The sequence below is a fragment of the Pseudomonas tritici genome, assembly GCF_014268275.3.
Classification (GTDB): Bacteria; Pseudomonadota; Gammaproteobacteria; order Pseudomonadales; family Pseudomonadaceae; genus Aquipseudomonas; species Aquipseudomonas tritici.
Genome location: NZ_CP077084.1, coordinates 6,022,111 through 6,077,014 on the forward strand (window position 1 = coordinate 6,022,111; position 54,904 = coordinate 6,077,014).

Annotated in this window: 59 protein-coding genes (1 of these 59 cut by a window edge); 28 read left to right on the forward strand and 31 right to left on the reverse strand. The window is 61.2% G+C overall.

What is annotated here, in order from left to right; translation table 11 throughout:
• Positions 1 to 725: the 3' portion of a LysR family transcriptional regulator gene (locus tag HU722_RS27665; protein ID WP_065880177.1), read on the forward strand. The gene continues 208 nt to the left of window position 1, outside the view; the window shows 725 of its 933 coding nt (coding positions 209-933); its start codon lies beyond the left edge, outside the window; it ends in the stop codon at positions 723 to 725.
• Here the strand turns inward: HU722_RS27665 and madM are convergent.
• From madM to pilG, 19 genes are all read right to left on the reverse strand, one after another.
• The gene (gene madM, locus HU722_RS27670) at positions 703 to 1,467 is read right to left on the reverse strand and encodes a malonate transporter subunit MadM (RefSeq protein ID WP_049713463.1); all 765 of its coding nucleotides are present in this window, start codon (positions 1,465 to 1,467) and stop codon (positions 703 to 705) included. The genes HU722_RS27665 and madM overlap by 23 nt on opposite strands.
• Before the next feature lie 5 nt (positions 1,468 to 1,472).
• Positions 1,473 to 1,865, reverse strand: a complete 393-nt coding sequence (madL, locus tag HU722_RS27675) for a malonate transporter subunit MadL (protein WP_049711132.1) — start codon at positions 1,863 to 1,865, stop codon at positions 1,473 to 1,475.
• Positions 1,866 to 1,932: 67 nt separating this feature from the next.
• Positions 1,933 to 2,832, reverse strand: a complete 900-nt coding sequence (gene mdcH, locus HU722_RS27680; RefSeq protein ID WP_065871925.1) for a malonate decarboxylase subunit epsilon — start codon at positions 2,830 to 2,832, stop codon at positions 1,933 to 1,935.
• Positions 2,829 to 3,425, reverse strand: a complete 597-nt coding sequence (locus HU722_RS27685) for a malonate decarboxylase holo-ACP synthase (RefSeq protein ID WP_186752965.1) — start codon at positions 3,423 to 3,425, stop codon at positions 2,829 to 2,831. Before HU722_RS27685 ends, mdcH begins: the two co-directional genes overlap by 4 nt.
• Positions 3,419 to 4,189 (reverse strand): biotin-independent malonate decarboxylase subunit gamma, encoded by a 771-nt coding sequence (mdcE, locus tag HU722_RS27690; protein WP_065871927.1) that lies wholly within the window; start codon positions 4,187 to 4,189, stop codon positions 3,419 to 3,421. Before mdcE ends, HU722_RS27685 begins: the two co-directional genes overlap by 7 nt.
• On the reverse strand, positions 4,186 to 5,028 hold the full coding sequence (locus tag HU722_RS27695) for a biotin-independent malonate decarboxylase subunit beta (RefSeq protein ID WP_065871928.1): 843 nt from the start codon (positions 5,026 to 5,028) through the stop codon (positions 4,186 to 4,188). The genes mdcE and HU722_RS27695 overlap by 4 nt, the downstream gene beginning before the upstream one ends.
• Complete coding sequence (locus HU722_RS27700; protein ID WP_065871929.1) at positions 5,021 to 5,320, reverse strand: malonate decarboxylase subunit delta; 300 nt, start codon at positions 5,318 to 5,320, stop codon at positions 5,021 to 5,023. Before HU722_RS27700 ends, HU722_RS27695 begins: the two co-directional genes overlap by 8 nt.
• The gene (locus tag HU722_RS27705; protein WP_065871930.1) at positions 5,320 to 6,153 is read right to left on the reverse strand and encodes a triphosphoribosyl-dephospho-CoA synthase; all 834 of its coding nucleotides are present in this window, start codon (positions 6,151 to 6,153) and stop codon (positions 5,320 to 5,322) included. The genes HU722_RS27700 and HU722_RS27705 overlap by 1 nt, the downstream gene beginning before the upstream one ends.
• Positions 6,154 to 7,824: a malonate decarboxylase subunit alpha gene (gene mdcA, locus HU722_RS27710; RefSeq protein ID WP_065871931.1), complete on the reverse strand. Its 1,671-nt coding sequence runs from the start codon at positions 7,822 to 7,824 to the stop codon at positions 6,154 to 6,156.
• Positions 7,825 to 7,943: 119 nt separating this feature from the next.
• Complete coding sequence (locus tag HU722_RS27715) at positions 7,944 to 8,666, reverse strand: hypothetical protein (RefSeq protein WP_065891356.1); 723 nt, start codon at positions 8,664 to 8,666, stop codon at positions 7,944 to 7,946.
• A gap of 332 nt (positions 8,667 to 8,998) precedes the next feature.
• Positions 8,999 to 9,253 (reverse strand): DUF6124 family protein, encoded by a 255-nt coding sequence (locus HU722_RS27720; RefSeq protein WP_065871933.1) that lies wholly within the window; start codon positions 9,251 to 9,253, stop codon positions 8,999 to 9,001.
• A gap of 329 nt (positions 9,254 to 9,582) precedes the next feature.
• The gene (locus tag HU722_RS27725; RefSeq protein WP_371913952.1) at positions 9,583 to 9,975 is read right to left on the reverse strand and encodes a hypothetical protein; all 393 of its coding nucleotides are present in this window, start codon (positions 9,973 to 9,975) and stop codon (positions 9,583 to 9,585) included.
• Between the two features lie 4 nt (positions 9,976 to 9,979).
• Positions 9,980 to 10,363, reverse strand: a complete 384-nt coding sequence (locus HU722_RS27730) for a polymorphic toxin type 44 domain-containing protein (protein ID WP_065891354.1) — start codon at positions 10,361 to 10,363, stop codon at positions 9,980 to 9,982.
• A gap of 390 nt (positions 10,364 to 10,753) precedes the next feature.
• Positions 10,754 to 11,209, reverse strand: a complete 456-nt coding sequence (locus HU722_RS27735) for a chemotaxis protein CheW (RefSeq protein WP_065891353.1) — start codon at positions 11,207 to 11,209, stop codon at positions 10,754 to 10,756.
• Positions 11,202 to 17,021 (reverse strand): Hpt domain-containing protein, encoded by a 5,820-nt coding sequence (locus HU722_RS27740; RefSeq protein ID WP_186752964.1) that lies wholly within the window; start codon positions 17,019 to 17,021, stop codon positions 11,202 to 11,204. The genes HU722_RS27735 and HU722_RS27740 overlap by 8 nt, the downstream gene beginning before the upstream one ends.
• 81 nt (positions 17,022 to 17,102) lie before the next feature.
• Entirely contained in the window at positions 17,103 to 19,154 is a 2,052-nt protein-coding gene (locus tag HU722_RS27745; protein ID WP_065871937.1) for a methyl-accepting chemotaxis protein, read from the reverse strand.
• A complete protein-coding gene (locus HU722_RS27750) occupies positions 19,151 to 19,675 on the reverse strand; it encodes a chemotaxis protein CheW (protein ID WP_065871938.1) in 525 nt (174 codons plus the stop codon). Before HU722_RS27750 ends, HU722_RS27745 begins: the two co-directional genes overlap by 4 nt.
• A 12-nt stretch (positions 19,676 to 19,687) precedes the next feature.
• A complete protein-coding gene (gene pilH, locus HU722_RS27755; protein ID WP_014720320.1) occupies positions 19,688 to 20,053 on the reverse strand; it encodes a twitching motility response regulator PilH in 366 nt (121 codons plus the stop codon).
• A gap of 46 nt (positions 20,054 to 20,099) precedes the next feature.
• Entirely contained in the window at positions 20,100 to 20,507 is a 408-nt protein-coding gene (pilG, locus tag HU722_RS27760; protein ID WP_049711119.1) for a twitching motility response regulator PilG, read from the reverse strand.
• 239 nt (positions 20,508 to 20,746) lie between these two features.
• On the opposite strand from pilG, the gene gshB reads away from it, so the two are divergent.
• The 7 genes from gshB to HU722_RS27795 all read left to right on the forward strand — a co-directional run bounded on the left by gshB (position 20,747) and on the right by HU722_RS27795 (position 26,634).
• Positions 20,747 to 21,700, forward strand: a complete 954-nt coding sequence (gene gshB, locus HU722_RS27765; protein WP_065871939.1) for a glutathione synthase — start codon at positions 20,747 to 20,749, stop codon at positions 21,698 to 21,700.
• 77 nt (positions 21,701 to 21,777) lie between these two features.
• On the forward strand, positions 21,778 to 22,683 hold the full coding sequence (locus HU722_RS27770) for an energy transducer TonB (protein ID WP_065871940.1): 906 nt from the start codon (positions 21,778 to 21,780) through the stop codon (positions 22,681 to 22,683).
• Positions 22,684 to 22,750: 67 nt separating this feature from the next.
• Positions 22,751 to 23,320: a YqgE/AlgH family protein gene (locus tag HU722_RS27775; RefSeq protein WP_065871941.1), complete on the forward strand. Its 570-nt coding sequence runs from the start codon at positions 22,751 to 22,753 to the stop codon at positions 23,318 to 23,320.
• Entirely contained in the window at positions 23,320 to 23,757 is a 438-nt protein-coding gene (ruvX, locus tag HU722_RS27780) for a Holliday junction resolvase RuvX (RefSeq protein ID WP_003176676.1), read from the forward strand. Before HU722_RS27775 ends, ruvX begins: the two co-directional genes overlap by 1 nt.
• 73 nt (positions 23,758 to 23,830) lie before the next feature.
• Entirely contained in the window at positions 23,831 to 24,337 is a 507-nt protein-coding gene (gene pyrR, locus HU722_RS27785) for a bifunctional pyr operon transcriptional regulator/uracil phosphoribosyltransferase PyrR (RefSeq protein WP_065871942.1), read from the forward strand.
• A gap of 24 nt (positions 24,338 to 24,361) precedes the next feature.
• Entirely contained in the window at positions 24,362 to 25,366 is a 1,005-nt protein-coding gene (locus HU722_RS27790) for an aspartate carbamoyltransferase catalytic subunit (protein WP_025857712.1), read from the forward strand.
• Entirely contained in the window at positions 25,363 to 26,634 is a 1,272-nt protein-coding gene (locus HU722_RS27795; RefSeq protein WP_065871943.1) for a dihydroorotase, read from the forward strand. The genes HU722_RS27790 and HU722_RS27795 overlap by 4 nt, the downstream gene beginning before the upstream one ends.
• Positions 26,635 to 26,800: 166 nt before the next feature.
• Here HU722_RS27795 and HU722_RS27800 read toward each other — a convergent pair whose 3' ends face one another.
• Positions 26,801 to 27,229: an NINE protein gene (locus HU722_RS27800; RefSeq protein WP_065871944.1), complete on the reverse strand. Its 429-nt coding sequence runs from the start codon at positions 27,227 to 27,229 to the stop codon at positions 26,801 to 26,803.
• Between the two features lie 250 nt (positions 27,230 to 27,479).
• Here HU722_RS27800 and HU722_RS27805 point away from each other — a divergent pair, with 250 nt between their 5' ends.
• Positions 27,480 to 28,118 carry a C40 family peptidase gene (locus HU722_RS27805; protein WP_065871945.1) on the forward strand — a complete coding sequence of 213 codons (639 nt, stop codon included), beginning with the start codon at positions 27,480 to 27,482 and terminating at the stop codon, positions 28,116 to 28,118.
• Between the two features lie 145 nt (positions 28,119 to 28,263).
• Here the strand turns inward: HU722_RS27805 and HU722_RS27810 are convergent, their stop codons facing one another.
• Positions 28,264 to 29,298 (reverse strand): type IV pilus twitching motility protein PilT, encoded by a 1,035-nt coding sequence (locus HU722_RS27810; protein ID WP_065871946.1) that lies wholly within the window; start codon positions 29,296 to 29,298, stop codon positions 28,264 to 28,266.
• Between the two features lie 57 nt (positions 29,299 to 29,355).
• Between HU722_RS27810 and HU722_RS27815 the strand changes: the two genes are divergently transcribed.
• The 9 genes from HU722_RS27815 to HU722_RS27855 all read left to right on the forward strand — a co-directional run bounded on the left by HU722_RS27815 (position 29,356) and on the right by HU722_RS27855 (position 36,060).
• Complete coding sequence (locus tag HU722_RS27815; RefSeq protein ID WP_065871947.1) at positions 29,356 to 30,042, forward strand: YggS family pyridoxal phosphate-dependent enzyme; 687 nt, start codon at positions 29,356 to 29,358, stop codon at positions 30,040 to 30,042.
• A 34-nt stretch (positions 30,043 to 30,076) separates the two neighbouring features.
• Entirely contained in the window at positions 30,077 to 30,895 is an 819-nt protein-coding gene (gene proC, locus HU722_RS27820) for a pyrroline-5-carboxylate reductase (RefSeq protein WP_065871948.1), read from the forward strand.
• A gap of 9 nt (positions 30,896 to 30,904) precedes the next feature.
• A complete protein-coding gene (locus HU722_RS27825; protein WP_065871949.1) occupies positions 30,905 to 31,495 on the forward strand; it encodes a YggT family protein in 591 nt (196 codons plus the stop codon).
• 207 nt (positions 31,496 to 31,702) lie between these two features.
• On the forward strand, positions 31,703 to 32,842 hold the full coding sequence (metX, locus tag HU722_RS27830; RefSeq protein WP_065871950.1) for a homoserine O-succinyltransferase MetX: 1,140 nt from the start codon (positions 31,703 to 31,705) through the stop codon (positions 32,840 to 32,842).
• A gap of 7 nt (positions 32,843 to 32,849) precedes the next feature.
• Positions 32,850 to 33,470 (forward strand): methionine biosynthesis protein MetW, encoded by a 621-nt coding sequence (metW, locus tag HU722_RS27835; protein ID WP_057006516.1) that lies wholly within the window; start codon positions 32,850 to 32,852, stop codon positions 33,468 to 33,470.
• A 22-nt stretch (positions 33,471 to 33,492) separates the two neighbouring features.
• Complete coding sequence (locus HU722_RS27840; RefSeq protein WP_065871951.1) at positions 33,493 to 33,927, forward strand: DUF4426 domain-containing protein; 435 nt, start codon at positions 33,493 to 33,495, stop codon at positions 33,925 to 33,927.
• Positions 33,924 to 34,520, forward strand: a complete 597-nt coding sequence (gene rdgB, locus HU722_RS27845; RefSeq protein ID WP_065871952.1) for an RdgB/HAM1 family non-canonical purine NTP pyrophosphatase — start codon at positions 33,924 to 33,926, stop codon at positions 34,518 to 34,520. Before HU722_RS27840 ends, rdgB begins: the two co-directional genes overlap by 4 nt.
• On the forward strand, positions 34,517 to 35,719 hold the full coding sequence (gene hemW, locus HU722_RS27850; protein WP_065871953.1) for a radical SAM family heme chaperone HemW: 1,203 nt from the start codon (positions 34,517 to 34,519) through the stop codon (positions 35,717 to 35,719). The genes rdgB and hemW overlap by 4 nt, the downstream gene beginning before the upstream one ends.
• A gap of 17 nt (positions 35,720 to 35,736) precedes the next feature.
• Positions 35,737 to 36,060, forward strand: coding sequence for a DUF3392 domain-containing protein (locus HU722_RS27855; RefSeq protein ID WP_010207241.1), 324 nt, complete (start codon positions 35,737 to 35,739; stop codon positions 36,058 to 36,060).
• 144 nt (positions 36,061 to 36,204) lie between these two features.
• Here HU722_RS27855 and trmB read toward each other — a convergent pair whose 3' ends face one another.
• From trmB to HU722_RS27875, 4 genes are all read right to left on the reverse strand, one after another.
• Positions 36,205 to 36,930 carry a tRNA (guanosine(46)-N7)-methyltransferase TrmB gene (trmB, locus tag HU722_RS27860; RefSeq protein WP_065891351.1) on the reverse strand — a complete coding sequence of 242 codons (726 nt, stop codon included), beginning with the start codon at positions 36,928 to 36,930 and terminating at the stop codon, positions 36,205 to 36,207.
• 9 nt (positions 36,931 to 36,939) lie between these two features.
• Positions 36,940 to 37,734: a thiazole synthase gene (locus HU722_RS27865; protein WP_065871955.1), complete on the reverse strand. Its 795-nt coding sequence runs from the start codon at positions 37,732 to 37,734 to the stop codon at positions 36,940 to 36,942.
• A gap of 53 nt (positions 37,735 to 37,787) precedes the next feature.
• A complete protein-coding gene (gene thiS / locus HU722_RS27870; RefSeq protein ID WP_175403039.1) occupies positions 37,788 to 37,988 on the reverse strand; it encodes a sulfur carrier protein ThiS in 201 nt (66 codons plus the stop codon).
• 71 nt (positions 37,989 to 38,059) lie between these two features.
• Positions 38,060 to 38,437, reverse strand: coding sequence for a DUF423 domain-containing protein (locus HU722_RS27875; RefSeq protein WP_065871957.1), 378 nt, complete (start codon positions 38,435 to 38,437; stop codon positions 38,060 to 38,062).
• A gap of 74 nt (positions 38,438 to 38,511) precedes the next feature.
• Between HU722_RS27875 and mtgA the strand changes: the two genes are divergently transcribed.
• Positions 38,512 to 39,234, forward strand: coding sequence for a monofunctional biosynthetic peptidoglycan transglycosylase (mtgA, locus tag HU722_RS27880; RefSeq protein ID WP_065880189.1), 723 nt, complete (start codon positions 38,512 to 38,514; stop codon positions 39,232 to 39,234).
• A gap of 88 nt (positions 39,235 to 39,322) precedes the next feature.
• On the opposite strand, the gene rpoH is transcribed toward mtgA, so the two are convergent.
• From rpoH to ftsY, 4 genes are all read right to left on the reverse strand, one after another.
• Positions 39,323 to 40,177 (reverse strand): RNA polymerase sigma factor RpoH, encoded by an 855-nt coding sequence (rpoH, locus tag HU722_RS27885; protein WP_003176698.1) that lies wholly within the window; start codon positions 40,175 to 40,177, stop codon positions 39,323 to 39,325.
• Between the two features lie 129 nt (positions 40,178 to 40,306).
• Positions 40,307 to 41,332, reverse strand: coding sequence for a permease-like cell division protein FtsX (gene ftsX / locus HU722_RS27890; RefSeq protein ID WP_065871959.1), 1,026 nt, complete (start codon positions 41,330 to 41,332; stop codon positions 40,307 to 40,309).
• Positions 41,329 to 42,000, reverse strand: a complete 672-nt coding sequence (ftsE, locus tag HU722_RS27895; RefSeq protein ID WP_003213784.1) for a cell division ATP-binding protein FtsE — start codon at positions 41,998 to 42,000, stop codon at positions 41,329 to 41,331. Before ftsE ends, ftsX begins: the two co-directional genes overlap by 4 nt.
• On the reverse strand, positions 41,997 to 43,409 hold the full coding sequence (gene ftsY, locus HU722_RS27900) for a signal recognition particle-docking protein FtsY (RefSeq protein ID WP_065871960.1): 1,413 nt from the start codon (positions 43,407 to 43,409) through the stop codon (positions 41,997 to 41,999). Before ftsY ends, ftsE begins: the two co-directional genes overlap by 4 nt.
• A 232-nt stretch (positions 43,410 to 43,641) precedes the next feature.
• Between ftsY and HU722_RS27905 the strand changes: the two genes are divergently transcribed.
• The 4 genes from HU722_RS27905 (at position 43,642) to HU722_RS27920 (ending at position 48,290) form a co-directional block, all read left to right on the forward strand.
• On the forward strand, positions 43,642 to 44,997 hold the full coding sequence (locus HU722_RS27905) for a M16 family metallopeptidase (RefSeq protein WP_065871961.1): 1,356 nt from the start codon (positions 43,642 to 43,644) through the stop codon (positions 44,995 to 44,997).
• Positions 44,990 to 46,480: a M16 family metallopeptidase gene (locus HU722_RS27910; protein WP_065871962.1), complete on the forward strand. Its 1,491-nt coding sequence runs from the start codon at positions 44,990 to 44,992 to the stop codon at positions 46,478 to 46,480. Before HU722_RS27905 ends, HU722_RS27910 begins: the two co-directional genes overlap by 8 nt.
• Positions 46,480 to 47,097 (forward strand): 16S rRNA (guanine(966)-N(2))-methyltransferase RsmD, encoded by a 618-nt coding sequence (gene rsmD / locus HU722_RS27915; protein ID WP_065871963.1) that lies wholly within the window; start codon positions 46,480 to 46,482, stop codon positions 47,095 to 47,097. Before HU722_RS27910 ends, rsmD begins: the two co-directional genes overlap by 1 nt.
• A gap of 197 nt (positions 47,098 to 47,294) precedes the next feature.
• A complete protein-coding gene (locus HU722_RS27920) occupies positions 47,295 to 48,290 on the forward strand; it encodes a hydrolase (RefSeq protein ID WP_186752963.1) in 996 nt (331 codons plus the stop codon).
• Between the two features lie 120 nt (positions 48,291 to 48,410).
• On the opposite strand, the gene HU722_RS27925 is transcribed toward HU722_RS27920, so the two are convergent.
• Entirely contained in the window at positions 48,411 to 49,265 is an 855-nt protein-coding gene (locus tag HU722_RS27925) for a sulfurtransferase (protein ID WP_065871965.1), read from the reverse strand.
• Between the two features lie 33 nt (positions 49,266 to 49,298).
• Complete coding sequence (locus tag HU722_RS27930; RefSeq protein ID WP_065871966.1) at positions 49,299 to 49,970, reverse strand: TetR/AcrR family transcriptional regulator; 672 nt, start codon at positions 49,968 to 49,970, stop codon at positions 49,299 to 49,301.
• Between the two features lie 146 nt (positions 49,971 to 50,116).
• Here HU722_RS27930 and HU722_RS27935 point away from each other — a divergent pair, with 146 nt between their 5' ends.
• The 5 genes from HU722_RS27935 to HU722_RS27955 all read left to right on the forward strand — a co-directional run bounded on the left by HU722_RS27935 (position 50,117) and on the right by HU722_RS27955 (position 54,797).
• Complete coding sequence (locus HU722_RS27935; protein ID WP_186752962.1) at positions 50,117 to 51,544, forward strand: coniferyl aldehyde dehydrogenase; 1,428 nt, start codon at positions 50,117 to 50,119, stop codon at positions 51,542 to 51,544.
• Positions 51,545 to 51,572: 28 nt separating this feature from the next.
• A complete protein-coding gene (locus tag HU722_RS27940; protein WP_065871968.1) occupies positions 51,573 to 52,118 on the forward strand; it encodes a twin-arginine translocation pathway signal protein in 546 nt (181 codons plus the stop codon).
• 146 nt (positions 52,119 to 52,264) lie between these two features.
• A complete protein-coding gene (locus HU722_RS27945; RefSeq protein ID WP_065871969.1) occupies positions 52,265 to 53,860 on the forward strand; it encodes a GMC family oxidoreductase in 1,596 nt (531 codons plus the stop codon).
• Between the two features lie 103 nt (positions 53,861 to 53,963).
• A complete protein-coding gene (gene coaD, locus HU722_RS27950) occupies positions 53,964 to 54,443 on the forward strand; it encodes a pantetheine-phosphate adenylyltransferase (RefSeq protein WP_049711086.1) in 480 nt (159 codons plus the stop codon).
• Between the two features lie 102 nt (positions 54,444 to 54,545).
• Positions 54,546 to 54,797 carry a YfhL family 4Fe-4S dicluster ferredoxin gene (locus HU722_RS27955; protein WP_003195146.1) on the forward strand — a complete coding sequence of 84 codons (252 nt, stop codon included), beginning with the start codon at positions 54,546 to 54,548 and terminating at the stop codon, positions 54,795 to 54,797.
• Positions 54,798 to 54,904: the final 107 nt, after the last annotated feature.

A 54,904-nucleotide genomic window follows, 5' to 3' on the forward strand; every position in this document is an offset into this window, starting at 1 on the left:
TGGAAGAGCGCGCACAGAAACTGGTGGCCGATGTGGTCGACAGCGTGCGCCTGACCCGCGAGGCCGCAGGTTTCTCCGCCGAACGCTTCAAGCTCGGCTCGCTGTATTCGCTCACGGTGAAGACCGTGCCGCAGCTGATCATGGGCCTGAAAATCCGTCGCAGCGAACTCAACATCGACCTGATCCTGGGCTCCAACTTCGACCTGCTCTACAAGCTCAAGAACATGGAGGTGGACGCGATCCTCATCTCGCTGGATGAGCACGCCAACGACCCCGACTGCGAACAGATCGCGCTGTTTACCGACGATATTTTCCTCGCCACTCCGGCCGAATCACCGTTCGACCGCGAGCAGGAAATTGACCTGGCCGATGTGCGCGACGCCACGTTCATCACCCTCACCCAAGGCTTCGCTACCCACCAGGACGGCAATCGGGTGTTCAAGCAGGCGGGGTTCGAGCCGAAGGTGGCGATGCAAGTGAATGACATCTTCACCCTGCTGAGCATGGTCAGTTCAGGGGTGGGCTATGCGTTGCTGCCGGGCAGGATTGCGGCGGTGTATGAGAACCGCGTGAAGCTGATACCGCTGCAACCCAGGTATCGGTTGCAGCAGCAGATTGGCGTGGTGTTCTTGAAGGCCAAGGAGCGCGACCCTAACTTGCTCGCGCTGTTGGCGGAGTGTCGGATGTATGCCAACCGGGGCGCTAACCCACCAGCCCGCGCATGATCAGAAACAACAGCGAAGGCCCCAGCAAACAGCCCAGCGCGGTATAAAACGCCGCGGTCAGGCAGCCGTAGGGCACCAGTTTCGGGTCGGTTGCGGCCAAGCCGCCAGCCACACCGCTGGAGGTGCCCATGAGCCCGCCGAAAATCACCGCGCTACGAGGGTTATTCAAACCGATAAGCGGGGCAACGAACGGCGTCATCACCATCACCAGAATGGCCTTGATCAACCCGGCGGCGATCGACAGCGCCATCACTTCGGAACTGGCGCCAATCGCCGCACCGGTCACCGGGCCGACAATGTACGTCACGGCGCCGGCGCCGATGGTGGTCAGGCTCACGGCATCGGTGTAGCCAAACGCCATGGCCACCCCGACGCCCGCGATGAACGATGAGCCCACGCCCACGAACAACGCCAATACCCCGACGTATCCTGCCCGTTTCAGCTCATCGACACTCACGCCAAACGCCGTGGCAACAATGGCAAAGTCGCGCAGCATCGCCCCGCCCAGCAGGCCAATACCCGACAACAACGGAATATCCACCACCCCCTTGGAGCCACCGGTAAACGCACCGCCGACGTAAGACAGCACCAGACCCAACAGAATAGCGATGGCCGAGCCGTGCAGGCGGCCTTTGGTGAAGGTGTCAGAGATCCAGTAAGAGACCCACATGGTCAGCCCGATTACCGCAAAGCCACTGATCAGGCCGTAGCCAGTGATCACTTTCATCATTGATTCGTACATGGCAATCACCCGGCTTCTTTGGTGGGGACAACCGCGCTTGGCTCACGGTTGCCGATGCGCACCAGCACTGGCACCAGGGCAAAACCCAGCACCACCGCGAGTGTCCCAGCCAGAATCGCCATCGGGCCGCCACTGATTGCACCGTAGACGTTTTGCTGGGCAGCCATGGCCACCACGATCGGGATATAAATGGCCGCCCAGAAGCTCACGCCCTGCTCCGATTTACCGGTAAACAAGCCGCGCTTGGCGAGGTAACTGCCCAGCCCGATCAACAGCAACATAGCGATACCCACCCCGCCGACGTTGGCCGGAATGCCCATCCATTTGCCCAGCAGTTCACCGACGAACAGGCCGGCCAACGTACAGAGCGCCAAAAACGCCACACCGTAAATAATCATTGTTGTTGTCCTCAAAGTGCTCGATCGAAATTGTTGTTTTTGTGCTTCGACAGCCTTGGGTGGTGCTTTATCGGTGGCGGCGTTCCTCCTCTTGCAGCAGGGCCTGCAAGGTATCCAGGCGGGCGCCTTCATAGGCGATCACCGTGCCTTGTTCAAACACGCGGCGCGACAGGCCGGTGAGTACGGCGCCGGGGGGTAGTTCGATTTGCAGGCGCACGCCGCGCTCATAGGCGCTTTGCACGGTGCCGCGCCAGTCGACGACGCGGCACATATTGAGGGCCAGGTCGTCGCGTAGCTGTTCCGGGTTGTGAATAGGCCGCGCGCGCGTGCTGCTCAGGTAGGTAATGCGCGGCGCCTTGAGCGTAACGAATGCCTCGGCCAGCTCCTGCGCCGGTTGCTCCAGCAGCGCGCAATGGGACGGCACGCTGACGGCCAGGCGTTTGGCGATGCCGTTGCCTTTGATGCGGCTGGCGACCTGCCTCATGGCGGCGTCGCTCCCGGCGATCACGGTTTGGTTGTCGGCGTTGATATTGGCCAGGTACACCGGGGTTTCGGGGCTGTGGATATCAGCCAACAGATGTTCGACTGTGGATAACTCCGGGCCAATCAGGGCGGTCATTCCGTAGCCCTGTGGATAAGCGTTTTGCATCAGCTCACCGCGCAGGCTGACCAGTTTGATTGCGTCGTTGAAGTCCAGCGCGCCTGCGATCACCGCCGCCGGATAGGCACCGATGGACAGGCCCGCGACATAATCCGGCGTGTGTTGCAGCAGGCGCGCGTGGGCCACGCCAGCGATCAGCAGGCAAAGCTGAACAGCGCGGGTATTCACCAGGGCTTGCGCCGAATCCAATGCGCGAACGTCCTCACCCAAGGCATCGCTGGCTTGCTCCAACACAGCGGCCGGCAACGCCTGGAGCATGCCTGGGCGTTGGGCGCCCTGGCCGGGGAAGACGAGAAGGCTGCTCATGCCACGGCCTGCCATGGATCAAGCACGAGGTGCGCACCGCTGACGGTTTTGAGCAGCACACGGCGTGACCCGCTCGCCCATTCGCGCAAGGCGACTGCACCGAAAGGGGTTTGCAGTTGCAGGTCCACGGCGCACTCCGCCGTTTCAAGAATCACCAACAAATCTTCGGCATCACCTCGCGCCAATGGCTCGGGCGTGCGCACAATCAAATCCAGGTCGCTCTGGGCATGCAGCGCTTCGATACCCGTGGCCAGTTCGAAACCGGCGCTGCCAGTGACGCCCCAAGTTTCGTTCGCCAGCACCGTCTGCAGCGCCGCAAGTGCTCGCAGTGCGGGCAAGTTCCGTGGCGACGCCACGGCGCGCAAAGCTTCCGGTACTACGCACCGCTGCACCGCCGCGAAGGGCATTTCAGCAGCAAGCCGCTGCTCACGCAAACGCCCGCGCACACCCACTGCAACCAGGCCCGGCTCGACGATGGCGCGACGCACCACCACCGGGTGACCGGCACCAATCACCTCCACTGCCCAGGCCGGCGCATCAGCAGGCAGGTGCGCCGGGGTCATGCCCCAGAGCAGGTCGTGCGCGTTCACCATTGTTCCCGCAGCAGTTGGCGAACATGGCTGGACGCAGCGCGATTGGTTGCACCAAGGCGCCCGCTCAAATCACTGCCCCCGATATCCTTGATCGCACTCACCAGGCAATCGCTGACGCGCGCCACGTCTTCCGCCGTTGGCTGTTCGATCTGGCTGACCGACAAGGTCTCCCAAAGCAAACCGAGGCTGGCATAACTGTCGATGTCATAGGCCATCGGCGGCACGCTGGCGGCCAAGGCTTCCAGTTCTTCGACACTGCGCAGGGTCACCCGCGCCGCCGACGCCTTGCCCATGGCGTGCACCATCACACCGGGGTCGCGCAGGGCGATCAGGCGGTTGGCCTGGTACCCGTGGGCGAGGAATGCACCGGACATGGCTTTACCTACCAGCAGCGCAATCACCGGATGCCCGGCCAGTCGCGCGCGGGCGTAGCTGTCAGCGGCGGCGGCCAGCGCCTGGTGGATGCCGAGGGCTTCTTCGCGACGTCCGTAGGCTTGGCTCGGCACATCGACGATGGCGATCAGCGGGCGCTTGTCGCCTTTCTCGATGGCTTCATCCACCGCCTTAGCGAGCCCCCAACCTTCCAGCAACCCGACTTCACCACTGCGTGCGCGGGGGAAGCGATTGTGTTCGTCGGTGACCACGGCCAGAAAGCGCACGGCGTGTTCGCCCACTACGCCGTCGGCCACTTTCAGAGAATCCGGCAAACCCGAAACAGGCGTCGCGCCGACGCTCAATGCGTTGAACCACTGCAAACCTCTCATGAGCGTTCTCCTTGATACAGCTCGCGCACCGCCGCCGGGTCGATTTGCGGTGTGGTGTCCAATTCGGCCAGGCGCGCCAGGTAATATTCGGCCTGACGGCTGCGTTGCTGGGCGGGCAGGCCTTGTTCCAGCAGTGCGCTGACGGTCTGCTGAATCTGCGCCACATCGTCTGCCACATAACGGTCGGCCAGGCCGCTGTTGAAGCGCTGCTCACCGCCGGTAAGGCTCCAGATGAAAGGCCGGTCGCGGGAGTCATATTCTTCAAGCCCCGCTTCCTGTTCGATCACTTGCGGGCCATTCAGGCCCAGACGCGCTTCACGGGTGACCACGAGATAACTGCACAGCCCGGCCGCAATCGACATACCGCCAAAGCAACCGACACTGCCCGCCACCACGCCAACTACCGGCTGGTATTGGCGCAGGTCGACAATCGCCGCATGGATATCCGCAATCGCCGCCAGGCCCAGGTTGGCCTCCTGCAAGCGCACGCCACCGGTTTCCAGCAGCAGGACTGCGCGGGTCGGAATGCCCTTGCGATTGTCTTCAGCCGCCAGCTCCAGAGCGCCTGCGATTTTTGCACCGCCGACTTCACCCAGGCTGCCGCCCTGGAAATTGCCTTCGATCGCCGCGATCACCACCGGCAAGCCAGCGATGCAGCCCTTGGCGATCACCACGCCGTCATCGGCTTGCGGCACCACGCCTTGACGGCTGAGCCACGGCGACATAACGCGCTGGAACGGGTCGATCAATTCGCGATAGGAACCTGCATCCAGCAGCGCCTTGGCCCGCTGCCGCGCACCCAATTCAACAAAGCTGTGTTTAGCGAGCAAGTCAGTCATGACCAACCTCCTCGAAGCCTTGTTCCAGACGCAAACGCACCACGCCGGGGGTCGCGCCGAAATCGTGGATATCAATCTTCAACGCCGGTGGCGTCTGCTCCTGGAAGATGCGTTCGAACAGATGCTGCCAGCGTTGCTCGGCGCCCTTCACCGAAGTCTGCACCTGGATGGTCAGCGTGCCCGGCGTGCCTGGTTCCAGCAGCACTTCCAGGTCGCCCGAGCCGACACAACCCACCAGCGCGCGGCCTTTTGGCGGCTGCCCGGCGGGGAATTCAAAGGATAAGGTTTCCATCAAAACGCTCCGTCGAGACGATCGATAAACAGGCAGGCGGCCAACAGGTCAGCGGCGCCACCGGGGGAGGCATTCAGGGCCAGCAACTGGTTGTCCAGTTCGTGCAAGCTGCGACGCCCAGCGAGGCTTGCGCTGCCACCGGCGTCCAACACCGCTTGAGCGCCTTTTTGCATGGCATTCAACCCCTCGATACCCGCGCGGTAGAGCACGCAGGTGTCGGCCAGGTCAGTCATGATCGCGAGCAAGGCATCCAGGCGAGCGTTCTGTTCGCCGGTATTTTGCTGACGGCTTTTGCGCAGTTGCGGCAGGCCACGTTGCATCACGGAGGGGAAGCCGAGTTGCGCTTCCTCGCGGGCGCCGCGGGCGCCGTAGCGTTGGGCAACCTGGGCGCCGTGGCTCATGGGCTGGGGTGCGAAGCGGTCGTTGAGCAAGGCTAATCTGGCGGCGGTCAGCGTTATGGCGCGTGGTTCCAGAGCGGCGGCGGCGGTCAGCAAGCCGAGCGCCCAGATGGCACCACGATGGGTATTCACGTCGTTGGTGGTAGCGAGCATCGCCAACTCCCCTTCCCGGCCAATGCGCCCAAGGGCTTCGCGCAGGGGTAAACCGACCTCACCGAATTCGATAGCCGCCTCAGCCATCTCCTTGAACATCGGCCACAGCGACAGCGCCGAGGCGTGCATCAGGCCCAGGTGCAGATCGCTGTGGGCGCCGTTGCCACGCCGGTCCACCAACGCAGGTTTGGGTGACAGGTCCGCCTCGTCGATTAGCGCATCGACGGCCATATCCGCCAGGCGTTCAGCCAGGCTCAGTTCATGCAGTTTGAGGGCGCGCATTTACCAGCTCCTGAATTTGGCGGGCGGGTTGTACAGGCCACCGGACCACTCCACCAAGTCAGCCACGCTTTTGGCGGCCAACAGTTCGCGGGTGGCGTCGGTGCGACGGATGCCTAAGTCTTCGGGCAAGGCGATCAAGCCTTCGCGGCGCATGCGTGCGGTGTCCTTGGGGTTGTGGCGCATGCCAATGGCAGTCACCCCGGCAACGGCGGCGATCATCGCCTGGCGCTCCTCAAGGGAACGCGCCTTGTACAGGTAGGCAATGCCTTCTTCGGTGAGCAGGTGAGTCACGTCGTCACCGTAGATCATGATCGGCGCCAGCGGCATGCCGCTTTTGCGCGCCACTTCCACCGCGTCGAGGGTGTCGACGAAGGTCGGTTTACCGCCTTCCTGGAAGGTCTCGACCATTTGCACGACAAGCTTTTTGCCGCGTTCTAGCAAAGCTTCCGGGGCGTCGCCGTGGCGCATATCGAGCCAGGCTGGCGTGCCATGGCGACGGCCGCGCGGGTCGTGCCCCATGTTCGGCGCGCCACCAAAACCGGCGAGGCGGCCACGGGTCACGGTGGAAGAATGGCCGTCGCCGTCGACTTGCAGGGTGGCGCCGATAAACAGGTCCACCGCGTATTGGCCGGCCAGTTGGCAGAACATTCGGTTGGAGCGCATCGAGCCGTCGCGGCCGGTGAAGAAAATGTCTGGCCGTGCGGCGATGTAGTTCTCCATGCCCAGTTCAGTGCCGAAGCAATGCACGCTTTCCACCCAACCGCTTTCGATGGCGGGGATCAGGGTTGGGTGCGGGTTGAGGGTCCAGTTGCGGCAGATCTTGCCCTTGAGGCCGAGGGATTCGCCGTAGGTCGGCAGGATCAACTCGATGGCGGCGGTGTTGAAGCCGATACCATGGTTGAGCGACTGCACATTATGTTTTTCGTAGATGCCGCGGATCGCCATCATCGCCATCAGCACGTGGACTGGCTTGATGTGACGCGGGTCGCGGGTGAACAGCGGTTCGATGTAGAACGGCTTGTCGGCCACCACCACAAAATCCACCCAGCTCGCCGGGATGTCGACGCGGGGCAAGTCGGTGACGTCGTCGACCAACTGGTTGACCTGCACGATGACGATGCCATCGCTGAACGCGGCGGGCTCGATCAACGCCGGAGTGTCTTCGGTGCTGGCACCGGTGTAGATATTGCCGGCGCGGTCGGCCATGAAACCGGCGGAGAGCACCACGTTGGGGATCAGGTCCACCACCAGCCGTGCGTAGAGTTCGATATAGGTATGGATCGCACCGATTTCCAGCAGACCGTCTTCCAGCAACTGGCTGATGCGCAGGGATTGGGTGCCAGCAAAGGAGAAGTCGAGTTTGCGTGCGATACCTTTTTCAAACAGGTCCAAGTGCTCGGAACGGCCGACGCTGGGCATGATCATGTGCAAATCGTGGAGCTTGGCCGGGTCGGCCTTGGCCAGGGAGCGCGAGAGAAAATCCGCCTGCTTTTGGTTGTTGCCCTCCAGCACCACGCGGTCGCCGGGCAGGATCAGCGCCTCAAGCGCCTCGACGATCCTGTCGCTGGGCAACACCGCCCCGTCTGCGTATTTTTTGACCAGCCCGAGCCGCCGTTGCTTCTCGTCGCGCCGCCGCGTCCAGCGCGAGTCGGGGGTGATTGTTGTTGTCATGGTCGCTCCACGGAGGTTGCTGTCGTGGGGCTTACCTTAGGAGTGATCCGGAGGACCATCAATCAAGCTGGATGTTGGACTGTTACGTCTGGGTTAATGATAAGCCAATGAACGCGGGTTCAGGTTCTGCGCCACTCGACCCGGTGGAACCATAGGGTCCTGAACAATGCCAACGCCGCAAAAACGTGCAGCCCCAACACGGCTGCCCAACTCCAACTCCACAGGCCCGAGAGCGACTGCGCGTAAACCGGCAATAGCAGCAAGAGCAGCGCCACCATCGCACAGGCCCCCAGTTGCTCCCAGTTTTTCAAGCGACTAGGATGGGACCCTATCGCGTAACCCAGCAATGCGCCCAGGCACACAAGCAGCAGGCTCAGCAGGTCATGCTCGCCGACGGGAGGCCACCCCAGCAGATTGAGAGGCAGGCAGACCGCGAACAACGTGAACGAGCAGATCGCGGCATACACAAAGGCGTACTCAAGCGCATCCAGCAGACGATCACGGATAAACCCACGGGCCTGTTTGTCTTCATCCGGAGTCGGCCCCCGGGATATCGCAACCGCCAACAGACCTGACCCGAGACCACCCAGGGTCATGACCACTAAGTTGCTGACTACGCCCTTGATCGCCTTATCGTCATCGATCAGCTTGAGGCTTTCTAGATACATCAAAATAAACACCGCACCTGCGGAAGTGATTACGAACCCCCACAGCTTCCCACGATTGGACTGCACGTTCATGGTTACAGCCGCCGTGAGCACCAGCACCCCAAACCACATCAGCAACGCGCCAGTGAAACGGTTGAGGTCGTACATCCAGGCAAACCCATCCAAAAGCCACATTGCGTCGATCTTCTGTCGAAAAATTCCCCTCGCTATCGGCAGTGGAGCGGGGATCTTTACGATGGGGGAGCAAGTGTTCCGTGGCTCGTCGCAATTCCCAAGACGCCCTCCCCACACTTTGACCCAGTCAACCCCACTGATAGCTAGCCAACAGGTCCTCCGCATTTCCCGGCAAGGTGGTGCCGCCGTCAATCAAAAGTGGGAGCGGGCTTGCTCGCGAATGCGGTGGGTCAGTAATAGTTGCATGGACTGACACCCTGCCTTCGCGAGCAAGCCCGCTCCCACATTTGCCCGATGTTGTTTGTTAGATAGCAGTCCCATTAAGGGACCGATCAGTCCCTTTTTGGGACCACCTCCGGCGACGGGCTGACTTGCTCCAACGCCCTTTCGACCAACAATTGTCCGAACTCAGCCATTTGCTGAATCCCCAGCATGATTGCGCGCTGGGAAGCGTCCAGGTCGAAGGCCAGGTTGCAGGTGAGTGCGTTGAGGGAAGACAGGGTTTCGCTGGCATTGACCAGCAGGGTTTCGGTGGTTTGGGTAGGGTTTACGGTAAAGAGGGGCGGATTGGGGGTAGGTTTGACCATGATGAAGCTCCTAAACAGTAAGTAAGGAGCGCCACCGTTTCGCTTGCACGCGAATGAGGGTGGCGACCGTGCGCAGGTGTGCAAGACCGGGCCTGTTTAGGACACCCAGCAGGTCCAAAGACCTCCTGCGCGCAGCCGCCATAAAGCAACGAGCACAAAAAACGCCCGTTGGTTGGCTGGGCGTTTGCACGCCTAAACAGTTTCGTCGGACTTGCACGTCCGTGTCACCGCTTTTTGCGATGACGGGACGAAGACTAGGCGCGCTGACCGCACACGACAAGTTCATGCACTGCCCAAAATCTTGCAGGAAAAATCCGAAGCCAGCCGCTCTACAACTTCATGTCTATGCTCACAGCCCCCAAACCTTCAAGCGGATAGCTGCGGTACTCATAAACCTCACCACGAACAATGAGGTGGATGACGCCATCCTGCCGGATCACTTGAACATCCGGCGCGTTGGTTTTCAGAAAAGGATATTTCGAGACCAGCCCGGTAAGTATCTCCTGATCAGTATCCATGTCCTCATGAATGTAATACCTGTAGGAAAATCCGACCGTCGCACCACCCTGACCATCCCGAACCCCGTAGATCGACTTGCCGTTACTCAGAGAGTACTTGAGCACCACCTCATCCAACTCCGGCGCTCCAGGGCTCATCAGCCAACCAAAGCCCAAATAGCCCAGACACACCACCAACAGCCCATTGAGCAGACCTTGCACCATCCACTTAGTACCCTTGGGCCCTGGCATATTCGATACCCTCCTTTATCCAGTGCTGGTCACTATGATCGTCGCCATAAGGCGCATCACCCCACCAGTCTCCAAACTCTACCCGAGACGTACCCGCCGCTTTTTGCGCTGCTCCTGCCGCTCGTAACAACACACCCTCGGGAATACCCAACACCGTTCCGGTAACGCCATAGTTGAAGTTACCGAATGCCTCGTACTCACGGCTTTTCTGTTTATAGTCCCAAGGACCGCGCCCCCTGACCTGTGAGTAAAACCACGAATAGGTGAACGCCGAGCCCGGCTTAAGATGCATCCTACGGTTGTTGGCCAAGGCGATGTTGTCTTGCAGCGAAACGCCCGAAGGCATGGGAGGGACGGCCATTTGCGAATCCTTGCTGATGGGGTTGAGCGATAAAAACTAGCACTCAAAAATCAGTAAAAATACGGAGGTGAGACTTACAGAAATTTCAGACACGCTATCAGTCCGAGCCCTACATTGATGGCGCACGATAAGGAACGATCAAACAAAAGCGGCGGTAGGTTTTGGGGCCGCTTCGCGCCCCAGCGGGAGCAAGCTCCCTCGCCACAAAAGAGGTATGCAGGAAGCGGTTTGCGCGGATTGAGTGAATATCTGAGACGAGCGCAATCCAGTGTGGGAGCGGGCTTGCTCGCGAATGCGGACTGACAGTTGATACTTGTGTAGCTGACCCACCGTATTCGCGAGCAAGCCCGCTCCCACATTTTGATCTCCACAGGGTTTGAGGGTGGAGGCTCAGGCCAGGCCGGACTCTACCAATAGAGCTTCCAACCCCATCAGGTCCGGCACCTTCGCCACATGTTCCCCCACTTGCACCGCCGCCAACTCCAGCGGGCACAGCGGCACATCCACGTAGCTCAACTCGCTGTCGAGCTTGTAGGAGCGCGGAATCCCCTGGATCACCAGCGCAATAAACTTCAATGTCGGCCGGCCGCCCAAGGCATTCAACACCACAATCCGCGAGCGCTCGCCGGTCACGCTGGCCTCGCCGCACACCGCTTCAAAGCTGATCAATGGGATTTGCCGGTCCCGCCACGCCACTTGCCGCAAATACCACGGCGGCGCATCGCTGGCCGGTTCGCCGCGCTGGAAGTCGATCAACTCGGCGATGGCGACGTTGGGCAGCACCAGGTGGCGGTCGGCCAGGGGCAGGAGCAGGCCGGTGAGTTGGCTGGTGCGGTGGTCAAGCATGGGACTTGCTCCAGTAGGCGATGCTTTCCAGCAGCACCGACTCTTGATACGGCTTGCCGAGGTAGTCATTCACGCCGATGGCCATGGCGCGGTCGCGGTGTTTCTGGCCGGTGCGCGAGGTGATCATGATGATCGGCAGGCGCATCAGCCGCGGGTCATTGCGCACCTGGGTCGCCACTTCGAAGCCGTCCATGCGCGGCATTTCGATGTCGAGCAGCATCAGGTCCGGGGTGTGTTCTTCAAGCACAGCGAGCGCGTCGATGCCGTCTTTGGCAGTGAGCACGTTCATGCCGTTGCGCTCCAGCAGGCGACTGGTGACTTTGCGCACGGTAACCGAATCGTCCACCACCAACACCAGCAGCGGGCGCTTTTTCAGGGGGTCGTTGAGGATCAGCGGCACGTCAGCCGCTTGAGCCGGCAACGCGGGTTGACGGGCGCGGATAGGTGCCAGCAAGTCGATGATCAATACCACACGCCCATCGCCCAGAATCGTCGCGCCGGACAAGCCCTGTACACCTGCAAACTGCGGGCCGAGCCCCTTGACCACGATTTCCCGCGTGCCGGCCATGGCGTCCACATGGATGGCAACGCGCCGCTCATTGCACTGCACCAACAGCACCGGCACCGGCTGGTACTGGCCTAACAGTTTCGGGCGGCTGACGGTCTGCAACAAGTCGCCGAGATAGAACAACTCGTGGCGCTGGCCGGCGTACTCATAACACGGCGGATCCTGCTGATAGTGCCCGGCCAACTCATGCGGCAGCACGCGCACCAGGCCTTCGATGGTGTTGAGCGGGATCGCGTATTGATCGTCCGCACACTGCACCATCAGCGCGCGGTTGACCGACACGGTAAATGGCAGGCGAATGCGGAAATGCACACCCTCGCCCGGCGTCGAGTCAATGACCATCGAGCCCCCCAACTGACGCACTTCCTCATGCACCACGTCCATGCCCACGCCGCGCCCGGAAATCTGGGTGATCTTCTCCGCCGTGGAGAACCCAGGCTGCAGGATGAACTGCAACACGTCGCGGTCGCTGATCTCTTGATTGGGGTCGAGCAAGCCACGCTTGATCGCCTTGCGCCGCACCGCTTCCAGCGGCACACCGGCGCCGTCGTCACGCATATCGAAGACAATGTCGCCGCCTTCATGGGTCAGGTCCAGGGTGATGCGACCCTTTTCCGGCTTGCCGGCCAGCAGCCGCACATCGCGGGGTTCCAGGCCATGGTCGACGGCGTTGCGCAGCATGTGTTCCAGCGGCGCCGCCATGCGCTCCAGCACGTTGCGGTCCATCTCGCCCTCGGCGTTGCCGACGATGAACTCCACGTCTTTGCCCAACTCGCCCGCTACCTGGCGCACGATGCGCTTGAGGCGCGGCAGCATGCGTTCGAACGGCACCATGCGCGTGCGCATCAGGCCTTCTTGCAACTCGGTGTTGATGCGTGCCTGTTGCTGCAACAGGTCGTGCGCATCCTCGTTACGGCGCTCAAGGGTGTCCTTGAGGTCAAGCAGGTCGGAGACGGATTCGGACAGCGCGCGGGACAGCTGCTGCAACTGCGAATGGCGGTCCATTTCCAGCGGGTCGAACTCTTCGTAGCCCAGGCGTTCGGCCTCGGCCTGCTGGCGGCTGAGGATGCGGCCTTGGGTTTCGGTGTCGAGACGGCGCAGTTGATCGCGCATGCGTTCGATCGTGGTTTCCACTTCCGTCAGGGCAATGCGTGCGTCGTTGACTTGCTGCTCGATTCGGCCACGGAAGATCGAGGTTTCACCGGCCAGATTGACCAAGTCGTCGAGCAGCTCGGCGGAGATTTTCACCATGTCGGCCGCCGGGTCGACGACTGCTTCCGTCTTGCCGGCTGGCAACGCCACGGGCGTTACCGGCTCTACGTTTGGGTGCACCAGGCCTTTGATGCGTTCGATGAGTTTGTCCACCGAGCCTACAGGCAGGCCATCCGCCACAGCGTCGATCATCTGCGCCAGGCGGTCATGGCAACCTTGCAGCAACGCGAACAGCTCCGCAGAGGGCGCGAGCAAGCCGGCGGACAGGCCCTCGTAGAGAAATTCCAGCTCATGGGCCAAGTCGCCAATGGGCGCAATTTCGACCATGCGCGCGCCGCCCTTGAGGGTGTGCAAGTCGCGCAGCAAAGTTTCCACTTCCTGTCGATTACCGGGCTCGGCCTGCCAGCGCAGCAATGCGCTGCCTGAGCTGTCGAGAATGTCGGCGGCTTCTTCGAGGAAAATATCCAGTAATTCAGGATCAGCGCCCGACGCTTGAGGCGCCTCGGCCTGTGCGGAAGGTGTGCTGTTCTGGCGGAACTCACGCAACGGGGCGATCAGCTCATTGGCATCGCTCAGGGGCTGGTGCTGTTGCAGTTCTTCAAGCTGCAAGGCCAGCCGCTCATGACTGGCCATCAGCAACAGGGACAGCTCGGGGGAGTAGCTGTAGCGGCGGTCCACCAACCCTTCGTACAGGCACTCCAGCTCATGGGCCAAGTCACCCACCGGCCCGATTTCGGCCATGCGCGCACCGCCCTTGAGGGTGTGCAAATCGCGCTGCAACGACGACAACGGTGCGGCGCTGTCGGGCTCCAGCAACCAGCGTTTGAGCGACTGCCCGGCGCTGTCGAGGATGTCCACGGCTTCTTCGAGGAATATGTCGACAATCTCGTCGTCTATCGCCGTTTCATGCTCCAACTGCTGCGTGGCGGCGCCCAGCTCGGAAATGCTCAGCGTGCGGCTGCCGTCGCTTTTGATCAGGCCGGTGGCGGACGGATCGAGGGCTTCGTTCAGCAGACCGCGCAGGGCGTGGACCCGTGCCGGGGCCGGGCTGACTTCCTGGCCGGCGGCCAACTGGTCGAGCATGCTGATCAGCGCTTCATGGGCTTGCTCAGCTTCTTGGAAAAACCGCTCGCTGACGGCCAGGCTGCTCTCTTCCACGGCGCCATAGAGGTCGAGCAGGGCTTCGCAGAGTTCGTCGATGGCGTGCAGGTCGGCAACGTGCGCGCCCTCCCCCAACGTGGTCAATTCGTCCAGCAGCGCGGTGAGTTCCTGGCGCTCGCCGGGGTGCTCTTGCCAGCGGCGCAGCAGGCTTTCGGCGTCGAGCAGGATGTCCATGCCCTGGGCCAGAAAGTTGGCGATCAGTTGCGGGTCACGCTTGATGTGCAAGCCGGTACTCGGCGCGTCGAGCAGTGCTTCGAGCTGGTGATCCAGCAGGCGTTGGGTGCGGCTGATCAAGTCCTCTGCGCCTTTGATCGGCGCCAAGGGATCGCTGTCCAAATCACGCAGCCCGCGTTGGAACAGGTCTTCGGCTTCCAGCAACAACTCCACTTCGTCCAGGTCCAGCGGCAGGCGGTGAGCTTTATATTCGCGGGTCAGGTGGTCGAGGGGGCGCACCAGTTCGGCGATGGGCAACACGCCGGCCATGTAGGCGCTGCCCTTAAGAGTGTGCAAGGCGCGTTGCAGCTCATCGCTGACTTGCAGCGGCACATGCTCGGCAGCCTGTTGCAGGAAGTGGTTGAGGCTGTCCAGATGGCTTTGGGCTTCGTTGCGGAAGATCTCCAGCAACATCGGGTCGTGGGACTCTGCGACCGGCGCTTGCGTACCGCTGGCGAAGGCGTGGGCACGTGCAGCCAGGGCGTCGACTTCATCGCGCTGGTGTTGGTCGTCGGTGGCGAAGTCGGCGATCAGCTCCGGCAGCAAGGCCACCGCTTCATCCAGCACCTGTTGCACCTCGGGGCCCAGGACAACGCTGCGTTCCAGCACGCGGTTGAGCAAGTTTTCCACGGCCCAGGCCAGCTCCGCCAGGACCAGGGCGCGCACCATGCGGCCACTGCCTTTGAGGGTATGGAAAGCACGGCGCATTTCGCCCTGGGCGGTTTTGTCGGCGCTGTTGGGCAGGTAGCGGTGCAGCGCTTCGAGGACTTCGTCGGTTTCTTCAAGGAAGACTTCGAGCAGCTCGTCGTCGATGGGTTCTTCGTCGGCGGGTGGCGGCAACAGGCTGCCGGGGCGTTGCAAGGCCGGCGGGTTCAGGCGCGACGTTGGACTGGCCAGCGCATCGAACTGGGATTGGCTCGGCGTGATCTCGCCCGAGAGTGCGCCATCCGGTGCAGCCAAGGCTTGGCGCCAGGGTTTCTCGGCGGGCAGGTAACCCAGTGCGGCCAGGCCTTGGGTGGCCAGTTCCAGCACCCGTTCGCCGGCGGCGTCCGGATCCTGGAGCATGCGTTCGAGGTAGTACTCCAGGCTGCTGATCACGTCAGCAAAATGCGCAAGCTGCACCTCGGACGGCGGCGCATCGTTGCCCATCAATTGCTCGTCGACGTAATCGGTGCATCCGCGCATCAGGCTCGCCGCGCGGGGCAGAGGGATCATCGCAAGGGCGCCGCGCACCTGACTCAGCAGTTCCGGCAGGGACTCAAGGCGCTGGCGGTCCCAGTCGGCTTCGATGCAGTCGATCACCAGTTCCTTGGCTTGCTTGAGGCACTGGCAGGATTCGCGGATCACCAGTTGGTGGATCTGGGTCAGGTCGGTAGTCGGCAGGCGGCTTTCTTCGCGGCTTTCCGGCTCGACGGTACCGACCATGCCGGCCAGTGTGGCTTCGACATAGAGCAAGGCTCCAGCGACGTCCATCAACACGGCATCGTTGGGCTCGCGCTGACCTTGAGCCAGGCTCAGCACCACAGCAAGCTGGTCGATGATGACTTTGCGCGGTTGGCCGAAGCCCAGCACGGCCAAGGTGTCGGCGATCTGCCGCAGCGGCGCGAGCAGCGCATCCAAGTCATTGGTGTGCTGGCGGTCGCTGCGTACGAACAAGTCGAGGCGTTCTTTTACCCGTACCAACTCCTCACACAACGCGCCGAGTACCGAGCCCATCGCATTGCGATCCGGCCCGGCCAGGCGGGCGCGCTCGGCGTCGACCACCGCGCTGTCAGGCAAGGCCTCATCCAAACCGTAGCGTTCCTTGAGGCTTTGCATGCGCGGCGTCGGTCGGGTGACCTTGGCGACATAGAACAGCAAGCTTTTGAGCAACTCATCCGGCGCCGGCTGGTTGACCCCGCCGATCCCCTGGGCGAGCAGGCGCTTGAGCTGTTTGTCGCTGGCCTTGAGCAAGCTGCGCAGGGCCGGGCTGTTGGCGATCACACCGGTGAGCATCCCTTCGACCAAGGCCGAGGTGACTTGCCACAGTGGCAACAGCGGCGCGCCCTGGCACAACGCTTCAAGACGCGCGAACACTCGCGCCATGTCTTCCAGGTTGCTTGGGCCGTGGTCTTCGCGCAACAAACCCGCCAAGGCTTGTTGCAGCAGTTGGTGCCACCGGCGCAGTTGCTCTTTCAGGTCAGGCGCCGCGCGTTGCGCCAGCGTTTCGTCGGGCAGCGGCGCAATCGACAGCAGTTGCGGGCTGAACAGGCTGGTCTCCGACAGCAGGCTTTCGCCGCGTGCGCTGCGCAGGTCGTTGAGCAGCGGCAACACCACCAGCGGCAGGTCGCGTCGGGCGCTGTGCACACGCTCCAGATACAGCGGCAATTGGTTGAGGGCCTGTTGCAGCAGACGGATGCTTTCATCGTGCTGGCTGACGCGCCCGGCTTGCAGGGCCAGGGCGAGTTCTTCGATTTCCTCAGCCAGCAGCGCTGCGCCGTAGAACTCGACCATTAGCAGCGCGCCATGCACCTGGTGGATGCCGGCCAGGCACTCGCTTATTGCGTCGCCGTCAGTGGTTTCGACATACGCGTCCAGCGCCGAACGGGCCTGTTTCAGGGTTTCGGCAATGTCGCCCTTGACCCATTCGAGGGCCACGTAGTCGTGCCGATCAACCATAACTGCTCCGCTTAGAATTCGTGGGTTGCTGGTGCTGCCAAGAACAATGGAGATCAACTGTGGTGTTCTTTAGAAAGCATTTCAATCGTCGACTTGCTTGGGGGGCGGGAGGGTGAAACCCGACACCGACCGGCGCAACTGGCTGGCCATTTTTGCCAGGTTACCGATACTTTCGGCCGTAGCCGTGGAGCCCGACGAGGTCTGCGTAGTGATCTGCTGAATCACATTCATCGTCAGCGAAATCTGCCCCGCCGACGAGGTCTGTTGCTGCGCCGCGTTGGATATGCTCTGGATCAGCGCCGCCAGGGTCTTCGACACGCCTTCGATTTCTTCCAGCGCCACCCCGGCGTCTTGCGCCAGCCGCGCGCCGCGCACCACTTCGGTGGTGGTCTGCTCCATGGAGATTACCGCCTCATTGGTATCGGCCTGGATCGCGCGCACCAGGGTTTCGATCTGCCGGGTCGCGGCCGACGAACGTTCGGCCAGGCGCTGAACTTCATCCGCCACCACGGCAAAGCCGCGCCCTGCATCCCCAGCCATGCTCGCCTGGATCGCGGCATTGAGCGCGAGGATGTTGGTCTGGTCGGCAATGTCGTCGATCAGGCTAACGATGTCGCCAATCTCCTGGGACGATTCGCCCAGGCGCTTGATGCGCTTGGCGGTATCCTGGATCTGCTCGCGAATGTTGTCCATGCCGTGGATGGTGTTGTGCACCACCTCGTTGCCTTTGTTGGCAATCTCCACCGAACGCTCCGCCACTGCCGACGATTCGGCGGCGTTGGCCGAGACCTGATCGATGGACTGGGCCATCTGGTTGATCGCGGTGGAGGCTTCGGCGATCTGCTGGGCCTGATGCTCCGACGCCTGGGCCAGGTGCATGGCGGTGGCCTGGGTATCCTGCACCGCTCCGGCGACTTGCCCGGCGGTGAGGTTGATGGTGGCGACGAGATCGCGCAACTGATCCACGGAATAGTTGATGGAGTCGGCGATGGTACCGGTGAAGTCTTCGGTCACCGATGCGGTCACCGTGAGATCGCCGTCGGCCAAGTCTTCGATTTCATCCAGCAGACGCATGATTGCGTTCTGGTTGCGCTCGTTCTTCTCGGCGGTTTCATGCAGTTGACGGTTGGTCTCTCGCACCATCACCAGGCCGATCAGGATGATCGAGGTCAGCGCCAGCAAGCCCAGCACATAGCCACCGATGGTGTCCAAGCTGCGCCCATCGGCGAGATTTTCAAACCCGGTGGCCAGGTGTGAGGCTTCATCGAGCAGGGTTTGCGACAAGTTGAAGATGTTGCTCGCCGATGCGCGCACTTGGAACAGTTGCGGCGAGGTCTCAAGAATTTCATCCACGGAGCCGGAGACAAACTCAAACAGCTCGGCAATTTCCGCCAGCCGCGCGCGGGCGTCGCGGTCTTCGACCTGGGTGATGCGCAGGCCGGGGTTGCCCTGGAGCATGCCGTTGAGCACCTGCCCAAATCGGTTGGCATCGCGGCCAAAGGCGTCGGCGGCCTGCGCGGCGGTTTCGTCGCCGGCGAGCACGGTGTTCACCGCCCCCAGGATACGTTCAGCCAGCAATGACTGGCGCTGGGCCAACGCCACTTGGCTGGCCGGGGCGCCACGTTGCAGCAGGATGTCGACGACCTTTTCCGACTCGATCTGCAATTGCGGCACGGTCTCGGCCAGCGTCGCGGCAACTTGATGCAACGACAGCACGGTCTGTTCGCTGGCGAGAATCGCATCGGTATTTTTCAGCAGCGCCTCCCAGTCGGTCTGTACGGCGCGCATTTCGGCGCGTACCGCACTGGGCGCGGCGGGCAGCCCGGTTTGCGGGTCGCCTTTTTTCAGGTAGCCCCAGCGCTGGGCGAAATCGTTGCGCGCCTCGCCCAACAGCTTGAACGCAGCCGCCTTGCCGGCGGCGGCTTCGGTGGCGTTCTTGGCAATGCGCTGGGACAGCACGCGCAATTCACCGGCGTGGCCGATGTACTGTTTGTCATAGGTCGACTGGGTGTTGAGGTACGCAAAGTTGGCGAACAGCAACATGATGAACACGATCAGTGCAATAAACAGCACGATGATCTGCGAGCGGCTGCGCGAGCCGGCCTGGGGTTTGGGCGTGGTGGCGGTGGTCATGCGGCAACGTCCATGAAGCCTGGGGCCTGGGCCAGGGCGAAGGGGCTGAAAACCTGCCACTGCTGGTCGCCGTCGAACCAGCCTTGGATATACGGTGCGTCGGGTGCGGCGTTCGCCAGCCACGCGTCTTGTGCAAAATGCTGCATCCCCACCACCTCGTCCACCAGCAGCCCGACAAACAGGTCGTTACATTCCACCACCAACACCCGCCGCTGTTTGCGCGCCTTGGACAGTTCAAGGCCGAGGAACCCACCCAGGTCCATCACCGGCAACAAGCGCCCACGCAGATTAGCCACGCCTTTGACCCAGGCCTTGACCCCGGGCATTAAAGTGCAACGCGGCTCATGCAGGACTTCGGCGACTTCACCCATGGGCGCCACATACCAGTGCTGCCCCAGGCGAAAGCCGATACCGCTCCAACGTTGCAAGCGGGTTTCCTGGGACGGCAGGTCGGCGGCCAGCAGGCGGCAGCGGCGGTCGATGTCCAGCAACAGCTCAAAGGCGGTTTGCGACTCGGTCATGATGACGTGCCGTCAGCCGGCCAGCACCTTGTTCAGGGTGGCGATCAGGGTTTCTTCATCCACCGGCTTGGTCAGGTAATCCTTGGCGCCCTGGCGTGCCCCCCAGATCTTGTCGGTTTCCTGGTCCTTGGTGGTGATGATGATGATCGGGATGCCGTTGGTTTCCGGCTCCTTGGACAGCTGGCGCGTGGCCTGGAAGCCATTGAGGCCCGGCATCACGATGTCCATCAGCACGGCGTCGGGTTTTTCCTGGCGGGCCAGAGCCACGCCGTCCGCACCGTTTTCAGCCTTGAGGACCTGGTGGCCATGCTTTTCCAGCATGCCGGTGAGTTTGTACATTTCGGTCGGCGAATCGTCGACGATCAGAACACGTGCCATGGTTTTCCCCACTACATAGGTGGACACCGGCCCTTGTGAGGCGGTGTCAGTGTGCTTGTTCTACTGCGGCGAAGGCAGGCACGTAGGCCTTGATTGCGCCCAGCAGTTCTTCCTTGCTGAAAGGTTTGGTCAAAAACTGATCGACACCCACGGTACGGCCCTTGGCCTTGTCGAACAGGCCGTCCTTGGAGGACAACATGATCACCGGGATCGACTTGAACGCCGGGTTGTTCTTCACCAGCGCGCACGTCTGATAGCCATCCAGGCGCGGCATCATGATGTCGACAAAAATAATGTGCGGGTGATGATCAACAATCCGGGCCAGGGCATCAAAACCGTCGATGGCCGTGATGACATCGCACCCCACGTTCTTCAACAGGGTCTCGGCGGTGCGGCGGATCGTCTTCGAATCGTCGATCACCATCACTCTCAAGGCGTTGGATTGCTGTTCCATATCTGCTCTGCCATCGCCACAGCGAATCGGTTTTCGGTGTGTACTGCCTGATGTTGCACAGGATGAACGCCGCAAGCCTTGGAATTCAAGGGCTGCTGCGCTGTGGCAGTCTTTTTAGCACAGTCTCCGGGCGCAATCTATCGAGCAACCGGCCGGGTGGTTTTTCCTTGACCCACAACAGCCGCAGCGCCACTCTGACGCCACTTTTGTGTGCCCTTATTTGCTAGAGGAAATCCCCCATGAGCGTTCGCGTCGGCATTGTCATGGACCCTATCGCCAGCATTTCCTATAAAAAGGACAGCTCGCTGGCCATGCTCCTGGCCGCCCAGGCCCGCGGTTGGACGTTGTTCTATATGGAGCAGCGCGATCTTTACCAGGGCGACGGCGAAGCCCGCGCACGCATGCGCCCGCTGCAGGTGTTTGCCAACCCGCAGAAGTGGTTCGAGCTGCAAGATGAAATCGACAGCCCGTTGAGCGATCTGGACGTGATCCTGATGCGCAAGGACCCGCCGTTCGACATGGAATTCGTGTACTCCACCTACCTGCTGGAGCAGGCCGAACGCGCTGGCGTACTGATCGTCAACAAGCCGCAGAGCCTACGCGACTGCAATGAAAAGCTGTTCGCCACGCTGTTCCCGCAGTGCACGCCGCCGACCGTGGTCAGCCGCCGCGCCGATGTGCTGCGTGAATTTGCCGCCAAACATGGCGATGTGATTCTCAAGCCGTTGGACGGCATGGGTGGCACCTCGATCTTCCGTCACCGCGCGGGCGACCCGAACCTGTCGGTGATCCTGGAAACCCTGACCGCCCTTGGCACCCAGCAGATCATGGGCCAGGCCTACCTGCCGGCGATCAAGGACGGCGACAAGCGCATCCTGATGATCGACGGCGAGCCGGTGGATTACTGCCTGGCGCGTATCCCGGCAGCCGGCGAAACCCGTGGCAACCTGGCGGCCGGTGGGCGCGGCGAAGCACGGCCTTTGTCGGACAAGGACCGTTGGATCGCCTCCCAAGTCGGTCCAACGCTGCGTGAAAAGGGCTTGCTGTTTGTCGGCCTGGACGTGATCGGTGAGAACCTGACTGAAATCAACGTCACCAGCCCGACCTGTATCCGCGAGATCGACAATGCATTTGGCACGAACATCGGCGAAATGCTGATGGCCGCCATTGAGCACAAGCTACAAGCCAAGTGACATAGAACAGCCGGACACATACCAACATTGCGTTATCATGCGCCACCTGTGAAACGCGCGATGTTGGTTTTTTTGTCATGACACTCCCGTCCGAACTGCCCCCCGAACTCTCCCATAGCGGCGTGCGCCCGGCTGATCGGCTCGGATTTACCCTGTTCCTGGCGGCCTTGATTCACCTGGCCCTGATCCTCGGCGTGGGGTTCACGATGGTCGAACCCAAGCAGATCAGCAAAACCCTGGAAATCACCCTCGCCACGTTCAAGAGCGAAAAGAAGCCCGAGAAGGCCGACTTTCTCGCCCAGGACAACCAGCAAGGCAGCGGCACCCTGGACAAGAAAGCCGTGCCCAAGACCACCGAAGTGGCGCCGTTCCAGGACAACAAGGTGAATAAAGTCACCCCGCCGCCGACGCCTAAGCCCGAGGTCAAGCAAGCCGCACCCAAGCCTGCGGTGACTACTGTCGCACCCAAACCGCAAAAAGCCCCGACCCAGCGCGAAAAGGCCAAGACCGAACCCACGCCCGAGCCCGTAAAGCCAGCACCGACCTTCGACAGCTCGACACTGTCCGACGAAATCTCCAGCCTCGAAGCCGAACTGGCCAACGAACAGCAGCTGTACGCCAAGCGCCCGCGCATCTACCGGCTAAACGCCGCCTCGACCATGCGCGACAAAGGTGCCTGGTATAAGGACGAGTGGCGCAAGAAGGTCGAGCGCATCGGCAACCTCAACTACCCCGAAGAAGCCCGACGCCAGCAGATTTACGGCAATTTGCGACTATTGGTTTCAATCAACCGTGACGGCACGCTATATGAAGTGCAGGTTCTGGAGTCCTCCGGCCAGCCATTGCTGGACCAGGCTGCCCAGCGCATCGTGCGCCTGGCGGCACCGTTTGCCCCGTTCAGCGGGGATTTGAACGACGTCGACCGCCTGGAAATCATCCGCACCTGGAAGTTCGCCAAGGGCGATCGGCTTTCCAGCAATTGATGACAATTGCCGGATGCGGCACATCCCCACCTTGTCAGTTCGCCCCTCCAACGCCACACTAGCGGACATGAAAAATGTCAGCCCGACCTACCTCAAGCACCAATTCCTGATCGCCATGCCCCATATGGCCGACCCGAACTTTGCGCAAACCTTGACCTACATTGTCGAGCACACGGCCAATGGTGCTATGGGACTCGTGGTAAACCGCCCGCAAGAGCTGAACCTGGCGGATATCCTCGAACAACTGCGACCAGACGTCGACCCGCCGGCCCGTTGCCAGGACGTGCCGATCTACATCGGCGGGCCGGTGCAGACCGATCGCGGTTTTGTACTGCACCCCACCGGGCCGAAGTTCCAGGCCACGGTCGATCTGGAAGGCGTGTCGCTGTCGACCTCTCAGGACGTGTTGTTCGCCATCGCTGACGGCGCTGGCCCCGAGCAAAGCGTGATCACCCTGGGCTATGCGGGCTGGGAAGCCGGGCAACTGGAAGCTGAGTTGGCGAGCAATGCCTGGCTGACCTGCCCCTTTGACGCCGACATCCTCTTCAACACCCCCAGCGAACTGCGCCTGGAAGCCGCGGCGGCGAAGCTGCGGGTCAACCTCAGCCTGCTGACCAGCCAGGCGGGGCACGCCTGATGGCCTTGCGTCTGATCCTCGGCTTTGACTACGGCACCAAGCAGATCGGCGTAGCCGTCGGCCAGGTGATTACCGGGCAGGCCCGCGAGCTGTGCACCCTCAAGGCCCAGAACGGTATCCCGGACTGGAACCAGGTCGAGGCCCTCATTAAAGAGTGGAAGCCCGACGCCGTGGTGGTCGGCTTGCCTTTGAATATGGATGGCACGCCCAGCGACATGTGCCTGCGCGCCGAAAAGTTCGCACGCCGCCTCAATGGCCGCTACAACATCCCCTTCTATACCCACGACGAGCGCCTGACCACTTTTGAAGCCAAGGGCGAGCGACGCGACCGTGGCGGGCAGAAAGGCAGCTACCGCGACAACCCCGTGGACGCCATTGCCGCCGCCCTGCTGTTGCAGGGTTGGCTGGACGAAAACACTGCTTTATTTGAATCCTGACTGACGCGGCTTGCCGCGTCTTTTTACGTTTACGCCCGGACCTTGCCCCCGCCAAGGCCTTGAAGGAGCCACCATGAGCTTGCCGAACCCCGCCGAACTGATCAGCCAGATGGCCAAAAGCCTCACGGCCCATCTGCAACACCGCGCCATCAGCGAACCGCGTTTCATCGGCATTCGCACGGGCGGTGTGTGGGTGGCTCAGGCACTGCTGGAGGCGCTCGGCAGCGATTCGCCCCTGGGCACCCTGGACGTGTCCTTCTACCGCGATGACTTCAGCCAGAACGGCCTGCACCCGCAAGTGCGCCCCTCGGCCCTGCCCTTCGAGATCGAAGGCCAGCATCTGGTGTTGATCGATGACGTGCTGATGAGCGGCCGCACCATTCGCGCCGCCCTGAACGAACTGTTCGACTACGGCCGCCCGGCCAGCGTGACCCTGGTGTGCCTGCTGGACCTGGAAGCCGGCGAATTGCCGATCAGCCCGGATGTGGTCGGCGCCACACTGTCGCTGGAAGCCCACCAGCGGGTAAAATTGTCCGGTCCCACGCCGCTCGAACTCGAACTGCAAGACCTTGCCCTTTAAACCGCCTTGTACAGAGTCCCCGCGATGACGCCTCTAGATGCCAAGCGCCCGCTGCAGCTCAATGCTCAGGGCCAGTTGCAACATTTCTTGTCCCTCGACGGTTTGCCCCGCGAACTGCTCACCGAAATCCTCGACACCGCCGACTCGTTCCTCGAAGTCGGCGGCCGCGCGGTGAAGAAGGTCCCGCTGCTGCGCGGCAAGACCATCTGCAATGTGTTCTTCGAGAACTCCACGCGCACCCGTACCACCTTTGAGCTGGCCGCCCAGCGACTGTCGGCCGACGTAATCACGCTGAACGTGTCGACCTCGTCGGCGAGCAAGGGCGAAACCCTGCTCGACACCCTGCGCAACCTGGAAGCCATGGCCGCCGACATGTTCGTGGTGCGCCACGGCGATTCCGGCGCTGCGCACTTCATCGCCGAGCACGTGTGCCCGCAGGTAGCGATCATCAACGGCGGCGACGGCCGTCACGCCCACCCGACCCAGGGCATGCTCGACATGCTCACCATCCGTCGGCACAAGGGCAGCTTTGAAAACCTCTCGGTGGCCATCGTCGGCGACATCCTGCACTCGCGGGTGGCGCGCTCGAACATGCTGGCCCTGAAGACCCTGGGTTGCCCGGACATCCGCGTGATTGCACCGAAAACCCTGCTGCCGATCGGTATCGAGCAGTATGGCGTGAAGGTCTACACCGACATGACCGAAGGCCTCAAGGACGTGGACGTGGTGATCATGCTGCGCCTGCAACGCGAGCGCATGGCCGGCGGCCTGCTGCCAAGCGAAGGTGAGTTCTACCGCCTGTTCGGCCTGACCACCGCGCGCCTGGCCGGTGCCAAGCCGGATGCCATCGTGATGCACCCGGGCCCGATCAACCGCGGGGTGGAGATTGAGTCGGCGGTGGCCGACGGCAACCAGTCGGTGATCCTTAACCAGGTGACCTACGGCATCGCCGTGCGCATGGCGGTGTTGTCCATGGCCATGAGCGGACAAACCGCGCAACGTCAATTCGAGCAGGAGAACGCCCAGTGAAGCTCAGCATTCTCGGCGCCCGAGTCATCGATCCAGCCAGTGGCCTGGATCAAGTTACCGATCTGCATCTGGAAGCCGGCAAGATCATCGCCATTGGCGCTGCCCCTACTGGCTTCAGCGCGGTTGAAACCATCGACGCCAAAGGCCTGGTGGCCGCGCCTGGCCTGGTGGACCTGAACGTCGCCCTGCGCGAGCCGGGTTACAGTCGCAAGGGCAACATCATCAGCGAAACCCGCGCCGCTGCGGCCGGTGGCGTGACCAGCCTGTGCTGCCCGCCGCATACCAAGCCAGTCCTGGACACCTCGGCGGTGACCGAACTGATCCTCGACCGCGCCCGCGAAGCCGGCAATTGCAAAGTGTTCCCCATTGGCGCCCTGAGCAAAGGCCTGGACGGCGAACAACTCGCCGAGCTGATCGCCCTGCGCGACGCCGGTTGCGTAGCCTTTGGCAACGGTTTGGAGAGCTTTCGCAGTACCCGCACCCTGTGCCGCGCCCTGGAGTACGCAGCCACCTTCGACCTGACGGTGATCTTCCACTCCCAGGATCGCGACCTGGCCGAAGGCGGCCTGGCCCATGAAGGCGCCGTGGCCAGCTTCCTCGGTTTGCCGGGCATTCCGGAAACCGCCGAAACCGTGGCCCTGGCCCGTGACCTGCTGCTGGTGGAACAAAGCGGCGTGCGCGCGCACTTCAGCCAATTGACCAGCGCACGCGGTGTCGCCCTGATCGCCCAGGCCCAGGCCCGTGGCTTGCCGGTGACGGCGGATGTGGCGTTATATCAGCTGATTTTGACCGATGAGGCGCTGATCGACTTCTCCAGCCTGTACCACGTGCAACCGCCGCTGCGCACCCGTGCCGACCGTGAGGGTTTGCGCGCGGCGGTGAAGTCGGGTGTGATCTCGGCGATTTCAAGCCACCACCAGCCCCACGAGCGCGATGCCAAGCTGGCACCGTTCGGCGCGACAGAGCCGGGTATCAGCAGCGTTGAGCTGTTGCTGCCGTTGGCGATGACGCTGGTGGAAGAGGGTTTGCTGGACTTGCCGACATTGCTCACACGACTGAGCGCCGGCCCGGCCGAGGCATTGCGCTTGCCGGCGGGTAAGTTGGCGGTAGGTTCGGCGGCGGACTTGGTGTTGTTTGACCCGGCCAGCTCCACGGTAGCTGGGGAGCACTGGCTGTCCAAAGGTGAGAATTGCCCGTTCATCGGGCATAGCCTGCCGGCGACGGTGCGCTACACCTTGGTGGACGGCCGCATCAGCTACCAGGCCTGATAGACCACACCTCTAATGTGGGCACGGTCCATGTGGGAGCTGGCTTGTCGGATCGCCGCACCGCTGCGATAGCATCACCTCGGTTTGATTGAAAGACCGAGGTGCCTGCATCGCAGGCAAGCCAGCTCCCACACAAGTAGGCGTCCACATTTGATTGTGTGCAGACTCAACGCCCGTTATTGCGCTCCGCATTCCGAATCGAAATCTGCGTATTCAGCGTCCAGAAGTCATACAGCACGCCCACCAGGAACAAACCGCCGGTCAGCAGGTAGATCAGGCCGGAGATCCATTTGCCCTGATACATACGGTGCACGCCAAATACGCCCAGGAACGCCAACAGGATCCAGGCCACGTTGTATTCGATAGGCCCGGCGGTAAAACGCAGGTCCGCTTCACGGTCCATGGCCGGGATCAGGAACAGGTCGATCAGCCAGCCAATCCCCAGCAAGCCCAAGGTGAAAAACCAGATCGTGCCGGTCACCGGCTTGCCGTAATAGAAGCGATGCGCGCCGGTAAAACCGAAAATCCACAACAGGTAACCGATCACCTTGCTGTGGGTGTCTTGTTGCTGGCCAATCTGTTGATAGGTGTTCATCGCGTACCTCTTTTGCCTCGATAGAAAAAAATTTTCACTTTCTTTGTGACTTTTTTACAGGCGCCCGACGTACGGCAAATGGTATCTTCCCTGCCCTGAAAGCCTTATGCCACCTGCCTTGTGTAGGACAATTGCGGCGAATCGTCGCGTTTTTCCTGATTTTGACGTCAAGGTTCAGTCGACAAACGGCCTGAGAACGACACTAAAACCTGTTATAAAGTTGCGCGCAAACCCATAAGAGCCACGCCTAATGCGACCATTTTTCAAGACATGGCTAACCATTTGCCTATTAATGCCACTGGCCGCCCACGCCACCAATCGTGAGCAACGACTTCCTAACGTTAACGGTTTCACCCCTAAAGTCCACAGCACGCCAGGTACTACCAAGTCGGTAAAGCTGACTGTCAACCGCCCGACTCAACTGAGCAAGGCCCACAACGGCAAAGCAGTACCGGGCCTGGTAGGCGTCAACACCAAGCAGAGCAGCACCGTCCTCAGCCGCGCCGTCAACGTGCTCGGTACTCCTTATCGTTGGGGCGGTAGCAGCCCAAGTAAAGGGTTCGACTGCAGTGGTTTGGTGAAATATGCGTTTAATGATGTTGCAGCGGTGGACTTGCCGCGCACGTCCAATGCCATGGCCGCCGGCCACGGGCAGAAGGTTGATCGCAAGGACCTGAAACCGGGTGACCTGTTGTTCTTCAAACTGAAGAGCCGCCAGGTGAACCACGTTGCCATCTACCTGGGCAATGACCGTTTTATCCACGCACCGCGCCGTGGCAAATCGGTGAGCATCGACACGCTGAAAAAGCCGTTCTGGGATAAGAACTACGTGATTGCCAAGCGGGTTCTGCCGAAAGAGCAGAACAACTTGCGGATCGTTCAGCGCTAAGTTCAATGCCACCAGACTCCCCATTTGGAATGCAGCCAAATGTGGGAGCTGGCTTGCCTGGGATAACGGTGTGTCAGTCGCAAAAATATCGTCTGACAGTGCGCTATCGCAGGCAAGCCAGCTCCCACACTGATCTCACTGCTCTCTAGATATCTGCAGGCACCCTCGCCTTCTCCCGCGCTTCCTCCCTGCTGATCACGCCCTCCCCGACCAACGCCTTCAAACTCATATCCAGCGTCTTCATCCCCAACGCTCCACCCGTCTGGATCGCCGAGACCATCTGCGCCACCTTGTCCTCGCGGATCAAATTCCGAATCGCCGGCGTGCCCAGCATGATCTCGTGAGCCGCCACCCGCCCGCCGCCCATCTTCTTCACCAGCACTTGAGACACCACCGCCTGCAACGACTCCGACAGCATCGCGCGGACCATGGCTTTTTCCCCGGCCGGGAACACATCCACCAGCCGGTCTACGGTCTTCGCCGCCGAGCTGGTGTGCAATGTGCCAAACACCAGGTGCCCGGTCTCCGCCGCCGTCAGCGCCAGGCGGATGGTTTCCAGGTCGCGCAGTTCACCCACCAGGATCACGTCAGGATCTTCCCGCAGCGCCGAGCGCAGTGCGGTGGAAAAGCTATGGGTGTCGCGGTGCACCTGGCGTTGGTTGATCAACGCCGTTTTCGGTGTGTGGATAAACTCGATCGGATCTTCGAGCGTAAGGATGTGCTGACGCCGATGCTGATTGAGAAAATCGATCATCGCCGCCAAGGTTGTGGACTTGCCCGAGCCAGTGGGGCCAGTCACCAACACCAAGCCGCGTGGTAGCTGGGCGATACGCTGAAATACATCTCCCAGGCCAAGGCTTTCCAGGCTCTGCACCTCAGAGGGGATGGTGCGAAACACGGCGCCCATGCCACGATCCTGCTGGAACACATTCGCCCGGAACCGCGCCACGTCGGGTAGCTCGAAAGCAAAATCCGTTTCAAGAGATGTTTCGAAATCCTTTTGTTGGTGCTGATTCAGTAAGGGGCTCAATAAGTCCGCAACTTGCGTAGGTGAGAGCACCGGCCAATCCAGCGGCCACACCTCGCCATCCACCCGCAACATCGGCGCCAGGCCAGCCGACAAATGCAGGTCGGAGGCGCCACGGCGCACGCTGGCCGTGAGTAATTCAGTGATATCCATAGGGCTTTCCATTTCCAGTAGAATGCCGCGGACTCCATATCCACGGGCGCATCTTGAATGTCGACGATAGCAGACAACATCGGCCTGGTTAGCCAGCGCATCCGCGCCGCAGCCGACGCCGTGCAACGTGACGCAAGCAGCATCCACCTGCTGGCCGTGAGCAAGACCAAACCCGCACTCGCAGTGCGCGAAGCCTATGCCGCCGGGATGCGCGATTTTGGCGAAAACTATCTACAGGAAGCGTTGGGAAAACAGGCGGAATTGACCGACCTGCCCTTGAGTTGGCACTTCATCGGCCCCATTCAATCGAACAAGACTCGTGCGATCGCCGAGAACTTCGCTTGGGTGCATTCCGTGGACCGTTTGAAAATTGCTCAACGTTTGTCCGAACAGCGCCCGGCCAACCTGCCGCCGCTGAATATCTGCATTCAGGTCAACGTCAGTGGCGAAGCCAGCAAGTCCGGCTGTACACCCGCCGACCTGCCGGCCCTGGCCAATGCGATCAGCGCCCTGCCGCGCCTGAAACTGCGTGGCTTGATGGCGATCCCCGAGCCGACTGAAGATCGGGCGGCCCAAGATGCGGCGTTCGCCACCGTACGCGAGCTGCAAGCCCGTTTGAATCTGCCGTTGGACACACTTTCCATGGGCATGAGCCACGACCTCGAGTCGGCCATTGCCCAAGGCGCCACCTGGGTGCGGATCGGTACCGCCCTGTTTGGCGCCCGCGACTACGGCCAGCCTTGAAAATGGCTGACTTCTATTTAACCAAGGACCTGTCATGACAGACACGCGTATAGCTTTTATCGGCGCCGGCAACATGGCGGCCAGCCTGATCGGTGGCCTACGGGCCCAAGGCCTGGGCAGCGCGCAAATTCGCGCCAGCGACCCGGGCGCCGAGACCCGTGCCCGCGTCAGCGCCGAGCACGGCATTGAAACCTTTGCCGACAACGCCGAGGCCATCCAGGGCGTCGATGTGATCGTGCTGGCAGTCAAGCCGCAAGCCATGAAGGCCGTGTGCGAAAGCCTGCGCCCGAGCCTGCAGCCGCAGCAACTGGTGGTGTCCATCGCCGCCGGGATCAACTGCGCCAGCCTGAAGCAATGGCTCGGCGCCCAGCCGATCGTGCGTTGCATGCCCAACACCCCTTCGCTGCTGCGCAAAGGCGTGAGCGGCCTGTATGCCACCGCCGAAGTCAGCGCTGCCCAGCGTGACCAGGCCCAGGAGCTGCTGTCCGCCGTGGGCATCGCCCTGTGGCTGGAACAGGAGCAGCAACTGGACGCGGTCACCGCTGTGTCCGGCAGCGGCCCGGCGTATTTCTTCCTATTGATCGAAGCCATGACCGCCGCCGGCGTGAAACTGGGCCTGTCCAAGGACGTTGCCGAGCAACTGGCTGAACAGACCGCCCTGGGCGCCGCACATATGGCGGTGGCCAGCGACGTGGACGCGGCCGAGTTGCGCCGTCGCGTGACCTCCCCTGGCGGCACCACACAGGCAGCCATCGAGTCGTTCCAGGCCGGGGGCTTTGAAGCCCTGGTTGAAAAAGCATTGGGCGCCGCTGCGCACCGCTCGGCCGAACTCGCCGAACAACTTGGCAAATAAGGAGCCAACATGATTGGTTTGAACACCGCAGCCGTCTACGTGCTGCAAACCATCGGCAGTCTGTACTTGCTGATCGTATTGATGCGCTTCGTGCTGCAACTGGTGCGCGCGAACTTCTACAACCCGCTCTGCCAGTTCATCGTCAAGGCCACCCAGCCGCTGCTCAAGCCATTGCGCCGGATCATCCCGAGCCTGTTCGGCCTGGACATGTCATCGCTGGTACTGGCGATCCTGGTGCAGTTGGCCTTGATGGCGCTGACCCTGCTGCTGACCTACGGCACCACCGGCAATTTCGTCCAGTTGCTGGTCTGGGCAATCATCGGCGTGACCGCGCTGTTCCTGAAGATCTTCTTCTTTGCCCTGATCATCAGCGTGATCCTGTCCTGGGTTGCTCCGGGCAGCCATAACCCTGGCGCTGAGCTGGTGAACCAGATCTGCGAGCCGGCCCTGGCGCCGTTCCGCAAGCTGCTGCCGAACCTGGGCGGCCTGGATATCTCGCCGATCCTGGCGTTCATGGTGCTCAAGTTGCTGGATATGCTGGTGATCAACAACCTGGCGGCCATGACCTCAATGCCGGACATCCTGCGAGTGCTGATCTAACACTTGGCGCAGCAACGTGTGGGAGCTGGCTTGCCAGCGATAGCGGTGTATCAGTCAACGGATTGGTCGACTGGCACACCGCTATCGCAGGCAAGCCAGCTCCCACATTTTGTATCTGGGTATCGAATTCAATCCGTGCAGGCCTTTGCTTGCCGCTAGGTGCAGCGGTCTTTAGACTTACGCCTCATTTAAACGAGAGCAGGGTCGATGCCAACTGCCTTTCCCCCAGATTCTGTTGGACTGGTCGTGCCCCAAGTGGCGCACTTCAGCGAACCGCTGGCCCTGGCCTGCGGCCGTTCGCTGCCTGCCTATGACCTGATCTACGAAACCTACGGCCAACTGAACGCCACGGCGAGCAATGCCGTGCTGATCTGCCACGCCTTGTCCGGCCATCATCATGCAGCCGGTTTCCACTCCGTCGACGAGCGCAAGCCTGGCTGGTGGGACAGTTGCATCGGCCCTGGCAAACCCATCGACACCAACAGATTCTTTGTTGTCAGCCTGAATAACCTCGGCGGCTGCAACGGCTCCACCGGCCCCAGCAGTATCAACCCGGAAACCGGCAAGCCGTTCGGCGCCGACTTCCCGGTGCTGACCGTGGAAGACTGGGTGCACAGCCAGGCGCGCCTTGCCGACCTGTTGGGTATCAATCAATGGGCAGCTGTGATCGGCGGTAGCCTGGGTGGCATGCAGGCGCTGCAATGGACCATCACTTACCCGGATCGCGTGCGCCATTGCCTGGCTATCGCTTCGGCGCCCAAGTTGTCGGCGCAGAACATCGCCTTCAACGAAGTGGCGCGCCAGGCCATCCTCACCGACCCCGAGTTCCACGGTGGTTCGTTCCAGGAAGCGGGTGTGATTCCCAAGCGCGGCTTGATGCTGGCGCGCATGGTCGGGCACATCACCTACCTGTCCGATGATTCCATGGGTGAAAAATTCGGCCGTGGCCTCAAGAGCGAAAAGCTCAACTACGACTTCCACAGTGTTGAGTTCCAGGTGGAAAGCTACCTGCGTTATCAAGGCGAGGAATTCTCGGGACGTTTCGACGCCAACACGTACTTGCTGATGACCAAGGCCCTGGACTACTTCGACCCGGCCGCCAACCACGACGACGACCTGGCAAAAACCTTCGAAGGCGCCACGGCCAAGTTTTGCGTGATGTCCTTCACCACCGACTGGCGCTTCTCGCCGGCGCGCTCGCGTGAGCTGGTGGATGCGCTGATGGCTGCGCGCAAAGACGTCTGCTACCTGGAGATCGATGCTCCGCAAGGCCACGACGCCTTCCTGATCCCGATCCCACGCTACTTGCAGGCCTTCAGCAATTACATGAACCGCATAACTTTGTGAGAACGCCATGAGAGCCGACCTGGACATCATCCAAGACTGGATCCCCGCCGGCAGCCGCGTGCTCGACCTGGGCTGTGGCGATGGCGAACTGCTGAGTTGGCTGCGCGACCACAAGCAAGTCACCGGCTACGGCCTGGAAAACGACCCTGACAACATCGCCCAGTGCGTGGCCAAGGGCATCAACGTGATCGAACAGGACCTGGACAAGGGCCTGGGCAACTTTGCCAGCAACAGTTTCGACATCGTGGTGATGACCCAGGCGCTACAGGCGGTGCACTACCCGGATCGCATCCTTGACGAAATGCTACGCGTCGGCCGCCAATGCATCATCACCTTTCCCAACTTCGGTCACTGGCGCTGCCGCTGGTACCTGGCCACCAAGGGCCGCATGCCGGTATCGGACTTCCTGCCCTACACCTGGTACAACACGCCGAACATCCACTTCTGCACTTTCGAAGACTTCGAAGCCTTGTGTAGCGAGCGTGAAGCCAAGGTGATCAACCGCCTTGCCGTCGATCAACAGCATCGCCACGGTTGGGCGAGTAAGCTATGGCCCAATCTGTTGGGTGAAATTGGTATTTACCGGGTCAGTAGTCCTGGCCTGACCGACCACAAAATTGCCGTCTAATCATCTTTCAAGAGGGACGTTCATGAGTCGTTTGGCTGTTTTTCTATTGACCGCTTGCCTGGGTGCCAGCGCCATGGCCGCGGACGCTATCGACGCAAATCGCAAGAAAGACTTCGGCGATATCACTGTCCACTACAACACCTTCACTTCCAGCTTCCTGCAGCCGGAAACCGCCCAGAAGATCGGCGTGGTGCGCAGCAAGGAGAAGGGTTTGATCAACGTCACCGTGATCAAGGGCGTAACCCCGGTGGCGGCGCAAGTGACGGGCACCATCAAGGATTTGGGCGGTAAGAGCGAGATACTGACGTTCAAGCAAATCGAAGAAAAAGGCGGGATTAATTACCTCGCGCCTTACTCCGTGACGCAGCGCGAATACAAGACGTTTACCATCAATGTTGAAACCGGTGGCAAAGCCCATAGCTTCCAATTCAACCAGGAACTGTTTCCGGCGCAATGATGAACCTAACCCAACTCGTACTCGCCAGCCACAACGCCGGCAAGCTTAAAGAACTCCAGGCAATGCTCGGCGAATCCGTGCAATTGCGCTCGATTGGCGAGTTCAGCCAGGTGGAGCCGGAAGAGACCGGCCTGTCGTTCGTCGAGAACGCTATCCTCAAGGCACGCAATGCGGCACGTATTTCCGGCCTGCCGGCGCTGGCGGATGACTCGGGCCTGGCGGTGGACTTCCTCGGCGGCGCCCCCGGCATTTACTCGGCACGCTACGCCGACGGCAAAGGCGACGCGGCCAACAACGCCAAGCTGCTCGACGCCCTCAAGGATGTACCGGACGCGATGCGCGGCGCGCAGTTCGTGTGTGTGCTGGCCCTGGTGCGACATGCCGATGATCCATTGCCGATCCTGTGCGAAGGCCTGTGGCACGGGCGCATTCTGCATGCGGCCAGCGGCGAGCATGGTTTTGGCTATGACCCACTGTTCTGGGTGCCGGAACGTAATGTCTCGAGCGCCGAGTTGAGCCCTGCCGACAAGAACCAGATCAGCCACCGTGCTCGCGCAATGGATTTGCTGCGCCAACGCCTGAGCCTGAAATGACCCAGAACACCTCCGCGCAGCCGCTGATCCACGGCGGCGCGCAAACACCCCGGGCGGCCCTGCCTGTGCTGCCGCCCCTGGCGCTGTATATCCACATCCCGTGGTGCGTGCGCAAATGCCCCTATTGCGACTTCAACTCCCACACCGCCAGCAAGGTGCTGCCGGAAGAAGAGTATGTGGACGCCTTGCTGGCCGATCTCGATCAGGACCTGCATGCGGTTTACGGTCGCGAACTGAGTTCGATCTTCTTTGGTGGTGGTACGCCCAGCCTGTTCAGCGCCGCAGCGCTGGGCCGCTTGCTTGAGGGCGTGAAAGCGCGCATCCCGTTTGCCAGCGATATAGAGATCACCCTGGAAGCCAACCCAGGGACGTTCGAGCAAGAGAAGTTCGTGGCTTATCGCAAGCTGGGGATCAATCGCCTGTCCATCGGCATCCAGAGTTTCCAGCAGGAAAAGCTCCAGGCCTTGGGACGTATCCACAATGGTGATGAAGCCGTGCGTGCAGCGGGCATGGCGCGCCTGGCCGGGTTTGATAACTTCAACCTGGACTTGATGCACGGTTTGCCCGATCAGTCCCTGGACGACGCGTTGAGCGATTTGCGCCAAGCCATCGCGCTCAAACCCACGCACTTGTCGTGGTACCAACTGACCCTGGAGCCCAACACCGTATTCTGGAACCAGCCGCCCGCGCTGCCGGAAGACGATACGCTGTGGGATATTCAGGAAGCGGGCCAGGCGCTGCTTGCTGAACACGGTTACGCGCAATACGAAGTCTCGGCCTATGCCCAGCCAGGTCGCCCGGCGCGGCATAACCTGAACTACTGGAGCTTCGGTGACTTTATCGGCATCGGCGCCGGCGCCCACGGCAAACTCAGCCATCCGGATGGGCGCATCGTGCGCACCTGGAAGACGCGAGCGCCGAAGGACTATCTCAACCCGGCTAAAAGCTTTCAGGCTGGGGCGAAAGAGCTGACTAACGAGGAACTGCCGTTTGAGTTCCTGATGAACGCTTTGCGGCTGACTGAAGGCGTGGAATCAAGACTCTATGCCGAACGCACCGGCCTTGATCTGGCAAGCCTGGATGAAGCACGCACGGATGCAGAACAAAGCGGCTTAATGCAGGTCGAACCGTCACGCCTGGCGGCGACCGACCGCGGGCAACTCTTTCTCAATGACCTGCTGCAGAAGTTTTTGAGCTGACGCTCTAAGGAAATCGAATGGATTTGGTACTCGACCTGCTCGCCACCGTATCCCGCTGGAGCCGCAGCAACCTGTCGGAAATATCCTTGGCCCTTGTCGGCTGTTTGCTGGTGTTGTTTGGCGCTGATATCAAAGGCTGGGTAGAAGCCCGCCTGGGCAGCGTCGCCGGCGCATTGCGCGTACCGTTGATGGCGCTGCTGTGCATGATCGGCAGCGGCGCGGCGTTGATCTATGCCACGCCGTGGATTGTGCGAGGGTTGAGCCAGTTCAATAACTACAGCCTGGCACCGGTGTTGGTGGTGGTGCTGGTGTTGATTGGCGTGGTTGCCGACCGTCGCTGACCTCAGCTACAACACAAAAGCAAATGTGGGAGCGGGCTTGCTCGCGAATACGGTGGATCAGTCGACATTTTCAGTGACTGACACACCGCATTCGCGAGCAAGCCCGCTCCCACATTTTTGACTGCATTCCAAGCTAGTGGCCTGTCAGTCAACCTTCTCGAACTTCAAATCCCAAACCCCATGCCCCAATCGCTCGCCGCGACGTTCGAACTTGGTGATCGGGCGTTCAGCCGGGCGTGGCACGCATTTGCCGTCTTCGGCCAGGTTGCGGTAGCCAGGGGCCACGCTCATGACTTCCAGCATGTATTCCGCGTAAGGTTCCCAGTCGGTGGCCATGTGCAAGATGCCGCCGACTTTGAGCTTGCTGCGCACCAGCTCCGCGAAGGACGCCTGGACGATACGACGCTTGTGGTGACGGGATTTATGCCAAGGATCAGGGAAGAACAGCATCAGGCGATCAAGGCTGTTGTCGGCGATGCAGCGGTTGAGCACTTCGATCGCGTCGCAGTCGTAGACCCGCAGGTTGGTCAACCCTTGGGTCAACACGCCGTTGAGCAGCGCGCCAACACCCGGGCGGTGCACTTCAACACCGATGAAATCCTGTTCTGGCGAGGCTGCGGCCATTTCCAGCAGGGAGTGGCCCATGCCGAAGCCGATTTCCAGGGAACGCGGGGCCGAACGGCCGAATACCTGGTCGTAATCCACCGGCGCGTCGGCCAGGGGCAGCACAAACAATGGCGTGCCTTGCTCCAGGCCCTTTTGCTGGCCTTCGGTCATGCGACCGGCGCGCATCACAAAACTCTTGATGCGGCGATGCTTGGACTCGTCGGCTTCGTCCAGAGTGTTCGGCGTTTCGTTTGATTCAGTCATCAATGGCTCTTACTTGATCAGACCATCCAGCGGCGAGGAGGCGCTGGCGTAGAGTTTTTTTGGCATGCGACCGGCGAGGTACGCCAGGCGGCCCGCGACGATGGCGTGTTTCATGGCTTCGGCCATCATGATTGGCTGTTGGGCATGGGCGATGGCTGAGTTCATCAGCACCGCGTCGCAGCCCAGTTCCATGGCGATGGTAGCGTCGGAGGCAGTGCCTACGCCCGCGTCCACCAGTACGGGAATATTGGCTTCTTCGAGGATGATCTGCAGGTTGTACGGATTGCAGATACCCAGGCCGGAACCGATCAGACCGGCCAGCGGCATTACGGCGATACAACCGATTTCGGCCAGTTGGCGCGCGATGATCGGGTCATCGCTGGTGTAGACCATCACGTCGAAGCCTTCCTTGACCAGCGTTTCAGCAGCCTTGAGGGTCTCGATCACGTTGGGAAACAGGGTTTTCTGGTCGGCCAGCACTTCCAGCTTCACCAGATTATGGCCGTCGAGCAGCTCACGGGCCAGGCGGCAGGTGCGCACGGCTTCGATGGCGTCATAGCACCCGGCGGTGTTCGGCAAGAAGGTGTAGCGATCCGGCGAGAGGACTTCGAGCAGGTTCGGCTCGCCTTCTATCTGGCCGAGGTTGGTGCGGCGCACGGCGAAGGTGACGATCTCGGCGCCCGAGGCTTCGATGGCCAGACGGGTTTCTTCCATGTCGCGGTACTTGCCGGTACCCACTAACAGGCGGGACTGGTAGGTACGACCGGCCAGGACGAAGGGCTTGTCGCTACGAACGATGCTCATGGGAAATCCTCGAAATGGGGGTGAGGTTCTGCAGAATTCAGCAAGCTGCGCGACTAGCCGCCGCCGATGGCGTGGACCACTTCGACCTGGTCACCGTCGGTGAGCGCGGTCTCGGCGTGCTGGCTACGCGGGACGATATCCAGGTTGAGTTCCACTGCGACGCGACGCCCGGTCAGGTCCAGACGGGTCAGCAGGGCCGCAACGGTTTCACCGTCGGGCAGTTCAAGGAATTCGCCGTTCAACTGAATGCGCATGCCAGGGGCCGCCATCGTTTTTAGGGGCCAGCATTCTAGCCCGATTGACGTAGCGGGCCCAAGTCCCTCGGTCAGATCGCCTGCAAACGCCAGGCAGCCAAACCAAGGAAGAACCAGCCGAGCAGAAAAGCCAGGCCACCAAATGGCGTGATGATGCCGAGCTTGCTGATACCGGTCATCGTCAGCACATACAGGCTGCCGGAGAACAGCAGGATGCCGATGACAAAGGAGATGCCCGCCCAGGTGACCAGCCGACCCGGAATGTGCGCAGCCAACAGTGCCACGCCAAACAGGGCCAGGGTGTGCACCAGTTGGTAGGTCACGCCGGTATGGAAGATCGCCAGGTATTCGGCGCTCAGACGATTCTTCAGGCCGTGGGCGGCGAAGGCGCCAAGGGCGACACCGGTGAAGCCGAAAAAGGCAGCCAGCATCAGAAAGCTACGCAGCATGAGGAACTCCAGTCAGACTCATCGGGCAGGGTCTGTATAATGGCCCGCTCAACGGGTTCGGCCAAGCCATCTCTATGCTGCGTGTCCTCTTCAAACGCTTTCTCAACGTCGTCAAATGGTTCGCCATCGGCAGTGTGCTGTTGGTGCTGCTGTTTCGCTTCGTCCCGCCGCCCTTCACTGCGCTGATGGTGGAGCGCAAGGTCGAATCCTGGTTTGACGGCGAGCCCATCGACCTGCAGCGCAGCTGGGTGCCGTGGGACGAGATCTCCGATGACCTCAAAATGGCGGTGATGGCCGGTGAAGACCAGCGTTTCCCGCAGCACTGGGGCTTTGATTTCGGCGCAATCCAGGCGGCGATCCAGCACAACGAGCGCGGCGGTTCGATACGCGGCGCCAGCACATTGAGCCAGCAGGTGTCGAAAAACCTGTTCCTGTGGGCCGGCCGCAGTTATTTGCGTAAAGGCCTGGAGGTTTGGTTTACCGGGCTGATCGAGGTGTTGTGGCCCAAGCAGCGGATTCTTGAGGTGTACCTCAACAGCGTTGAGTGGGATGAAGGGGTGTTTGGCGCAGAAGCGGCAGCGCGGCATCACTTTGGGGTAAGTGCCAAGGGGCTTTCGCGTCAACAGGCCAGCTATTTGGCCGCCGTACTGCCTAACCCGCGGGTCTGGAGTGCCAGCCATCCGACGGCGTATGTGGCAAGGCGCGCGGCGTGGATTCGGCAGCAGATGAGCCAGTTGGGTGGGGATGGTTATCTGGTTGAGTTGAATAACGCCCGCAAGGCCCCCTGGTCCGACTGAACCAACCTCTCTCTACGGTAGTTAATAGATGCAAACAAAAATGCCCCGATCTCTCGATCGGGGCATTTTTTTGGCTTTTCGCAGCGTTTTAGGCGGCGATCGACAACTTAAGCTTGTTCATCGCGCTTTTCTCAAGCTGACGAATCCGCTCGGCCGACACGTTGTACTTCTGTGCCAGGTCGTGCAGCGTGGCTTTTTCTTCCGCCAGCCAGCGCTGGTAGAGAATGTCACGGCTGCGGTCGTCCAGCACTTCCAACGCTTCATGCAGGTTGTGGTTGGAGTTGTCGCTCCAGTCCGCATCCTCCAACTGACGCGCCGGGTCGTACCGGTGGTCTTCCAGGTAGTTGGCAGGCGATTGGAAGGCGCTGTCGTCGTCCGCTTCGGCGGCCGGGTCGAAGGCCATGTCATGGCCGGTCAGGCGGCTTTCCATCTCGCGCACTTCACGGGGCTCCACGCCGAGGCTTTCGGCCACACGGTGGACTTCCTCGTTATTCAGCCACGCCAGGCGTTTCTTCTGGCTGCGCAGGTTGAAGAACAGCTTGCGCTGGGCCTTGGTGGTCGCGACTTTCACGATGCGCCAGTTGCGCAGGATGAACTCGTGGATTTCCGCCTTGATCCAGTGCACGGCAAACGACACCAGGCGCACACCCATTTCAGGGTTGAAGCGCTTGACCGCCTTCATCAGGCCAACATTGCCTTCCTGGATCAGGTCAGCCTGGGCCAGGCCGTAGCCGCTATAGCTACGGGCGATATGTACGACAAAACGCAGGTGGGCGAGCACCATCTGCCGAGCCGCCCCCAAATCCTGCTCATAGTAGAGACTCTCGGCCAGTTCACGCTCCTGCTCGGGCGTCAGCAATGGAATGCTGTTCACCGTGTGCACATAGGCTTCCAGGTTCGCACCCGGCACCAAGGCATAAGCAGGTTGCAAAGAAGTGGTCATACGAAAAAACCTCCGACTCACATAACTCGTGCAGTTCAGCACTGCGAAAATTGACCGGGAACCGTAGGACAAGTTCCCTAAACCACTGATACGGTCAATACAAACGAAACCACATTAATCTGACATTAACTACTTCGGTGCCAGCTCACGTAAATGCCGTGCAACCGCAATCCAGGCACCGATATACCCCAACAATACTGCGCCAAGCAAGAGGCTCAGACCATCGGCGACCGGCACACCGGCCAAGGCGAAATCACTGCCATAAAGTCCGGCAAGCCCGACAACTGCGTCGTTCAGCCAGTCAAGGCCAAAAGCCAGTACGCCCCAGGACAAAATCCCGGCACCGAAGCCATAAAGCGCGCCCATGTACAGAAAAGGACGACGCACATAGCTGTCCGTGCCGCCGACCAGTTTAATCACTTCTATCTCGGTGCGACGGTTTTCAATATGAAGACGAATGGTATTACCTATCACCAAAAGTAATGCAGAGACCAACAGCACCGTCAAACCGAACACAAACCGGTCGCCCAGCTTCAGGATAGCCGCCAGCCGCTCAACCCAGACTAGATCAAGTTGCGCCTGTTGCACCTTGGGCATCTCTGCGAGTTTTTGTCGCAGGGCTTCCAGCGCTGGCTTATCGACTTCATTCGGCGTTACCAGAACCACGCCCGGCAGCGGGTTCTGCGGCAGCTCCTTGAGCGCCTCGCCCAGGCCGGATTGCTGCTGGAACTCTTCAAGGGCCTGATCACGGCTGATGTACTCAGCCTCCGCCACGCCGGGCATATTCTTGATGTCATCGCGCAAGGACTCGCCGTCTTTGGCGCTGGCGTCGATGTTCAAGTACAGGGAAATCTGCGCCGCGCGCTGCCAGGAACCGCCCAGTCGCTCCACATTATTGAGCAGCAACGACAAACCCATCGGCAGGCTCAACGCCACAGCCATCACCAGGCAGGTGAAAAAGCTGCCGATCGGCTGCTTGCCCAGGCGACGCAGGCTGTCGAGCAGGCTGGCGCGATGACTTTCGATCCAGGCACGCAGCAAGGTGCTGAAGTCCGGGCCGTCGTCGTCGTCGTGTTTTTTCTTCTTCTGCGGTTGCGGGTCTGCCGGTTTCGGCGCCACGCGCTCGGAGACTTTAGGGCTGCGTGTTGCACTCATACGCCGGCCTCCCCGTCACCAATCAGGCGGCCGCGCTGCAGGGTGAGCATGCGATGGCGCATGCGCGCGATCAGCGCCAGGTCGTGGCTGGCGATCAGCACGCTGGTGCCCAGGCGGTTAATGTCTTCGAATACCCCCATGATCTCCGCCGCCAGTCGCGGGTCGAGGTTACCGGTGGGCTCATCCGCCAGCAGCAAGGCCGGGCGATGCACAATGGCGCGGGCGATGCCGACACGCTGTTGCTGGCCGGTGGACAGGTCGCCGGGGTAGAGGTCTGTCTTGTCCGACAGCGCCACACGCTCCAGGGCCGAATCCACGCGCTTGACGATCTCGGCCTTGGACAGCCCGAGTATCTGCAACGGCAGCGCGATGTTATTGAATACGGTGCGGTCGAACAGCAACTGGTGGTTCTGGAACACCACGCCGATCTGGCGGCGCAGGAAAGGAATCTGCGCATTGCTGATAGTGGCCAGATCCTGGCCCGCCAGCAGCAGTTTGCCGGTGGTTGGGCGCTCCATGGCCAGCAGCAGGCGCAGCAAGGTACTTTTGCCTGCACCGGAATGGCCGGTGACAAACAAGAATTCGCCACGACGCACTCGAAAGCTCAGCTCATGCAAGCCGACATGCCCGTTGGCATAGCGTTTACCGACCTGTTCGAATCGAATCATGAACGCTCCCGCTCGGCAAACAGTGCCTGTACAAAGGGTTCGGCTTCAAAGGTGCGCAGGTCGTCGATGCCTTCACCGACGCCGATGTAACGAATCGGCAACCCGAACTGTTTGGCCAGGGCGAAGATCACACCGCCCTTGGCCGTGCCGTCGAGCTTAGTCAATGCCAGGCCGGTCAGTTGCACCGTCTGGTTGAATTGTTTGGCTTGGCTGATGGCGTTCTGGCCGGTACCAGCGTCGAGCACCAGCAGCACTTCGTGCGGCGCGTCTGCATCGAGCTTGCCGATCACGCGGCGCACTTTCTTCAGCTCTTCCATCAAATTGTCTTTGGTGTGCAGGCGACCGGCGGTATCGGCGATCAGCACGTCGATATTGCGCGCCTTGGCGGCTTGCACGGCATCGAAGATCACCGAGGCGGAATCGGCGCCGGTATGCTGGGCGATGACCGGGATCTTGTTGCGCTCGCCCCAAACCTGCAATTGCTCCACCGCGGCAGCACGGAAGGTATCGCCCGCGGCCAGCATGACCTTCTTGCCTTCCGACTGCAGTTTCTTGGCCAATTTACCAATGGTGGTGGTCTTGCCGGCGCCGTTGACGCCCACGACCAGGATCACGAACGGCTTGTTCGGGGTGATCACCAGCGGCGCTTCCACCGGCTTGAGCATGGCGGCCAGCTCGGCCTGCAGGGATTTGTACAGCGCGTCGGCGTCGGTCAGCTGCTTGCGCGCGACTTTCTGGGTCAGGCTCTGGATGATCACGGCGGTGGCTTCGACGCCCACGTCGGCGGTGAGCAGACGGGTTTCGATGTCTTCCAGCAGTTCGTCATCAATGACTTTTTTGCCGAGGAACAGGCTGGCCATGCCTTCGCCGATGCTGGCGCTGGTTTTGCTCAGGCCTTGTTTGAGGCGGGTGAAGAAGCCAGCTTTGCTGGTTTCTGCAGTGGCGGCGACAGGCTCGGGCTCGACGGCGGCAGGCGCGGCAACGGCAACGGCAACAGGCGCGGGTTCGACGACCACTGGCGCAGGCGCTTCAACGACGGGCGGCGCTTCGACCACAACGTCAACCGGCTCAACCACGGCCGGAATCGGCGGTGCCACATGCTCGGCCTGCACATCTTCAACCAACGCCACAGGCTCTTCGGCCACCGGCAACTCAGGCCACGGCTTGTGCTCTTGCTCTGGCTCAACCTCTGCCAGCGGCTGCAACACCGGCTCAGCCATCGGCAACACCACCGGCGCTGGCGTTTCAGCGACCGGTTCGGCTTCTACTATAGGGTCTGGGATCGGTTCAGCGTGAACCTGCGGCTGTTCAGCGACGGTTTCCTGCGGCTTTTTGCGCAGCCATCCGAACAGGCCTTTCTTCTCGCCAGCCGCAGCTGGGGTCTTCTTGTCGTCGTTGGAACCAAACATGGAGACGGCTATCTCAAGGTAGCGACGCGCCAAGGGGCGCTTCGGTAAATAAAATTCGATGCGTAACAGACTGTTTTTTAGCCAGCTCGTTCATGCGCAACATTTTGTAAGGCCTAAATAGGGCCTCAACAGGACCGCCGCAGTGGCCGTCCCTTAGTCGGATCAGTATCCTAGCACCTCCTCGCCCGCCGACGCTAAGACCAAGCGGGCAGCCCAACAGGTTTAAAAACGAATGAATGCTCTAGCCCGCCGCGCCGCAGGCCTGCTGTTCGGTACAGTTTGTCTGCCTCTTTCAGCCTTGGCTGCCGATCCACAACCCACCCATGAATTCACCCTCGACAACGGCCTCAAGGTGGTCGTGCGCGAAGACCATCGCGCTCCGGTGGTGGTTTCCCAGGTTTGGTACAAGGTTGGTTCGAGCTATGAAACCCCGGGGCAGACCGGTTTGTCCCACGCCCTGGAGCACATGATGTTCAAGGGCAGCGCGAAAGTGGGCCCCGGCGAAGCGTCGCTGATCCTGCGCGACCTCGGCGCCGAAGAAAACGCGTTCACCAGTGACGACTACACCGCTTATTACCAAGTGCTGGCCCGCGACCGCCTGGGCGTGGCCTTTGAACTGGAAGCCGATCGCATGGCCAGCCTGCGCTTGCCGGCCGACGAGTTCAGCCGCGAGATCGAGGTGATCAAGGAAGAGCGCCGTCTGCGCACCGATGATAATCCGATGTCCAAGGCCTATGAGCGCTTCAAGGCCATGGCCTTCCCGGCCAGCGGTTATCACACGCCGACCATCGGCTGGATGGCCGACCTGGACCGCATGAAGGTCGAAGAGCTGCGCCACTGGTACCAATCCTGGTATGTACCGAACAACGCCACCCTGGTTGTGGTCGGTGATGTGACCCCGGACGAAGTGAAAACCCTGGCCCAACGTTACTTCGGCCCGATCCCCAAGCGTGACGTGCCACCGGCCAAGATCCCGATGGAGCTGGCCGAGCCCGGCGAGCGCCTGCTGACGATGCACGTGCAGACTCAACTGCCGAGCGTGATCCTGGGCTTCAACGTGCCTGGCCTGGCCACCGCCGAAGACAAACGCTCGGTCCAGGCCCTGCGCCTGATCTCGGCCTTGCTGGACGGCGGCTACAGCGCACGCATCTCGGAACAGTTGGAACGTGGCGAGGAACTGGTCTCCGCTGCCTCCACCAACTACGACGCCTACACCCGTGGCGACACCCTGTTCATGCTGACCGCCACCCCCAACCAGCAGAAAAAGAAAACCGTGGCCCAAGCCGAAGCCGGCCTGTGGCGCCTGCTGGAAGAGCTGAAAGCCAAACCACCGACCGCCGAAGAACTGGAACGCATCCGCGCCCAGGTCATTGCCGGCCTGGTCTACCAGCGTGATTCCATCACCAGCCAGGCTACGGCCATCGGCTCGCTGGAAACCGTCGGCCTGTCCTGGAAGCTGATGGACAGCGAACTCGCCGACCTGCAAAGCGTGACCCCGGAAGATATCCAGAAAGCCGCGCGCACCTATTTCACCCGCGAACGTCTCAGCGTCGCCCATGTCCTGCCCCAGGAGACCGCTCATGAGTGATCGCAAAAACAGCCGCCTGATCTTTCCAGGCCTGATCGCTGTCACCTTGATCGCCGCCGGCGCCGTGTACTTCCTGCGCCCGACTGAATCGGTTGCGAGCCCGGCGCTGGAAAAAGCCCAATCGGGCAACACACTGCAATCCCTGGCGGAACTGGACGGCAAGGCGCCGACCAACCGCAAGCTCGACGTGCAAACCTGGAATACCGCCGAAGGCGCCAAGGTGCTGTTCGTCGAAGCCCACGAACTGCCGATGTTCGACGTGCGCATCCTGTTCGCCGCTGGCAGCAGCCAGGACGGCGACGTGCCTGGCCTGGCGCTGATGACCAACGCCATGCTCAACGAAGGCGTGCCGGGCAAGGACGTGAGCCAGATTGCCCGCGACTTTGAAGGCCTGGGCGCGGACTTTGGCAATGGCGCATTTCGCGACATGGCGCTGGTTTCCCTGCGCAGCCTGAGCGACAGCGATAAACGCGACGCCGCCTTGACCCTGTTTGATCAAGTGATCGGCAAGCCCACCTTCCCGGCCGACTCCCTGGCGCGGATCAAGAACCAGATCCTGGCCGGCTTTGAGTACCAGAAGCAAAACCCTGGCAAGCTGGCGAGCCTCGAGCTGTTCAAGCGCTTGTACGGTGACCACCCTTACGCTCACCCGAGCGAAGGCACGCCGCAAAGCGTGCCGAAGATTACCCTGGCGCAGTTGCAGGCGTTCCACGCCAAGGCTTATGCAGCGGGCAACGCGGTGATTGCGGTGGTGGGTGATCTGACCCGCGCCGAAGCTGAAGCCATGACGGCCAAGATTTCCTCATCGCTGCCCAAAGGCCCATCCCTGGCAAAAATCGCCCAGCCGACCGAGCCCAAGCCCGGCCTGACCCGTATCGAGTTCCCGTCCAAGCAGACGCACCTGCTGTTCGCGCAACTGGGTATCGACCGCGCCGACCCGGACTACGCAGCCTTGTCCTTGGGCAACCAGATCCTCGGCGGCGGCGGTTTCGGCACTCGCTTGATGAGTGAAGTGCGTGAAAAGCGCGGCCTGACCTACGGCGTGTACTCTGGTTTCTCGCCGATGCAGGTGCGCGGACCGTTCATGATCAATCTGCAGACCCGCGCCGAAATGAGCGGCGGCACCCTGCGTCTGGTTGAGGATGTGGTGGCCGACTACCTCAAGACCGGCCCGACGCAAAAAGAACTGGATGACGCCAAGCGTGAGCTGGCTGGCAGCTTCCCGCTGTCTACCGCGAGCAACGCCGATATCGTCGGGCAGCTGGGCGCGATGGGTTTCTACAACCTGCCGCTGAGCTATCTGGAAGATTTCATGAAACAATCCCAGGCCCTGACCGTAGAACAGGTCAAGGCTGCAATGAATAAACACTTGAGCGCCGACAAGATGGTCATCGTGACCGCCGGCCCGACGATTGCGCAAAAGCCACTACCGCCCCCCACTGATAAACCCGCCGAGCAGCCGCTCGGGGTTCCGGAGCATTAATGGCCAGTTCATCTCGCCCGAAAAAACCTGTCCACAACGTGCATAACGGTGTGGGCCAGCTGCGCATCATTGGCGGCGAATGGGGCAGCCGCAAGCTGAGCTTCCCCGACGTCGTAGGCCTGCGCCCGACGCCGGATCGCGTGCGCGAAACCCTGTTCAACTGGCTCGCGCCTTACATCGCGGGAGCCAAGGTGCTGGACCCGTTCACGGGCAGCGGCGCGCTGTTCCTGGAGGCGCTGTCCCGTGGTGCCGCCCAAGCGCAGGCACTGGACGCCAGCAATGTGGCCGTCTCCAGCCTCAAGGAACACTTGGGCACCCTGCGTTGCACCAACGGCCAGGTACAAACCGCCGACGCGCTGCGCTACCTGGAAACCCAAGCCGCCAGCCAGTACGACGTGGTATTCCTCGACCCGCCGTTCAATCAGAACCTGCTGCCAACCGTGTGCGCGCTGCTGGAAGAACGCCAATGGCTGGCGCCGGATGCGTGGATCTACACTGAAAGTGAGACTGCGCCTTCGACGTTGGGCTTGCCGGGCGCATGGCGCCTGCACCGGGAGCAGAAGTCCGGGCGGGTGTATTACGCGTTGTGGCACCGTGTGGTCGAAACCGCGGCCTGATCTTTCTAGCTGAATTCAATTGTGGTGAAAGGGCTTGTTGTGGCGAGGGAGCTTGCTCCCGTTGGGCTGCGCAGCAGCCCTAATACCTGCAACTGAGTTCTGATTGAAGAACCGGGGTGTTCTTGATGGGGCTGCTACGCAGCCCAGCGCGAGCAAGCTCGCTCGCCACAGTTAATGCGTCTGCAGCAGAGATTTTCATGAAGCCTTTCGCTGAACAATTCACCCCCGCCTTCGGCCTCGGCAACCCCCACCTGCAAACACTGTGGGGGCCGTTGTGCCGGCCCACCACCCATATCGAACGCCAACGCGAACGCCTGTGGCTGGACGATGGCGACTTTCTCGACCTCGACTGGCACGGCCCCCACGACGCGCAAGCGCCTTTGGTGCTGGTGCTTCACGGGCTGACCGGCTCCTCCAACTCACCCTACGTCGCCGGCCTGCAAAAAGCCCTCGCCGCTCAAGGCTGGGCCAGCGCAGCGCTGAACTGGCGCGGTTGCTCGGGTGAACCGAATCTATTGGCGCGCAGTTACCACTCTGGGGCCAGCGAAGAGCTGGCGGCAGCGATTGCGCATCTGCGCACCAAGCGGCCTTTGGCGCCGTTGTACGCGGTGGGTTATTCCCTGGGCGGCAATGTGCTGCTCAAGCATTTGGGCGAAACCGGAAAGGCGTCGGGGCTGCAAGGCGCGGCGGCGGTGTCGGTGCCGTTTCGCCTGGACCAATGTGCAGACCGGATCGGCCTGGGCTTTTCGCGGATTTATCAAAAGCACTTCATGCGTGAAATGCTCGCGTATATCCGCGTCAAGCAAAGCCGTTTTCTACAGGATGGTCGGGCTGACGGGCTTAAAACCCTGGAAGCCCTTGGCTCACTGGAGAAGATGCGCACATTCTGGGACTTCGATGGCCGCGTCACCGCGCCGCTGCACGGCTATCTGAGTGCAGAGGATTATTACCGCCGCGCATCGAGTCGTTATTACCTGGGCGGCATCCGCACGCCGACCCTGATTATCCAGGCGGAGGATGATCCGTTTGTGTTTGCCCATAGCCTGCCAGAGGCCGGCGAACTGTCGGACTGCACTGAGTTTGAGCTGACGGCCAAGGGTGGGCATGTGGGGTTTGTGGAGGGTTCGCTCAAACGACCAAGCTACTACCTTGAGCGCCGCATCCCCCAATGGCTCCTAACACAACACAGTTAAAAAATGTGGGAGCGGGCTTGCCTGCGATAGCGGTGGGTCAGCCAACCCACCGGTGACTGACACTCCCTCATCGCAGGCAAGCCAGCTCCCCCATTTTGATTGGGTTACATCCCAACAGGCTCAGTCGCCGGTAGCAATCGCCCGCTCCGGATCCGTAATCCACTCACTCCAAGACCCCGCATACAACTTACCCAACGGGTAACCCGCCAGGCTCAGCGCAAACAGGTTGTGGCAGGCCGTCACGCCTGAACCGCAATACGCCACGAGTTCATCCGGCGAGCGCCCCTGGAGCTGGGCAGCAAAGCGCTGCTTAAGCTGATCTGCCGGCAGGAAGCGACCGTCGCTGCCCAGGTTTTCGTTAAACGCCGCGCATTGCGCGCCAGGGATGTGCCCGGCAATCGGATCGATAGGCTCCACTTCGCCGCGAAAACGCGGTTGAGCGCGCGCATCGATCAGCGTCAATCCCGGCTGGCCCAGGCGTTTTTGCAGGTGTTCGGCATCGAGCAGCAGGCGATTGTCCGGCGTCCCCGCGAAAGTCCCAGCTTCAAGGACCGGCGCATCCAGGCTCAACGGGAAACCCGCGGCATGCCATGCCTTGAGGCCGCCATCCAGAATAAACACGCCATCACGCTTGCCCAACCAAACCAACAGCCACCATGCCCGCGCGGCGTAGGCGCCAGGACCGTCGTCATACAGCACCACATCGGTGTCAGCGCTGATGCCCCATGCCCGTAATTGCCGAGCGAACGTTTCAGCCACCGGCAACGGATGACGCCCGGTCACGCCCTTGGTTACTGGCCCGCTCAGATGCCGCTCCAAGTCAGCATACTGCGCGCCCTCGATATGCCCTTCGGCGTAGCTGCAGCGCCCGTAGTCCGGGTCTTCCAGGGCAAAGCGGCAATCCAGGATCACCAACCCGCCAGCCTTCTGGCGCTCGGCCAGTTGCTGGGGGCTGATCAGTTGGGCAAGCGGCATGACGGCCTCCTATGAATAGATTCGAGAAAGGTCCTACTTCACTTCTTCCAATGCCTGATTCAACGGCACGTAAAACTCTTTGAATAAGGCGTCCACGGCCTCTTTCGCCTGGGGCGTGACAAACCCAGCCTCCAACACCAACACCTGATACACCCCGCGCTTGATGGCCTCGGCGCTCAAGTGGGCGGAATTTTCGTTGGTCGTGCACAAAAAACGCACCCAGGAGGTCAGGATAATCCACGCATTGAGGGTCAGCGCCTCGGTTTGCACCGGGTCCATATTCAGGATGCCGGCATCGACAAACCCCTGGTAAATCGCGCCGCCCTGGATCAGGCAGCGCTGGGAAAAACGCCGATAGCCGGTGGCCAGTTCTGGATCGCTTTCCAACAGGTGTTCGAGGTCGCGGTGCAGGAAACGATAACGCCACATGCCGGCCAATACGGCTTGCAGGTAGAAGCGCTTATCCGCCACGGCCATGGCGCGACCTTGAGGCGGGCGCAAGAAACTGTCCACCAGGGCTTCGTATTCGCGAAACAGTACGGCGATGATCGCCTGCTTGTTGGGGAAGTGGTAGTACAGGTTGCCCGGCGAAATTTCCATATGGGCGGCGATGTGGTTGGTGCTCACACTGCGCTCGCCCTGCTGGTTAAAAAGCTCCAGGCTGGTTTGCACAATGCGCTCGCTGGTCTTTACTCGTGGTGCCATAGGGGATCAGCTTCTGTACACGTGATGGGGCATCTTACGGCCTATCCTTGCCAGGATAAATCTGCATGTGGCTGCAATGTTATTTGACAATTTAGAGTAATGACTCTAAAAACCCAGGCAGACCTATAACAATCGGGAACGCCGCCATGTCTGCCAACGTTGCCTACTTGCAAGATTCCCAGGCGCTGGATCAACTCCAGACCCTGTTCGATGCGCAACGCTGCGCCTACGCCGCCAACCCGATGCCACCGGCCGCACAGCGCCAACAATGGCTGAAGGCGCTGCGTGATTTGCTCAGCGACGAGCGCCAGGCGTTGATCAACGCGATCAGCCAGGACTTCAGCCACCGCAGCGCCGACGAAACCCTGTTCGCCGAACTGATGCCCAGCCTGCATGGCATTCACTATGCCAGCAAACACCTGAAGGGCTGGATGAAACCGTCCCGGCGAGCTGTAGGCATTGCCTTCCAACCGGCTTCGGCCAAAGTTATCTACCAGCCCTTGGGCGTTATCGGCGTGATCGTGCCCTGGAATTACCCGCTGTACTTGGCCATCGGTCCGCTGGTCGGCGCGTTGGCGGCGGGTAACCGGGTGATGCTCAAGCTCAGCGAATCTACCCCCGCGACCGGCGAACTGCTCAAGGCGCTGCTGGCAAAGGTCTTCCCGGAGGATTTGGTGTGCGTGGTGCTGGGTGAAGCCGAAGTAGGCATGGCGTTTTCCAAGCTGCCCTTCGACCACCTGTTGTTTACCGGTGCCACCAGCATCGGCAAGCATGTAATGCGTGCAGCGGCCGAACACCTCACGCCGATCACACTCGAGTTGGGCGGCAAGTCGCCAGCCATCGTGTCCGCTGATGTACCGCTCAAGGACGCTGCCGAGCGCATTGCCTTCGGTAAAGCGTTGAACGCCGGCCAGACCTGCGTGGCGCCCGACTACGTGCTGGTGCCGGAAGATCGTGTCGAGGGTTTCGTCGAGGCCTACACCCAGGCCATTCGCGGGTTTTATCCGACCCTGGCCGACAACCCGGACTACACCGCCATCATCAACGAGCGACAACTGGCCCGGCTCAACGCTTACGTGAAAGACGCCACCGACAAGGGCGCCACCCTGATCCCGCTGTACGACCAGGGCCAGGCGCGGCGCATGGCTCACAGCCTGCTGCTGAATGTCAGCGATGATATGACCATGATGCAGGACGAAATCTTCGGCCCGGTGCTACCGATCGTGCCGTATCGCGGCATCGACCAAGCCTTTGCCTACATCAACCAGCGCCCTCGCCCACTGGCCCTGTATTACTTCGGCTACAACAAGGGCGAGCAAAACCGCGTGCTCCACGAAACCCATTCCGGTGGCGTGTGCCTGAACGACACCTTGCTGCACGTGGCCCAGGACGATATGCCGTTTGGCGGCATCGGACCGTCGGGCATGGGCCATTACCACGGTCACGAAGGTTTTCTTACCTTCAGCAAAGCCAAGGGTGTGTTGGTGAAACAACGCCTGAACGCGGCGAAGTTGATCTACCCGCCCTACGGCAAATCAATCCAGAAGTTGATCCAGAAGCTGTTCGTTCGCTGATACCGCCACCCACGGGATAACAATAACAATGAACCCTAGCCTGACTGATTCACCTGCGCTTTCACGGCGCGGCGTCTTGAAAATCGGCTTGTGTGCCAGCGCCTTCCTGGCCACCGCCGGGCTCGGCGCCAGCCTCAGCGGTTGCTCCAGCAGCACGCCGGCCAGCGGCTTTGCCATGTTGCGCAGCAGTGACTTGCCCTTCTTGCGCGCGGTTATCCCAGTGCTGCTCGAAGGCGTCGCCAGCGCCCAGGAAGTCGCCCGCGGGATTGAAGACACGCTTAAGAAGCTCGACTTCAGCCTGCAGCGCCTGTCGCCGGAGATGTTCAAGCTCACCCAGCAACTGTTCGACGTGCTGGGCATGGGCATTACCCGTGGGCCGTTGACCGGGATCTGGGGCAGTTGGGAAAACGCCAGCGGCGAACAGATCCGCAACTTTTTGCACCGCTGGGAAAACAGCTACCTGAACCTGCTGCGCATGGGCCAAGGCTCGCTGCTCAAGCTGGTGATCATGGCCTGGTACTTCCAGCCGGCGTCCTGGGCGCATTGCGGCTATCCGGGCCCGCCGAAGATTTAGCCTTGATAACCCAATCAAATGTGGGAGCTGGCTTGCCTGCGATAGCGGTGGATCAGCCATAAATGCACTGCCAGACAGACCGCCATCGCAGGCAAGCCAGCTCCCACATTGACCGCAACTCCGTACAAAAATAAGAGTGCACTTTTATGCCCGTACCTGATCTGTTCCGCGACGGCATGGCCCGTGGCTGGAAAACCCATAACGGCGCCGCCCTCGACAGCGACCTGACCCTGGAAGCCGATGTGGCGATCATCGGCAGCGGCGCAGGTGGCGGCACCACCGCCGAAATCCTCAGCGCTGCTGGCTACAAAGTGCTGCTGATCGAAGAAGGCCCGCTCAAGACCAGCAGCGATTTCAAGCTGCTCGAGGACGAGGCCTACACCAGCCTGTACCAGGAAGGCATCGGCCGCATGAGCAAGGACGGCGCGATTACCATCCTGCAGGGTCGGGCGGTAGGTGGCACCACCTTGATCAACTGGACGTCGAGCTTTCGCACCCCGGACGCCACCCTCGCCCATTGGGCCAGCGAATATGCGGTGAAGGGTCACAGCAGCGCCGAGATGGCGCCCTGGTTTGAAAAGATGGAACAACGCCTGGGCATCGCGCCCTGGGCCCTGCCGCCCAACCCGAACAATGATGTGATCCGCAAAGGTTGCGAAAAGCTCGGCTACAGCTGGCACGTGATCCCGCGCAATGTGCGCGGCTGCTTTAACCTGGGCTATTGCGGCATGGGCTGCCCGGTCAACGCCAAGCAGTCGATGCTGGTGACCACTATTCCCTCCACCCTGGAAAAGGGCGGCGAGCTGCTTTACCTGGCACGCGCCGAACGCCTCGTCTACAACGGCGACACCATCAACAGCCTGGAGTGCGTAGCCCTGGACGACCTGTGCGTGGCGCCGACCGGACGTAAGATCACGGTAAAAGCCAAGCATTACGTACTCTCGGGCGGTGGTATCAACAGCCCGGCACTGCTGATGCGCTCAAGTGCTCCGGACCCGCATTCGCGGTTGGGCAAGCGCACCTTCCTGCATCTGGTGAATTTCTCCGCGGGTCTATTCGATGAGGTGATCAACCCGTTCTATGGCGCCCCCCAGTCGATCTATTCCGACCATTTCCAATGGCAGGACGGCACCACCGGCAAAATGTCCTACAAGCTAGAGGCGCCACCCTTACACCCCGCGTTGGCGAGCACCCTACTCGGCGGCTATGGCACCCAGAACGCTCTGGATATGAGCCAATTGCCCAACACCCACGCGATGCTGGCGTTACTGCGCGACGGCTTCCACCCCGACAGCCCGGGCGGCAGCGTGGAATTGCGCGGCGACGGTACGCCAGTGCTCGACTATCAGGTCTCGGATTACGCCTGGGACGGCCTGCGCCGCGCGTTCCACAGCATGGCCGAGATCCAGTTCGCGGCGGGCGCCAAGTCAGTCAAGCCGCTGCACCACGACGCGCGCTACGTGAAAACCCTGGCCGAAGCGCGCAGCCTGATCGACGGCCTCAACCTGGAACTGCACCGCACCTGCCTGGGCAGCGCCCATGTGATGGGCGGTTGTGCCATGGGTGAAGACCCGAAAAACGCCGTGGCCGACAGCCTCGGTCGTCATCACCAACTGCGCAACCTGTCGATCCACGATGGCTCGCTATTCCCCACCAGTATTGGGGCCAATCCACAATTATCGGTGTACGGTTTGACCGCGCAACTGGCGACGGCTTTGGCCGAACGTCTGAAAACAGCATGAAAAAACGCGCGATAAGCGGCATGTATCTACATAAGTCGACTTGGCCGACCGGGATGGCTGCGATACCATCCGGTTCCCCAACGGACTCCGCCAGGACGACGCGATGAACCGAGTGTTGTACCCAGGTACCTTCGACCCGATTACCAAAGGCCATGGCGATCTGGTCGAACGCGCCTCACGCTTGTTCGACCATGTGATCATCGCGGTCGCGGCCAGCCCCAAGAAAAACCCGCTGTTTCCCCTGGAACAGCGCGTGGAGCTGGCGCGTGAGGTCACCAAACACCTGCCCAACGTGGAAGTGGTGGGCTTTGCCACACTGCTGGCGCACTTCGCCAAAGAGCAGAACGCCAATGTGTTCCTGCGTGGCCTGCGCGCGGTGTCGGACTTCGAATATGAATTCCAGCTGGCTAACATGAACCGCCAATTGGCGCCGGACGTGGAAAGCCTGTTCCTCACGCCGTCGGAACGTTATTCGTTCATTTCCTCGACGTTGGTCCGTGAAATTGCCGCTTTGGGCGGCGATATTACCAAGTTCGTGCACCCGGCCGTGGCCGATGCGCTGACACTGCGCTTCAAGAAATAAGACCGCTGAATCGGCGCCTGCTCGCACTGCGGGCGCCAATGCGGCACAATTGCGCGCATTAGTTTTCAGATGCCTTGGCTGACAGCCCTGGCAGGAGTTTCCATGTCCCTGATCATCACCGACGATTGCATCAACTGCGACGTCTGCGAACCCGAGTGCCCGAACGCCGCGATTTCCCAAGGCGAAGAGATCTACGTGATCGACCCTAACCTGTGCACCCAGTGCGTCGGCCACTATGACGAACCTCAGTGCCAGCAAGTGTGCCCGGTAGATTGCATTCCGCTGGATGAAGCCCATCCGGAGACGGAAGAGCAGTTGATGGAGAAGTACCGGAAGATTACCGGTAAGGCTTGAGCTTTTTCAGGGCCTGGAAGGGCCTCATCGCAGGCAAGCCAGCTCCCACATTGGATGTGTGAACACATTCAAATGTGGGAGCAGACAGGCCTGAGATGGCGATTTCA

What these genes read in the sequence shown, in the direction of transcription:
- madM (WP_049713463.1), bottom strand. Translation starts at nt 1,467, where the DNA reads ATGTACGAATCAATGATGAAAGTGATCACTGGCTACGGCCTGATCAGT.
- madL (WP_049711132.1), bottom strand. Translation starts at nt 1,865, where the DNA reads ATGATTATTTACGGTGTGGCGTTTTTGGCGCTCTGTACGTTGGCCGGC.
- mdcH (WP_065871925.1), bottom strand. Translation starts at nt 2,832, where the DNA reads ATGAGCAGCCTTCTCGTCTTCCCCGGCCAGGGCGCCCAACGCCCAGGC.
- HU722_RS27685 (WP_186752965.1), bottom strand. Translation starts at nt 3,425, where the DNA reads ATGGTGAACGCGCACGACCTGCTCTGGGGCATGACCCCGGCGCACCTG.
- mdcE (WP_065871927.1), bottom strand. Translation starts at nt 4,189, where the DNA reads ATGAGAGGTTTGCAGTGGTTCAACGCATTGAGCGTCGGCGCGACGCCT.
- HU722_RS27695 (WP_065871928.1), bottom strand. Translation starts at nt 5,028, where the DNA reads ATGACTGACTTGCTCGCTAAACACAGCTTTGTTGAATTGGGTGCGCGG.
- HU722_RS27700 (WP_065871929.1), bottom strand. Translation starts at nt 5,320, where the DNA reads ATGGAAACCTTATCCTTTGAATTCCCCGCCGGGCAGCCGCCAAAAGGC.
- HU722_RS27705 (WP_065871930.1), bottom strand. Translation starts at nt 6,153, where the DNA reads ATGCGCGCCCTCAAACTGCATGAACTGAGCCTGGCTGAACGCCTGGCG.
- mdcA (WP_065871931.1), bottom strand. Translation starts at nt 7,824, where the DNA reads ATGACAACAACAATCACCCCCGACTCGCGCTGGACGCGGCGGCGCGAC.
- HU722_RS27715 (WP_065891356.1), bottom strand. Translation starts at nt 8,666, where the DNA reads ATGTGGCTTTTGGATGGGTTTGCCTGGATGTACGACCTCAACCGTTTC.
- HU722_RS27720 (WP_065871933.1), bottom strand. Translation starts at nt 9,253, where the DNA reads ATGGTCAAACCTACCCCCAATCCGCCCCTCTTTACCGTAAACCCTACC.
- HU722_RS27725 (WP_371913952.1), bottom strand. Translation starts at nt 9,975, where the DNA reads ATGGTGCAAGGTCTGCTCAATGGGCTGTTGGTGGTGTGTCTGGGCTAT.
- HU722_RS27730 (WP_065891354.1), bottom strand. Translation starts at nt 10,363, where the DNA reads ATGGCCGTCCCTCCCATGCCTTCGGGCGTTTCGCTGCAAGACAACATC.
- HU722_RS27735 (WP_065891353.1), bottom strand. Translation starts at nt 11,209, where the DNA reads ATGCTTGACCACCGCACCAGCCAACTCACCGGCCTGCTCCTGCCCCTG.
- HU722_RS27740 (WP_186752964.1), bottom strand. Translation starts at nt 17,021, where the DNA reads ATGGTTGATCGGCACGACTACGTGGCCCTCGAATGGGTCAAGGGCGAC.
- HU722_RS27745 (WP_065871937.1), bottom strand. Translation starts at nt 19,154, where the DNA reads ATGACCACCGCCACCACGCCCAAACCCCAGGCCGGCTCGCGCAGCCGC.
- HU722_RS27750 (WP_065871938.1), bottom strand. Translation starts at nt 19,675, where the DNA reads ATGACCGAGTCGCAAACCGCCTTTGAGCTGTTGCTGGACATCGACCGC.
- pilH (WP_014720320.1), bottom strand. Translation starts at nt 20,053, where the DNA reads ATGGCACGTGTTCTGATCGTCGACGATTCGCCGACCGAAATGTACAAA.
- pilG (WP_049711119.1), bottom strand. Translation starts at nt 20,507, where the DNA reads ATGGAACAGCAATCCAACGCCTTGAGAGTGATGGTGATCGACGATTCG.
- gshB (WP_065871939.1), top strand. Translation starts at nt 20,747, where the DNA reads ATGAGCGTTCGCGTCGGCATTGTCATGGACCCTATCGCCAGCATTTCC.
- HU722_RS27770 (WP_065871940.1), top strand. Translation starts at nt 21,778, where the DNA reads ATGACACTCCCGTCCGAACTGCCCCCCGAACTCTCCCATAGCGGCGTG.
- HU722_RS27775 (WP_065871941.1), top strand. Translation starts at nt 22,751, where the DNA reads ATGAAAAATGTCAGCCCGACCTACCTCAAGCACCAATTCCTGATCGCC.
- ruvX (WP_003176676.1), top strand. Translation starts at nt 23,320, where the DNA reads ATGGCCTTGCGTCTGATCCTCGGCTTTGACTACGGCACCAAGCAGATC.
- pyrR (WP_065871942.1), top strand. Translation starts at nt 23,831, where the DNA reads ATGAGCTTGCCGAACCCCGCCGAACTGATCAGCCAGATGGCCAAAAGC.
- HU722_RS27790 (WP_025857712.1), top strand. Translation starts at nt 24,362, where the DNA reads ATGACGCCTCTAGATGCCAAGCGCCCGCTGCAGCTCAATGCTCAGGGC.
- HU722_RS27800 (WP_065871944.1), bottom strand. Translation starts at nt 27,229, where the DNA reads ATGAACACCTATCAACAGATTGGCCAGCAACAAGACACCCACAGCAAG.
- HU722_RS27805 (WP_065871945.1), top strand. Translation starts at nt 27,480, where the DNA reads ATGCGACCATTTTTCAAGACATGGCTAACCATTTGCCTATTAATGCCA.
- HU722_RS27810 (WP_065871946.1), bottom strand. Translation starts at nt 29,298, where the DNA reads ATGGATATCACTGAATTACTCACGGCCAGCGTGCGCCGTGGCGCCTCC.
- HU722_RS27815 (WP_065871947.1), top strand. Translation starts at nt 29,356, where the DNA reads ATGTCGACGATAGCAGACAACATCGGCCTGGTTAGCCAGCGCATCCGC.
- proC (WP_065871948.1), top strand. Translation starts at nt 30,077, where the DNA reads ATGACAGACACGCGTATAGCTTTTATCGGCGCCGGCAACATGGCGGCC.
- HU722_RS27825 (WP_065871949.1), top strand. Translation starts at nt 30,905, where the DNA reads ATGATTGGTTTGAACACCGCAGCCGTCTACGTGCTGCAAACCATCGGC.
- metX (WP_065871950.1), top strand. Translation starts at nt 31,703, where the DNA reads ATGCCAACTGCCTTTCCCCCAGATTCTGTTGGACTGGTCGTGCCCCAA.
- metW (WP_057006516.1), top strand. Translation starts at nt 32,850, where the DNA reads ATGAGAGCCGACCTGGACATCATCCAAGACTGGATCCCCGCCGGCAGC.
- HU722_RS27840 (WP_065871951.1), top strand. Translation starts at nt 33,493, where the DNA reads ATGAGTCGTTTGGCTGTTTTTCTATTGACCGCTTGCCTGGGTGCCAGC.
- rdgB (WP_065871952.1), top strand. Translation starts at nt 33,924, where the DNA reads ATGATGAACCTAACCCAACTCGTACTCGCCAGCCACAACGCCGGCAAG.
- hemW (WP_065871953.1), top strand. Translation starts at nt 34,517, where the DNA reads ATGACCCAGAACACCTCCGCGCAGCCGCTGATCCACGGCGGCGCGCAA.
- HU722_RS27855 (WP_010207241.1), top strand. Translation starts at nt 35,737, where the DNA reads ATGGATTTGGTACTCGACCTGCTCGCCACCGTATCCCGCTGGAGCCGC.
- trmB (WP_065891351.1), bottom strand. Translation starts at nt 36,930, where the DNA reads ATGACTGAATCAAACGAAACGCCGAACACTCTGGACGAAGCCGACGAG.
- HU722_RS27865 (WP_065871955.1), bottom strand. Translation starts at nt 37,734, where the DNA reads ATGAGCATCGTTCGTAGCGACAAGCCCTTCGTCCTGGCCGGTCGTACC.
- thiS (WP_175403039.1), bottom strand. Translation starts at nt 37,988, where the DNA reads ATGCGCATTCAGTTGAACGGCGAATTCCTTGAACTGCCCGACGGTGAA.
- HU722_RS27875 (WP_065871957.1), bottom strand. Translation starts at nt 38,437, where the DNA reads ATGCTGCGTAGCTTTCTGATGCTGGCTGCCTTTTTCGGCTTCACCGGT.
- mtgA (WP_065880189.1), top strand. Translation starts at nt 38,512, where the DNA reads ATGCTGCGTGTCCTCTTCAAACGCTTTCTCAACGTCGTCAAATGGTTC.
- rpoH (WP_003176698.1), bottom strand. Translation starts at nt 40,177, where the DNA reads ATGACCACTTCTTTGCAACCTGCTTATGCCTTGGTGCCGGGTGCGAAC.
- ftsX (WP_065871959.1), bottom strand. Translation starts at nt 41,332, where the DNA reads ATGAGTGCAACACGCAGCCCTAAAGTCTCCGAGCGCGTGGCGCCGAAA.
- ftsE (WP_003213784.1), bottom strand. Translation starts at nt 42,000, where the DNA reads ATGATTCGATTCGAACAGGTCGGTAAACGCTATGCCAACGGGCATGTC.
- ftsY (WP_065871960.1), bottom strand. Translation starts at nt 43,409, where the DNA reads ATGTTTGGTTCCAACGACGACAAGAAGACCCCAGCTGCGGCTGGCGAG.
- HU722_RS27905 (WP_065871961.1), top strand. Translation starts at nt 43,642, where the DNA reads ATGAATGCTCTAGCCCGCCGCGCCGCAGGCCTGCTGTTCGGTACAGTT.
- HU722_RS27910 (WP_065871962.1), top strand. Translation starts at nt 44,990, where the DNA reads ATGAGTGATCGCAAAAACAGCCGCCTGATCTTTCCAGGCCTGATCGCT.
- rsmD (WP_065871963.1), top strand. Translation starts at nt 46,480, where the DNA reads ATGGCCAGTTCATCTCGCCCGAAAAAACCTGTCCACAACGTGCATAAC.
- HU722_RS27920 (WP_186752963.1), top strand. Translation starts at nt 47,295, where the DNA reads ATGAAGCCTTTCGCTGAACAATTCACCCCCGCCTTCGGCCTCGGCAAC.
- HU722_RS27925 (WP_065871965.1), bottom strand. Translation starts at nt 49,265, where the DNA reads ATGCCGCTTGCCCAACTGATCAGCCCCCAGCAACTGGCCGAGCGCCAG.
- HU722_RS27930 (WP_065871966.1), bottom strand. Translation starts at nt 49,970, where the DNA reads ATGGCACCACGAGTAAAGACCAGCGAGCGCATTGTGCAAACCAGCCTG.
- HU722_RS27935 (WP_186752962.1), top strand. Translation starts at nt 50,117, where the DNA reads ATGTCTGCCAACGTTGCCTACTTGCAAGATTCCCAGGCGCTGGATCAA.
- HU722_RS27940 (WP_065871968.1), top strand. Translation starts at nt 51,573, where the DNA reads ATGAACCCTAGCCTGACTGATTCACCTGCGCTTTCACGGCGCGGCGTC.
- HU722_RS27945 (WP_065871969.1), top strand. Translation starts at nt 52,265, where the DNA reads ATGCCCGTACCTGATCTGTTCCGCGACGGCATGGCCCGTGGCTGGAAA.
- coaD (WP_049711086.1), top strand. Translation starts at nt 53,964, where the DNA reads ATGAACCGAGTGTTGTACCCAGGTACCTTCGACCCGATTACCAAAGGC.
- HU722_RS27955 (WP_003195146.1), top strand. Translation starts at nt 54,546, where the DNA reads ATGTCCCTGATCATCACCGACGATTGCATCAACTGCGACGTCTGCGAA.